The organism is Enterobacter sp. Ap-867 (assembly GCF_011752855.1).
Taxonomy (GTDB): Bacteria; Pseudomonadota; Gammaproteobacteria; order Enterobacterales; family Enterobacteriaceae; genus Cedecea.
In genome coordinates this window covers 1-55,811 of sequence record NZ_VWWS01000006.1, presented here as the reverse complement: position 1 = coordinate 55,811, position 55,811 = coordinate 1, and the positions used below count along the sequence as shown (strand labels likewise).

General features: G+C 55.1%; 57 protein-coding genes (1 of these 57 running past the window's edge). 39 read left to right on the top strand and 18 right to left on the bottom strand.

Going from position 1 to position 55,811, the window contains the following annotated elements; genetic code table 11:
• Both yrfG and F3J26_RS15185 read right to left on the bottom strand, forming a co-directional pair.
• Positions 1-305, bottom strand: the start of a protein-coding gene (yrfG, locus tag F3J26_RS15190; RefSeq protein WP_008457854.1) for a GMP/IMP nucleotidase. 367 nt of this gene lie to the left of the window's left edge; the window shows 305 of its 672 coding nt (coding positions 1-305); the start codon lies at positions 303-305; its stop codon lies beyond the left edge, outside the window.
• A gap of 74 nt (positions 306-379) precedes the next feature.
• A complete protein-coding gene (locus F3J26_RS15185) occupies positions 380-2,515 on the bottom strand; it encodes an intracellular growth attenuator family protein (protein ID WP_166994658.1) in 2,136 nt (711 codons plus the stop codon).
• Between the two features lie 335 nt (positions 2,516-2,850).
• On the opposite strand from F3J26_RS15185, the gene nudE reads away from it, so the two are divergent.
• Positions 2,851-3,417, top strand: a complete 567-nt coding sequence (gene nudE / locus F3J26_RS15180) for an ADP compounds hydrolase NudE (RefSeq protein ID WP_166994656.1) — start codon at positions 2,851-2,853, stop codon at positions 3,415-3,417.
• 54 nt (positions 3,418-3,471) lie between these two features.
• Here nudE and mrcA read toward each other — a convergent pair whose 3' ends face one another.
• Positions 3,472-6,024, bottom strand: a complete 2,553-nt coding sequence (gene mrcA, locus F3J26_RS15175) for a peptidoglycan glycosyltransferase/peptidoglycan DD-transpeptidase MrcA (protein WP_008457847.1) — start codon at positions 6,022-6,024, stop codon at positions 3,472-3,474.
• A 139-nt stretch (positions 6,025-6,163) separates the two neighbouring features.
• Here mrcA and F3J26_RS15170 point away from each other — a divergent pair, with 139 nt between their 5' ends.
• The 20 genes from F3J26_RS15170 (at position 6,164) to F3J26_RS15075 (ending at position 23,789) form a co-directional block, all read left to right on the top strand.
• Positions 6,164-6,979, top strand: a complete 816-nt coding sequence (locus F3J26_RS15170) for a pilus assembly protein (RefSeq protein ID WP_166994654.1) — start codon at positions 6,164-6,166, stop codon at positions 6,977-6,979.
• Between the two features lie 107 nt (positions 6,980-7,086).
• Positions 7,087-7,527: a PilN domain-containing protein gene (locus F3J26_RS15165; protein WP_166994652.1), complete on the top strand. Its 441-nt coding sequence runs from the start codon at positions 7,087-7,089 to the stop codon at positions 7,525-7,527.
• Entirely contained in the window at positions 7,508-7,987 is a 480-nt protein-coding gene (locus tag F3J26_RS15160; RefSeq protein WP_166994650.1) for a HofO family protein, read from the top strand. Before F3J26_RS15165 ends, F3J26_RS15160 begins: the two co-directional genes overlap by 20 nt.
• Entirely contained in the window at positions 7,974-8,366 is a 393-nt protein-coding gene (locus F3J26_RS15155) for a HofP DNA utilization family protein (protein WP_166994648.1), read from the top strand. Before F3J26_RS15160 ends, F3J26_RS15155 begins: the two co-directional genes overlap by 14 nt.
• Positions 8,305-9,552: a type IV pilus secretin PilQ gene (gene pilQ, locus F3J26_RS15150; RefSeq protein WP_166994646.1), complete on the top strand. Its 1,248-nt coding sequence runs from the start codon at positions 8,305-8,307 to the stop codon at positions 9,550-9,552. Before F3J26_RS15155 ends, pilQ begins: the two co-directional genes overlap by 62 nt.
• Before the next feature lie 319 nt (positions 9,553-9,871).
• Complete coding sequence (gene aroK, locus F3J26_RS15145; RefSeq protein ID WP_008457837.1) at positions 9,872-10,393, top strand: shikimate kinase AroK; 522 nt, start codon at positions 9,872-9,874, stop codon at positions 10,391-10,393.
• Positions 10,394-10,451: 58 nt separating this feature from the next.
• Entirely contained in the window at positions 10,452-11,540 is a 1,089-nt protein-coding gene (gene aroB / locus F3J26_RS15140; RefSeq protein ID WP_166994644.1) for a 3-dehydroquinate synthase, read from the top strand.
• A 74-nt stretch (positions 11,541-11,614) separates the two neighbouring features.
• Positions 11,615-12,907, top strand: coding sequence for a cell division protein DamX (gene damX / locus F3J26_RS15135; RefSeq protein WP_166994642.1), 1,293 nt, complete (start codon positions 11,615-11,617; stop codon positions 12,905-12,907).
• A gap of 63 nt (positions 12,908-12,970) precedes the next feature.
• Complete coding sequence (gene dam, locus F3J26_RS15130; RefSeq protein ID WP_166994640.1) at positions 12,971-13,795, top strand: adenine-specific DNA-methyltransferase; 825 nt, start codon at positions 12,971-12,973, stop codon at positions 13,793-13,795.
• A gap of 46 nt (positions 13,796-13,841) precedes the next feature.
• A complete protein-coding gene (rpe, locus tag F3J26_RS15125) occupies positions 13,842-14,519 on the top strand; it encodes a ribulose-phosphate 3-epimerase (RefSeq protein ID WP_039288419.1) in 678 nt (225 codons plus the stop codon).
• Positions 14,512-15,225 (top strand): phosphoglycolate phosphatase, encoded by a 714-nt coding sequence (locus tag F3J26_RS15120; protein WP_008457827.1) that lies wholly within the window; start codon positions 14,512-14,514, stop codon positions 15,223-15,225. Before rpe ends, F3J26_RS15120 begins: the two co-directional genes overlap by 8 nt.
• A complete protein-coding gene (trpS, locus tag F3J26_RS15115; protein WP_166994639.1) occupies positions 15,218-16,222 on the top strand; it encodes a tryptophan--tRNA ligase in 1,005 nt (334 codons plus the stop codon). The genes F3J26_RS15120 and trpS overlap by 8 nt, the downstream gene beginning before the upstream one ends.
• A gap of 136 nt (positions 16,223-16,358) precedes the next feature.
• Positions 16,359-17,264 carry a GntR family transcriptional regulator YhfZ gene (yhfZ, locus tag F3J26_RS15110; protein WP_166994637.1) on the top strand — a complete coding sequence of 302 codons (906 nt, stop codon included), beginning with the start codon at positions 16,359-16,361 and terminating at the stop codon, positions 17,262-17,264.
• A gap of 14 nt (positions 17,265-17,278) precedes the next feature.
• The gene (locus tag F3J26_RS15105; RefSeq protein WP_166994958.1) at positions 17,279-17,635 is read left to right on the top strand and encodes a PRD domain-containing protein; all 357 of its coding nucleotides are present in this window, start codon (positions 17,279-17,281) and stop codon (positions 17,633-17,635) included.
• A gap of 88 nt (positions 17,636-17,723) precedes the next feature.
• On the top strand, positions 17,724-18,896 hold the full coding sequence (locus F3J26_RS15100) for a YhfX family PLP-dependent enzyme (RefSeq protein ID WP_166994635.1): 1,173 nt from the start codon (positions 17,724-17,726) through the stop codon (positions 18,894-18,896).
• On the top strand, positions 18,889-20,133 hold the full coding sequence (locus F3J26_RS15095) for a phosphopentomutase (protein ID WP_166994633.1): 1,245 nt from the start codon (positions 18,889-18,891) through the stop codon (positions 20,131-20,133). Before F3J26_RS15100 ends, F3J26_RS15095 begins: the two co-directional genes overlap by 8 nt.
• Positions 20,120-21,010: a phosphotriesterase-related protein gene (locus F3J26_RS15090; protein WP_166994631.1), complete on the top strand. Its 891-nt coding sequence runs from the start codon at positions 20,120-20,122 to the stop codon at positions 21,008-21,010. The genes F3J26_RS15095 and F3J26_RS15090 overlap by 14 nt, the downstream gene beginning before the upstream one ends.
• Before the next feature lie 9 nt (positions 21,011-21,019).
• Entirely contained in the window at positions 21,020-21,373 is a 354-nt protein-coding gene (locus F3J26_RS15085; protein WP_038478118.1) for a DUF2620 domain-containing protein, read from the top strand.
• Positions 21,374-21,383: 10 nt separating this feature from the next.
• Positions 21,384-22,688, top strand: coding sequence for a YhfT family protein (locus tag F3J26_RS15080; RefSeq protein ID WP_008457800.1), 1,305 nt, complete (start codon positions 21,384-21,386; stop codon positions 22,686-22,688).
• 9 nt (positions 22,689-22,697) lie between these two features.
• Positions 22,698-23,789, top strand: coding sequence for a PLP-dependent transferase (locus F3J26_RS15075; protein WP_166994629.1), 1,092 nt, complete (start codon positions 22,698-22,700; stop codon positions 23,787-23,789).
• A 27-nt stretch (positions 23,790-23,816) separates the two neighbouring features.
• Here F3J26_RS15075 and cysG read toward each other — a convergent pair whose 3' ends face one another.
• The 8 genes from cysG to tsgA form a co-directional block, all read right to left on the bottom strand.
• Positions 23,817-25,190, bottom strand: a complete 1,374-nt coding sequence (gene cysG / locus F3J26_RS15070; protein ID WP_166994626.1) for a siroheme synthase CysG — start codon at positions 25,188-25,190, stop codon at positions 23,817-23,819.
• Between the two features lie 13 nt (positions 25,191-25,203).
• Positions 25,204-26,010, bottom strand: a complete 807-nt coding sequence (nirC, locus tag F3J26_RS15065; protein WP_008457795.1) for a nitrite transporter NirC — start codon at positions 26,008-26,010, stop codon at positions 25,204-25,206.
• Between the two features lie 154 nt (positions 26,011-26,164).
• The gene (gene nirD, locus F3J26_RS15060) at positions 26,165-26,491 is read right to left on the bottom strand and encodes a nitrite reductase small subunit NirD (protein WP_008457053.1); all 327 of its coding nucleotides are present in this window, start codon (positions 26,489-26,491) and stop codon (positions 26,165-26,167) included.
• Positions 26,488-29,037 (bottom strand): nitrite reductase large subunit NirB, encoded by a 2,550-nt coding sequence (gene nirB, locus F3J26_RS15055; RefSeq protein WP_166994624.1) that lies wholly within the window; start codon positions 29,035-29,037, stop codon positions 26,488-26,490. Before nirB ends, nirD begins: the two co-directional genes overlap by 4 nt.
• Positions 29,038-29,214: 177 nt before the next feature.
• On the bottom strand, positions 29,215-30,105 hold the full coding sequence (locus F3J26_RS15050) for a LysR substrate-binding domain-containing protein (RefSeq protein ID WP_166994617.1): 891 nt from the start codon (positions 30,103-30,105) through the stop codon (positions 29,215-29,217).
• Positions 30,106-30,176: 71 nt separating this feature from the next.
• A complete protein-coding gene (locus tag F3J26_RS15045) occupies positions 30,177-32,243 on the bottom strand; it encodes a pyridoxamine 5'-phosphate oxidase family protein (protein WP_166994615.1) in 2,067 nt (688 codons plus the stop codon).
• Between the two features lie 27 nt (positions 32,244-32,270).
• The gene (locus F3J26_RS15040) at positions 32,271-32,888 is read right to left on the bottom strand and encodes a glutathione S-transferase family protein (RefSeq protein WP_166994613.1); all 618 of its coding nucleotides are present in this window, start codon (positions 32,886-32,888) and stop codon (positions 32,271-32,273) included.
• 181 nt (positions 32,889-33,069) lie between these two features.
• On the bottom strand, positions 33,070-34,254 hold the full coding sequence (gene tsgA, locus F3J26_RS15035; RefSeq protein WP_166994611.1) for an MFS transporter TsgA: 1,185 nt from the start codon (positions 34,252-34,254) through the stop codon (positions 33,070-33,072).
• Between the two features lie 280 nt (positions 34,255-34,534).
• Here tsgA and ppiA point away from each other — a divergent pair, with 280 nt between their 5' ends.
• The 3 genes from ppiA to argD all read left to right on the top strand — a co-directional run bounded on the left by ppiA (position 34,535) and on the right by argD (position 37,106).
• The gene (gene ppiA, locus F3J26_RS15030; protein WP_008457067.1) at positions 34,535-35,107 is read left to right on the top strand and encodes a peptidylprolyl isomerase A; all 573 of its coding nucleotides are present in this window, start codon (positions 34,535-34,537) and stop codon (positions 35,105-35,107) included.
• A gap of 125 nt (positions 35,108-35,232) precedes the next feature.
• Positions 35,233-35,796, top strand: coding sequence for an aminodeoxychorismate synthase component 2 (gene pabA, locus F3J26_RS15025; protein WP_166994609.1), 564 nt, complete (start codon positions 35,233-35,235; stop codon positions 35,794-35,796).
• A gap of 89 nt (positions 35,797-35,885) precedes the next feature.
• Positions 35,886-37,106 (top strand): bifunctional acetylornithine/succinyldiaminopimelate transaminase, encoded by a 1,221-nt coding sequence (argD, locus tag F3J26_RS15020; RefSeq protein WP_166878393.1) that lies wholly within the window; start codon positions 35,886-35,888, stop codon positions 37,104-37,106.
• Between the two features lie 2 nt (positions 37,107-37,108).
• Here the strand turns inward: argD and F3J26_RS15015 are convergent, their stop codons facing one another.
• Together F3J26_RS15015 and crp are read right to left on the bottom strand one after the other, a co-directional pair.
• Positions 37,109-39,193 (bottom strand): YccS/YhfK family putative transporter, encoded by a 2,085-nt coding sequence (locus F3J26_RS15015; RefSeq protein ID WP_166994607.1) that lies wholly within the window; start codon positions 39,191-39,193, stop codon positions 37,109-37,111.
• Between the two features lie 62 nt (positions 39,194-39,255).
• The gene (gene crp, locus F3J26_RS15010; RefSeq protein ID WP_003852956.1) at positions 39,256-39,888 is read right to left on the bottom strand and encodes a cAMP-activated global transcriptional regulator CRP; all 633 of its coding nucleotides are present in this window, start codon (positions 39,886-39,888) and stop codon (positions 39,256-39,258) included.
• A 312-nt stretch (positions 39,889-40,200) separates the two neighbouring features.
• On the opposite strand from crp, the gene F3J26_RS15005 reads away from it, so the two are divergent.
• Positions 40,201-40,605 (top strand): OsmC family protein, encoded by a 405-nt coding sequence (locus tag F3J26_RS15005; protein ID WP_166868079.1) that lies wholly within the window; start codon positions 40,201-40,203, stop codon positions 40,603-40,605.
• 36 nt (positions 40,606-40,641) lie between these two features.
• On the opposite strand, the gene F3J26_RS15000 is transcribed toward F3J26_RS15005, so the two are convergent.
• From F3J26_RS15000 to F3J26_RS14990, 3 genes are all read right to left on the bottom strand, one after another.
• Entirely contained in the window at positions 40,642-41,511 is an 870-nt protein-coding gene (locus F3J26_RS15000) for a phosphoribulokinase (RefSeq protein ID WP_008457077.1), read from the bottom strand.
• Positions 41,512-41,601: 90 nt separating this feature from the next.
• Positions 41,602-41,820 (bottom strand): YheU family protein, encoded by a 219-nt coding sequence (locus tag F3J26_RS14995; RefSeq protein ID WP_008457083.1) that lies wholly within the window; start codon positions 41,818-41,820, stop codon positions 41,602-41,604.
• A 1-nt stretch (position 41,821) separates the two neighbouring features.
• Positions 41,822-42,838 (bottom strand): hydrolase, encoded by a 1,017-nt coding sequence (locus F3J26_RS14990; RefSeq protein ID WP_166994605.1) that lies wholly within the window; start codon positions 42,836-42,838, stop codon positions 41,822-41,824.
• A 60-nt stretch (positions 42,839-42,898) separates the two neighbouring features.
• Here F3J26_RS14990 and F3J26_RS14985 point away from each other — a divergent pair, with 60 nt between their 5' ends.
• Positions 42,899-43,501: a LysE family translocator gene (locus tag F3J26_RS14985; protein ID WP_008457089.1), complete on the top strand. Its 603-nt coding sequence runs from the start codon at positions 42,899-42,901 to the stop codon at positions 43,499-43,501.
• Positions 43,502-43,542: 41 nt separating this feature from the next.
• On the opposite strand, the gene F3J26_RS14980 is transcribed toward F3J26_RS14985, so the two are convergent.
• Complete coding sequence (locus F3J26_RS14980) at positions 43,543-45,447, bottom strand: ABC transporter ATP-binding protein (protein ID WP_166994603.1); 1,905 nt, start codon at positions 45,445-45,447, stop codon at positions 43,543-43,545.
• A 124-nt stretch (positions 45,448-45,571) separates the two neighbouring features.
• Between F3J26_RS14980 and kefG the strand changes: the two genes are divergently transcribed.
• From kefG to slyD, 4 genes are all read left to right on the top strand, one after another.
• A complete protein-coding gene (kefG, locus tag F3J26_RS14975) occupies positions 45,572-46,123 on the top strand; it encodes a glutathione-regulated potassium-efflux system ancillary protein KefG (RefSeq protein ID WP_008457093.1) in 552 nt (183 codons plus the stop codon).
• Positions 46,123-47,928, top strand: a complete 1,806-nt coding sequence (gene kefB / locus F3J26_RS14970) for a glutathione-regulated potassium-efflux system protein KefB (protein WP_166994601.1) — start codon at positions 46,123-46,125, stop codon at positions 47,926-47,928. The genes kefG and kefB overlap by 1 nt, the downstream gene beginning before the upstream one ends.
• 11 nt (positions 47,929-47,939) lie before the next feature.
• Positions 47,940-48,140, top strand: coding sequence for a YheV family putative zinc ribbon protein (locus F3J26_RS14965; protein ID WP_016538480.1), 201 nt, complete (start codon positions 47,940-47,942; stop codon positions 48,138-48,140).
• A gap of 98 nt (positions 48,141-48,238) precedes the next feature.
• Positions 48,239-48,823 carry a peptidylprolyl isomerase gene (gene slyD / locus F3J26_RS14960; RefSeq protein ID WP_008457098.1) on the top strand — a complete coding sequence of 195 codons (585 nt, stop codon included), beginning with the start codon at positions 48,239-48,241 and terminating at the stop codon, positions 48,821-48,823.
• A 51-nt stretch (positions 48,824-48,874) separates the two neighbouring features.
• Here slyD and F3J26_RS14955 read toward each other — a convergent pair whose 3' ends face one another.
• Entirely contained in the window at positions 48,875-49,093 is a 219-nt protein-coding gene (locus F3J26_RS14955) for a protein SlyX (protein ID WP_008457099.1), read from the bottom strand.
• A 230-nt stretch (positions 49,094-49,323) separates the two neighbouring features.
• Here F3J26_RS14955 and fkpA point away from each other — a divergent pair, with 230 nt between their 5' ends.
• The 9 genes from fkpA to F3J26_RS14910 form a co-directional block, all read left to right on the top strand.
• Complete coding sequence (fkpA, locus tag F3J26_RS14950; RefSeq protein ID WP_008457100.1) at positions 49,324-50,151, top strand: FKBP-type peptidyl-prolyl cis-trans isomerase; 828 nt, start codon at positions 49,324-49,326, stop codon at positions 50,149-50,151.
• 339 nt (positions 50,152-50,490) lie between these two features.
• Positions 50,491-51,219 carry a helix-turn-helix transcriptional regulator gene (locus tag F3J26_RS14945; protein ID WP_008457101.1) on the top strand — a complete coding sequence of 243 codons (729 nt, stop codon included), beginning with the start codon at positions 50,491-50,493 and terminating at the stop codon, positions 51,217-51,219.
• Positions 51,219-51,605 carry a sulfurtransferase complex subunit TusD gene (tusD, locus tag F3J26_RS14940; RefSeq protein WP_166994599.1) on the top strand — a complete coding sequence of 129 codons (387 nt, stop codon included), beginning with the start codon at positions 51,219-51,221 and terminating at the stop codon, positions 51,603-51,605. The genes F3J26_RS14945 and tusD overlap by 1 nt, the downstream gene beginning before the upstream one ends.
• Positions 51,605-51,964, top strand: coding sequence for a sulfurtransferase complex subunit TusC (tusC, locus tag F3J26_RS14935; RefSeq protein WP_166994597.1), 360 nt, complete (start codon positions 51,605-51,607; stop codon positions 51,962-51,964). The genes tusD and tusC overlap by 1 nt, the downstream gene beginning before the upstream one ends.
• Before the next feature lie 7 nt (positions 51,965-51,971).
• Positions 51,972-52,259, top strand: coding sequence for a sulfurtransferase complex subunit TusB (gene tusB / locus F3J26_RS14930; protein ID WP_166994595.1), 288 nt, complete (start codon positions 51,972-51,974; stop codon positions 52,257-52,259).
• Positions 52,260-52,383: 124 nt separating this feature from the next.
• On the top strand, positions 52,384-52,758 hold the full coding sequence (gene rpsL, locus F3J26_RS14925) for a 30S ribosomal protein S12 (protein WP_008457105.1): 375 nt from the start codon (positions 52,384-52,386) through the stop codon (positions 52,756-52,758).
• 95 nt (positions 52,759-52,853) lie between these two features.
• Positions 52,854-53,324 carry a 30S ribosomal protein S7 gene (gene rpsG / locus F3J26_RS14920; protein ID WP_008457106.1) on the top strand — a complete coding sequence of 157 codons (471 nt, stop codon included), beginning with the start codon at positions 52,854-52,856 and terminating at the stop codon, positions 53,322-53,324.
• A 93-nt stretch (positions 53,325-53,417) separates the two neighbouring features.
• Positions 53,418-55,532: an elongation factor G gene (gene fusA / locus F3J26_RS14915; RefSeq protein WP_008457107.1), complete on the top strand. Its 2,115-nt coding sequence runs from the start codon at positions 53,418-53,420 to the stop codon at positions 55,530-55,532.
• Between the two features lie 71 nt (positions 55,533-55,603).
• Positions 55,604-55,811 (top strand): GTP-binding protein (locus F3J26_RS14910; protein ID WP_021242225.1); only part of this gene is annotated, 208 nt, incomplete at its 3' end.

Genomic DNA, 55,811 nt, shown 5'->3' with positions numbered 1-55,811 from the left:
AGAAACGGCACGGTATCTTCACGCAGCGCGGCCTTTGGCCCCTGTTCGGTGGTCATGCCACAGATATCCAGCCCGAGGCGTTCGCTCCAGTAGTCGAGACAGTACCAGTTTAGCGTATGCTGCACGGCGTGGTATTCGCGGGAAATTAATTCATACGCATCCTGCAACGGAATGCCGCGCTGAAGGCTAAGGGTTTCCGGCACCAGCTTTTTCCAGAAATGGTTATCAAAGGCCAGGTCCAACAGGGTCCCGTCCATATCCAGCAGCAGGGTGTCCACGTCCTGCCAGGCAATAGCACCAGACATAGCTTTAGTCTCGATTGAGGGAAAATAGCGTACCAGGGTAGCACAACCCGGTACGCAAAGTTTACCCGTAGCGGCTACTTCAGCGGCGCAGGCGGAGTCAGTGTGGGGTTGAGACAGCTATCATAATAGCGCTGAATTTCAGCCAGTCGCGTACTGGCACGGCGATAGCGAGTCACCGCCAGAACGCCGTTTATCGCGGCGCAGGCCAACATCGCAATCAGCATCAGAGAAATGCCGATGTAGCTCCAGAGGCTATGAGTGTCTGAGATCCGATGCAGGGTGACGTGCTGTGTGCCGTTGGCATCCGTGTAGATGCCGGTAATGATCCCTTCGGCGTGGAACGGCGTGTGCAGCAGCATTTCCGCCAGTCGCTGGAATTCGGTCCATTGTTCCTGGGCCGGGAAGTCATACAGCGACATTGGCGGCAGCGGCTGGTCCACGAAATCACCACCTTCGTCGTTGATGATGATGTACCCGCCAGGAGCAGGGCTATTTAATGCCTGTGCGGCGCGGGCGGTTTCACGAATAAAGAAAGGTGCGGTTGAGGTGGCCACCAGGTTATCCAGCGACTCGGCGCTAACTGGCCGTAGAAGGACATTCACCCCGGTCAGTTTTCCTGAATCCGCGCGCTTGATCAGGGAATCCCAGTCTTTAGTGTTGCCCAGGTTTACTAGCGCATTCTTCAGACGGACGCACTCTTCTTCTGCGGTACACAGCGCCTGGGTTTTTTTCACAATCCCGGCAAAATCATCCAGCAGGACCATGCCTGATTTCTGAATGGCGTCCGCGAGCTGTGGGTTAACTTTGCTGTCACCTTCTCCACCCTGAGGATGAATTTGCCCGCTGACGGCTTTGGTCAGAGCAACCGCTTTGTCCATGATGTCGGACTCCGGCAAGGGCAGAGGGCGGGCGGTATTCCAGATGATCTGCGAGCAGTCGAAGGGGGTGAATGGGAAGTTTTGCCGCGAGCGATAACCGCCTGGCGTTTGAATATTACACATCCCCGTGCCATTCACTCTCAGCGTATCGCCTACCTGCAGCTTGTATTTGGCGAGTTCCTCAACGCTGGTGGCTTCGATGGACTGAGCGCCCTTCAACCATGAGGCGCTAAGCTTGATAGGCATTTCCAGCGGCACCCAAATAGTCATCATCAGCAGGACCAGCAGCGCGCCGGCGGCAACCAGCAGGTTACGCACCCAGTGCTGTAGCGGGAAGTTACGCACTTCATCATGGAGTGAAAGGAAACGTCCCTGACGCACCACATGGCGGTCAAGATAGATATCAATATCGGTTTTCTGCCCCAGATCCTGAGCCACAAAAGGCTGCCAGTGGGGCGGATACACCAGATCGATAATGCCCAGGGAGATGTTGTTCATCTGTTCCTGGTCAGACTCGCCGAACAGCCCCCAGCGTTTGGGTGTGCCGCGCAGGCAGTGGATCTCGCGAAATGCCGTTTTCGCCGGCGGGGCAAACAGGCCCCACAAACCAGCGGCAATCAGCAGGACGGCGCCGCCAATTAACCAGGGCAGGAACACCGACGGCGTCACGAGACTCAGGAACAGCATGATAAAAGCGATGCAAATAAGCGCGGCTTCGCGCACGCCGTCGGGGCGGCTCAGGGAATACTCTTCCTGAGTTTCCTGGCGAATGTTTAGCAGCTCGATTTGCTCGCTTTCTTCGCCGCGAATGGAGGCCTGATTGCCTGAATAGCCTTCCAGGGCGTACTGCTGCACATCCAGCGTATCGTTTTGCAGCGTATTGCCATTGAGCGAAATCACCAGCGGGATGCTGCTCGTCCGAATCAGCTCTACGTCGTTATCGTTGGTGATGTACTGCTCCCAGAGCGGCGGGAGGTGAACTTCAACAGAATCAAGGTAATAACGCCATTTATTGGCGTCATCGGCAGAGAGGCCGTAGCGAGTGATCGACCGGGTCAGGGAGAAAACTGTACTGCTTTGCGCGGTGAGCGTTAGTCTTGGCAGTGGATTGCTCGCGCCGGAGGGGCCAATCAGCTCCTGGGAACGGGAATAACGCTCGAGGTAATTTTCGACGGCAACGCGCTCTTCTGGGGTTAGTTTGCGCGTGGTGGCACCGGAGAAGGAACGATCGTGCGAAACCTGGGCACGTAGCTTCAGGCTTCGCCAAATCAGCCATCCGGCAATCAGTGCGCAGGCCAGCATAGCAGCTAACAGAAATAATAAGGTGCTCATGCTTTCCCCATCAAACAATCGTCTTTTTCATCAAACTCGGCAAAAGATCGGCCTTTCAAATGGTTAAGGAGTCAGAAGTCATTATCGGCAGGTAAAGCTGCAAACTTGAGCTATTTTTAAGGCGACCGACTTACAGTAACACAATGTTAGCAAAGCGACTTCGTCCGAAATACAAGTAAATTCCTATTCAATAGTACCTGCCTTGACAGCGGGTAAAATTACGTGTTTTAGCGCGCCAAACGTTACAAAAATGTAAATAATAGCCAATGCTCGTTGCACGATATGTGCGGCATACCGCACAATAACTTACCTCTTTCACTGTTGAACCCGGCCACATGAGCAAATCACTAATAAAACCAACGATTTTAAATGTCGAAACCGTGGCGCGTTCGCGGCTGTTTAATGTCGAAACGGTGGATCTGGAATTTAGCAATGGCGTTCGACGCGTCTACGAACGCATGAAACCGTCTTCCCGCGAGGCGGTAATGATAGTGCCTGTTGTTGATGACCACTTGATCTTAATCCGTGAATACGCGGTTGGCACAGAATCCTATGAACTTGGGTTCTCTAAAGGGCTGATCGACCCGGGCGAAACGGTTTTTGAGGCCGCTAACCGTGAGCTGAAAGAAGAAGTGGGCTTTGGCGCGAACCGGCTAACGTTTCTGAAAAAGCTGACGATGGCCCCGTCCTATTTCTCGAGCAAAATGAACATTGTGATTGCGGAAGATCTGTATCCCGAATCCCTGGAAGGGGATGAGCCGGAAGAACTGCCGCAAGTACGGTGGCCGCTGGCGAACATGATGGATTTGCTCAATGAAGATGATTTCAGCGAGGCGCGTAACGTCAGCGCTTTGTTCCTTGTCCGGGAATGGTTAAGGCAGCAGGGCAGGCTGAAAGTCTGACCGCTAAAGAATGAAAAAGGGCCGCTAAGCGGCCCTTTACTATTTTGGGTGGGATTAGAACAGCTCGTGCTCTTCCCCGTTATCGATAAGCGTCGTGCCTACTTCATGCACGGCCTGTTGCGTAGGCTGCGTACCTTCGATGAAATACTCTTCACGACTGTTGCCGCCGTTGGCTAACTGCCCGGTACTGCGATCAATATTGACAGTGACGATACCCGGTGGTGGCGTCATCGGCTCTTCTGGCACACCCGCCAGCGCGATTTTCATGAAATCATCCCAGGCTGGCTGGGCGCTCTTCGCGCCGCCTTCGTAGCCGGAGATCTGATCTTTAATCGCGCCTGAAGCCGTGGTGCGGCCAAGGTCGCGGCGATGGTCGTCAAAGCCAATCCAGACTGACGTGACCACGCCCGGGCCGTAACCGGAGAACCAGGCATCTTTCGAACTGTTGGTTGTCCCGGTTTTGCCGCCAATATCCTTACGTTTCAAATCACGGCCTGCTCGCCAGCCGGTTCCCTGCCAGCCCGGCTCACCATAAATGTTGCTGTTAAGCGCACTTTTGATCAGGAAAGACAGCGGCGTGTTGATCACGTGTGGCGCATACTCCTCGCCCTGTGCTTTTGCCACCAGACCGCGGTTAGCTTGCTCCAGTTGAGGCATCGGTACGCTGCTGTTTTGCGGCGTTTGCGAAACGGCAACGTCTTCTACGTCCTGGTTTTCCAGTACCGTTGATTTTGGCGTATCGCCGTAAATGACCGGAATATCGCAGCTGGCACAGGCAACCTTAGGCCTGGTCTCAAACACGGTATTACCCGCGTCGTCGACGATTTTGGTGATGTAGTAAGGGTCAACCAGGAAGCCGCCGTTTGCCATGACGGAGTAACCGCGGGCAACCTGCATTGGCGTAAATGAGGCGGAGCCCAGGGCCAGCGATTCGGTATGCACAATATTTGCTGCAGGGAAGCCAAAGCGCTGCAGATATTCTGCGGCATAATCGACGCCCATCGCCCGCATCGCACGTACCATCACCACGTTCTTGGACTGGCCCAGCCCCTGACGCAGACGAATCGGCCCGGCGTATTGGGCCGGAGAGTTCTTAGGCCGCCAGTCGGAGCCTGCCCCGGCATCCCAGCGTGAAATAGGCACGTCATTAAGAATGCTTGCCAGCGTCAGGCCTTTGTCCATGGCTGCGGTATACAGGAAAGGTTTGATGTTTGACCCTACCTGGCGCAGCGCCTGGGTCGCACGGTTGAACTTGCTTTGGTTAAAGTCAAAACCGCCGACCAGCGCCAGCACGGCGCCATCGTGTGGATTGAGTGAAACCAGCGCCGAGTTAACGTCGGGCACCTGGCTAAGCCACCAGGCATCGTCCACCTTGCGTACCCAAATCTGCTGTCCGGCCTGTACCACGTCCGTTACTTTGCGTGGCGTAGCGCCTTGCGCGGTGTCGGAACGATACGGACGCGCCCAGCGCATGCCTTCCATACTCAGTGAAACAGAGCTGCCGTCGGCCAGCATGGCCGTGGCTTCATCAGGTACGGCGCGGGTGACAACCGCCGGGAAGAGCGGGCCATAAACCGGAAGGCTTTTCAGCGAATCGGTGATTTTTTTCTTATCCCAGGCGCTTTCTCCCACTTTCCACAGCACATTAGATGGGCCGCGGTAGCCATGGCGCATGTCGTAGGCCATGACGTTGTTGCGGACGGCATCCTGGGCACCCTGCTGAATTTTACGGCTCAGCGTGGTGTAAACCTTGTAGCCATCTTCGTAGGCTTTATCGCCGTAGCGGGCGACCATGTCCTGACGCACCAGCTCTGAAAGATATGGCGCGGAGAAGGCGATTTCAGGCGTGTGATAGCTGGCGTCAATCGGCTGACTACGTGCTTCATCGTACTGGCTTTGGCTGATGTAACCTTCGCTCAGCATGCGCGACAGCACCACGTTACGGCGTGCCGTTGAACGATCCATGGAGTACAGCGGGTTAAACGTTGACGGCGCTTTAGGCAGCCCGGCAATCACCGCCATCTCGCTCAGGGTCAGCTGATCGACCGTTTTGCCGAAGTAAACCTGAGCGGCAGCGCCGACGCCATAGGCGCGGTAACCGAGGTAGATTTTGTTCAGGTAGAGCTCAAGGATCTCGTCTTTGTTCAGCATCTGTTCAATGCGAACCGCAAGAAACGCTTCCTTAATTTTACGCATCAGGGTGCGTTCGGGGCTCAGGAAGAAGTTACGCGCCAACTGCTGCGTTATGGTACTTGCGCCCTGAGAAGCATGGCCTGAGAACAGCGCTACGCTTGCAGCACGGAAGATGCCCACCGGGTCAACGCCGTGGTGCTCATAAAAGCGGCTGTCTTCTGTTGCGATAAACGCTTTTACCATCACCGGAGGGATCTGGTTCAGGGTCAGTGGAATACGGCGTTTTTCGCCGTACTGAGCAATAAGCTCGCCGTCAGCGCTGTAAACCTGCATTGGAATCTGCAGTCGCACATCTCTCAATGTCGCCACGTCGGGCAGCTGGGGCTCGATGTATTTGTATAAACCGTAAATCGAGCCAGCTCCCAGCAGAACGCAACAGACTGCAAGGATTAATAAATACTTTACGAACTTCACCTTAAATTTCCCATCAGGTTTCAATTGGGCAGTTTCTAAACAACCGCGCGGTAGTATAAAGGCAAGCCAGGAGCTTTGATATACCCGTTACTGTTTCGGGGTCAGGGCTGTTTATCATCTGGATAAGGAGATCGAAACCATGATGTTTCCTGGTTGGCGGATTGGCCTGGATATTCAGGCGGAGGGCATACGTGCCGCAGCCGTACAGTGGCACCGGCAAGGGTGGCAGTTGCGCCATTGGTGGCATTTACCTTTCCCGAAACAAACACTTGCGGACGGCATGTTACCCGAACTGGACACACTGCGCGAGGTACTTGCCGCATGGCGTAAAGAAATCCCCGTGCGCCATCATCTGCGGGTTGGTTTTCCTGCACAGAGGGCTTTGCAACGCCAGGTTCCCAGGCCTCCCCAGCGGTTACAGGAATCGGCTCAAGAGAAGTATATCTCGGGTGCAACGGCTCGCCAGTTGCAAATGCCCTCGGAACAACTTTGCTACGACTACCTGGAGGATGATTCGTCATTTTCCGTGACGGCGGCGAAACAGGCGGATATTGCTGCATTGCAGGCCATTTTTGCCAGCATGAATCTCTTTCCCCGTACGATAACGCCGGGAGACAAAATTCTGAGCGCCTTGCCTCAGAATTGTTATCCAGCGCATTGTCGTTTTCTGGTTCATGAAGAGCCGGGCTACTGGCTGTGGGCATCAGTCAATAACCGCAAACGTTCCGGTTGGCTGGATAAACGGCAAACAGTGGATTTCCCGGCTCTATGTCAGCAGTTGGAGGCCAGCGCCGACGAAATTGCCTTTAGCCATGCCGATGCCGGGCGCTCCTGGCCTGCCGGAGCAGAAAGGCTGAATGCCTGGCAACCCCTTGTCCGCCAGCAGCCGCCGTTGCCGCGTCATGGCGGGCTTTACACGCTCGCTTTGGGGCTCGCTCTGGGAGCCGAACGCTAATGATGCCGCTGATGAATCTTCTGCCATGGCGGCCGTTAAAACGCCGTCATCGGCTAAAACTTTGGGGCAGCCTTCTCATATGTGGCGTGCTTTTAATGATGGGGCTGATGCTGCTCTGGACTCAGTTTCTCGCCATGAAAGTCCGCTGGCAACAGGCCCAGTCAACCCAATATGAGGTGCAGGAGTCCGCCCTGAAGGCGCTGTTGTCACGTCAGCTAACAGAGTTGAAAGATAACCAGCAGCGGTGGGCGATATTGCAGGCGGAGGTGATGCGGAAAGGCAACATTTCACGTTGGGAAAACGTGCTGAATATGCTGGCCTCACGCTTGCCCGAAAACAGCTGGCTGCAGAGTGTTAGCTGGCAAAATGAAAGCGCAACCATCTCTGGCGTAGCGGGAGATGCACGGGAACTGGTGCAGGTTGAAGCAGTTCTGGCTGATTTACCCGGGGCGTTTAAGGTCAAGCCCGGTGAGTTGCGCGATGAAAAACACAAAGGTCTGGTCTTTACCTTCATCTTAAACACCCCGGATGGCGAGCATGCTCAGTAACCTGGAGCGCCTCATTGACGGGCATGTTGCATATCGGGTGTTGAGCCTGTTGGTGTGTCTGTTATTAACCGCTTTAGCCTGCTTATGGCTGCTGGTTTGGCCCCTGCGACAGGAATTGCAGGTGAAGGAACAGCACAACCAGCAGCGCTGGCAGCATGTGCTCTCGCAGCAGCGGAAAATTGCCGTTTTGCCGAAACCAGAGCCGCTGCCTGATGCGGTGCCGCTGGAGACGTTTTCTGCCATGGCTGCGGTAAAACGGTCCGGCGGGAGACTGGTGATGTGGCGGCCTGAACCGCGACATTCTGTGTTGGAAATGCTGCTTCCCTGGCCCAATGTGCCGCCCCTTTTTAAGGAACTGACCAGCTATTCAAGCCTGAAGATACCGGCGTTTATCTTGAGTGAGGCCGGGGAAAAAGTGCGGGTTTTGCTTACTCTGGAGTTTATCGATGAAAGCCGCTAGTTGGATGTTACTGGCCGCACTCAGCTCGCCTCTGCAGTCGTCACCGCGTAATCCTTTTCTTTTACCCGTATCACCCTGTGAAGCGCTGCTTAAGCGGCTTGATGGCTGGCAGTTACGCGGCGTGTTTTACCCGACTGGCTCTGCAGAAAGTATTGCCTTAATGCAATTCTCGGGGAAACGCTGGCAAAGGGTAAAAGAAGGTTTGTTTCTGGAGCCTGGTGTGCAGGTGACCACGCTTCTTGAGCGGCAGTTGAGAGCTTCGCTCAACGGCGCCTGCGAAGGACGCTACTACCACTGGAAAATAGAGGGAAGAGTCAATGATAAGGCACATCGTGGCAGGCGTACTGATGCTGATGCCCCTGACGGCGTGGACGAATAATCGCGTCACTCTGACGCTAGATGAAACGCCTGTCGTACAGGTGTTGCAGGCGCTGGCCGAGCAGCAAAACTTTAACGTGATGATTGCGCCTGAGGTGACGGGGAATCTCTCGCTACGTTTGGCCGATGTGTCGTGGGAGCAGGCTTTCCAGCAGGTACTCAGATTAGCAAACCTGACTTCGTCGAAGACGGGCAATATTCTTCAAATCCAGCAGAAACAGGATCCGGCGCAACGGCGCGCTCAGCAAGAGGCCGCTCGTAAGCAAAAAGCGCTTGAACAGCCGCTGGTACAAGCGGTTTATACGCCGCGATATGCTGAAGTTGCCGACCTTGCCGCGGGGATCAAAGCTAATGAAGAAAAACTGCTTGGACCCAGGGGCGGCATTACCGTGGATAAACGCACAAACCGGCTGGTGGTGCGCGACAGCCAGCAGGCGCAAAAGCGTGTTGCGGCCTGGATTAAAGATATGGATGTTTCGATGGGGCAGGTCGAGCTGTCCGCGCATATTGTCACCATCAACCAGGATAAGCTGCGAGAGCTTGGAGTGAAGTGGAGCGCCCCGGTAGGTGAGACGGCATCCGGGTTATACCAAACCACTACTGTCTCAAGTGAGTTAGCCGTAAACGCGGCAACCACAACGGTAGGGTTTAATATTGGCCGGATCAACGGCCGTATGCTTGAGCTTGAACTCAGCGCGCTGGAGCAGCAGCAACAGCTGGAAATCATCGCCAGCCCACGCTTGCTGGTCGCACACCAACAGTCTGCCAGCATCAAGCAGGGTACTGAAATCCCGTATCAAGTCTCTAATGGCAAGAATGAAGCCACGTCGGTGGAATTTAAGGAGGCGGTGTTAGGTATGGAGGTCATGCCGACGATAAGTCACCACGGAACCATTCGCCTGCAGCTTCGCATCAGTCAAAATATGCCAGGACGCAGCCTCCAGCACGCAGATGGGGAAGCCCTCGCCATTGATAAGCAAGAGATTGAAACGCAGGTCGAGGTGAAGGACGGTGAGACGTTGGCGTTAGGCGGAATCTTCCAGCAGCAGAACAACCACACCAGGGATAGCGTTCCTTTACTGGGAAATATTCCTTTTATCGGCCAATTGTTCCGGCACGACGGGAAAAAGCACCAACGTCGGGAATTGGTCGTGTTCATTACGCCCAGGTTGATTGCATTACCTTAGCGTGTTTCCTCTTCCGCCTGCGGGTTTTTCTGCCAAACAGCGCCCAGGTGTTTGACGGCAGAGAGGAATTAGCTTACAAGGTGTACCGTTTCGGGAGGCTGGGTATTGAGAGCCTGCGGCCGGTAAAGCTGGCGCACGGTTTTCGTCCCAAGCTGGGCGCCAGGTGATTTATTCGGTTGCCAAACCCCCTTGAGTGTTGAGATAATTTTTAGTCTGATTCTCGAACTCACGCTTATGAGGTTTCAGTTCATGTCCCGCCGCAGCAAGTTGTTACCGGGCGGGTTTATCATCAACGAATTGTCTTAGTAGTACCGAAAAAATGGCAGAGAAACGCAATATCTTTCTGGTTGGGCCTATGGGTGCCGGCAAAAGCACTATTGGGCGTCAGTTAGCTCAGCAACTCAATATGGAATTTTTCGATTCTGATCAAGAGATTGAGAAACGTACCGGAGCTGATGTGGGCTGGGTATTCGACGTTGAAGGCGAAGAAGGCTTCCGCGATCGCGAAGAAAAAATCATCAACGAACTCACTGAAAAACAGGGCATCGTGCTGGCTACCGGTGGCGGTTCTGTGAAATCTCGTGAAACCCGCAATCGTCTTTCCGCCCGTGGCGTAGTGGTTTATCTTGAAACCACGATTGAGAAACAGCTTGCACGTACTCAGCGCGATAAAAAACGTCCGCTGCTGCAGGTTGAGACTCCACCTCGTGAAGTTCTGGAAGCGCTGGCAGGTGAACGCAATCCGCTGTATGAAGAGATTGCCGATGTCACAATTCGCACCGATGATCAAAGCGCCAAAGTGGTCGCAAACCAGATCATTCATATGCTGGAAAGCAACTGATTCTGGCTTAATCAAGAAACGCCTGCGGGCAAAGCAACAATAAGGTGGGCTCCGCGTAATGGAGAGGCTGACAGTCACTCTCGGGGAACGTAGTTACCCTATTACCATTGCCGCTGGGTTATTCAATGACCCGGCTTCCTTTTGGCCGCTGAAGGCTGGCGACCAGACCATGCTGGTTACCAATGAAACCCTTGCACCGCTCTATCTGGACAAGGTTCGTGGCCTTCTGGAACAGGCAGGCGTTAAAGTGGATACCGTCATTCTTCCGGATGGCGAGCAGTTTAAAAGCCTCGCGGTGCTTGATACCGTCTTTACGGCGCTGTTGGAAAAACCTCACGGCCGCGACACCACCTTGATTGCTTTAGGCGGTGGCGTTGTGGGCGATTTAACCGGTTTTGCCGCAGCGAGCTATCAGCGCGGGGTGCGTTTTATCCAGGTCCCTACCACACTGCTTTCGCAGGTGGACTCCTCCGTTGGCGGTAAAACTGCCGTTAACCATCCCCTCGGCAAAAACATGATTGGCGCGTTTTACCAGCCCGCTTCGGTGGTGGTGGATCTCAACTGCCTGTCGACTTTGCCTGCTCGGGAGCTGGCTTCGGGCCTGGCGGAAGTCATTAAATACGGCATCATTCTGGACGGCGAGTTCTTTGACTGGCTGGAAGAAAACATCGACTCATTGTTAAAGCTGGACGGCAAGGCAATGGCGTACTGCATTCGTCGTTGTTGTGAGCTGAAAGCCGAAGTTGTTGCCGCAGACGAGCGAGAAAGCGGCTTACGTGCTTTACTGAATCTGGGTCATACGTTTGGCCATGCCATTGAAGCTGAAATGGGCTATGGCAACTGGCTGCATGGCGAAGCCGTGGCGGCCGGAATGGTGATGGCGGCGCGTACCGCTCAGCGCCTGGGTCAATTCAGTGAGGCAGAAGTTCAGCGCGTGATTGCGCTGCTGGTGCGAGCCGGGTTACCGGTTAACGGGCCGCAGGAAATGTCCCCTGACGCGTATATGCCCCACATGATGCGTGACAAAAAAGTATTAGCCGGCGAGCTGCGTTTGATTCTGCCGCTGGCGATAGGGAAGAGTGAAGTGCGCGGTGGAGTACCGCACGATGTCGTTCTATCAGCCATTGCTGATTGCCAGCAGGCTTAACAACTAGAATTTTTATAGTATTTAACTTCGGGCGTGATGCAGAGATGAGCATACGCCTTTGAGTGGGGTGTTAAATGGATGAGTTTAAACCAGAAGACGAGCTGAAACCCGATCCAAGCGATCGTCGTCCTGGGCGTTCCCGCAAACCTGACGAGTTCGATAAAGAACCGCAGATCAACGTTGATGACGTCGATCTTGATGCGGACGATCGTCGTCCTTCTCGTTCACGCCGTGAGCGTGAAGAAGAGGTTGAGGAAGAGTACGAAGGTGATGACGGCCTGGCCGCAGAGCCTCGTCCGGCGCGTGGGCGTAAAAAGGCAGCAAAACAGAAAGCACCTGCTTCTCGCCAGCACATCATGATGGGCGTCGGGATTCTGGTCCTGCTGCTGCTTATCATCGGCATCGGTTCAGCCTTGAAAGCACCTTCATCTACCCCAGATACTGCCGAGCAAAAACCAGGCGCGGAGAAGAGCATCGATCTCTCCGGTTCGAACGGTGCGGCACCTGCCGACCAGGCAAATGCTGCTCAGCCACAGGCAGGGAATACCTCAGTAGCTGGCCAGCAGAATCCGCAGGATGTTTCCCTGCCACCTATTTCTTCTACACCAACCCAGGCCCAGACGCAGACGCAGCCGGAAGGGCAGCAGCGCGTTGAGGTTCCTGGAAACCTGAATAACGCCCTGACTCAGCCTCAGCAACAGGGCCAGATTGACAACGTGGTGAGCAATTCCACGCTGCCAACTGAACCCGCTACCGTCGCGCCAATCGCTGGCAGCAAAACCGAACCGCGTAAGCTGGCCGGTACCCAGGAGCCAACCCGCACCGTTGAATCTCGTCCTGAGCGCAAAAAAACGGTGATTGAGCCTGTGCGTAAAGCCGAGCCTAAACCGCAGGTGAAAGCTGAAAGCAAACCAGTGGCAACGGTGAAACGTAGCGAACCTGCCCCGGCGGTTTCTGCTCCGGTCACTGCACCATCAACCAGCGCAGCTACTTCAACCCCGGCTCCGAAAGCAACAGCATCTACTGCGCCAAAAGCAGCACCGCAAGCTGCAGCGACGGCCAGCACTGGCGGCACGGTAACGGGGGATGCGAGCGCCATTAAGAGTGCGCCAGGCAGCCACTACACGCTGCAGCTGAGCTCTTCTTCAAACTCCGCAAACCTGAATGCGTGGGCGAAAAAAGAGAATCTGCAGCACTATATGGTTTACCAGACTCAGCGTAACGGTCAGCCTTGGTTCGTGCTGGTGAGCGGTGTTTATGCCACGAAAGACGATGCAAAACGCGCGGTGACAAGCCTGCCGGCAGACGTTCAGGCTAAGAATCCGTGGGCAAAACCTATTCATCAGGTGCAGTCTGACCTCAAGTGAAAATAAGCGCAGTCGCTGTCGGAGCCTTTCCACAGCTGGATAAGGTGTAAATAGTAAGACAGCATGAAAAAAAATCGCGCTTTTCTGAAATGGGCAGGGGGGAAATTCCCCCTGCTGGACGACATAAAAAAGCATCTGCCGGAAGGCGACTGTCTGATTGAGCCCTTTGTTGGCGCGGGGTCGGTATTTCTTAATACCGACTACTCACGCTACGTCCTCGCCGATATCAATAGCGATCTGATTAACCTCTACGACATTGTCAAAAACCGCGCAGATGAGTACGTGCGGGAGTCTCGTTTGCTCTTTACCAAAGCGCAAAACGAGGAAGCGATTTATTACGCTTGCCGCACTGAGTTTAACCAATGCACTGACAAATTCCGGCGCGCGGTGTTGTTTTTGTACCTCAACCGCCATTGTTACAACGGCCTGTGCCGTTATAATCTGCGCGGTGAATTTAACGTACCGTTTGGCCGCTACAGCAAACCTTACTTCCCTGAAGAGGAACTGTACAACTTTGCCGAACGGGCTAAAAATGCCACTTTTGTCTGCCAGTCTTATGATGTCAGCATGGTAAACGTTGCTGCGGGTTCCGTAGTGTATTGCGATCCGCCCTATGCGCCGCTTTCCGCCACCGCCAACTTTACCGCTTATCACACGGACAGCTTCAGTATGGTGCAGCAGCAGCACCTGGCTGAGCTGGCTGAAAGGCTGCGGGAGCAGAGTATTCCGGTGCTGATCTCTAATCACGACACCGAGCTGACTCGCCAGTGGTATCAGAACGCCACCGATTTCCATAAGCTGCAGGTTCGCCGCAGCATCAGCCGAAACGGTGGTAAACGTAACAAGGTGGACGAACTTCTGGCCCTTTATAAAGCGAAGGTTGCCTGAGCCGTTTCGCCCGCCGCCGAAAGATGAATGACTCCTGGAGAAGCGGATGAAACAGTATTTGATTGCCCCCTCAATCCTCTCTGCCGACTTCGCCCGACTGGGCGAGGATACGGCTAAAGCACTTGCCGCAGGTGGTGACGTCGTCCATTTTGACGTTATGGACAACCACTACGTCCCTAACCTGACGATGGGGCCAATGGTGCTTAAGGCGCTGCGCGATTACGGTATCACTGCGCCTATCGACGTTCACCTGATGGTGAAACCCGTTGACCGCATCATTCCTGATTTCGCCGCGGCCGGTGCCAGCATTATTACCTTCCATCCTGAAGCCTCTGAACATGTCGATCGCTCTCTGCAACTGATCAAAGAACACGGCTGTAAAGCGGGCCTGGTACTGAACCCGGCGACCTCGCTTTCCTGGCTGGATCACGTCATGGACAAACTGGATGTCATTTTGCTGATGTCCGTCAACCCTGGTTTTGGCGGCCAGTCGTTTATTCCACACACGCTGGAAAAACTGCGCCAGGTTCGCGAACGTATTGATGCCTCCGGCTATGATATTCGCCTTGAAGTGGATGGCGGCGTCAAAGCCGACAACATTGCGGAAATTGCCGCCGCGGGCGCGGATATGTTCGTTGCAGGTTCCGCTATTTTCGGCCAGCCTGATTATAAAGCGGTGGTTGACCGCATGCGTTCTGAACTGGCTAAGGTAAGTCATGGATAAGTTTCAAAAAATTCGGGGTGTTGCCTTCGATCTCGACGGCACGCTCATCGACACGGCGCTTGGCCTGAGTCAGGCCGTTGATCTGGCGCTTTATGCGCTTGAACTGCCTGTGGCCGGCGAAGATCGCGTTGTCACCTGGATCGGCAACGGCGCAGATATCATGATGCAGCGGGCGCTTAAGTGGTCGCTGAAAGATAAAGAACCCGACCTCGCCCAGCTGAATATGGCGCGCAAACTGTTCGATCGCTTCTATGCGGAAACGGTGGAAGAGGGGAGCTTCTTGTTCCCTGGCGTAGCCGCAACGCTTGCTGCACTGAAAGAAAAAGGCCTGCCGCTCGCCGTCGTCACCAACAAACCCACGCCTTTTGTCACGCCGCTGCTGGAAGATCTGGGCATTGCCCATTATTTCCAGACCATCATCGGCGGGGACGATGTGAAAGAGAAAAAGCCACACCCGGAAGCGCTGTACAAAGTCATGGAAACCCTGGGGCTGGCGGCGGATGAGCTGCTTTTTGTCGGCGATTCCCGTAATGACATTCAGGCTGCACAGGCGGCCGGCTGCCCAAGCGTCGGCCTGACCTGGGGCTATAACTATGGCGAAGCGATTGGGCTGAGCAACCCGGACGTTGTGTTCGATCGTTTCGAAGACTTATTGCCCGCTTTCGGGCTACCACCTTTAGCAAATCAGGAAGCAGAACATGAGTAAGCCCATCGTATTTAGCGGCGCCCAGCCGTCAGGCGAATTAACTATCGGTAACTACATGGGTGCGCTGCGTCAGTGGGTAAACATGCAGGATGATTACCATTGCATTTACTGCATCGTTGACCAGCATGCGATCACCGTTCGTCAGGACCCGACCGCGCTGCGCAAAGCGACGCTGGACACTCTGGCGCTGTATCTGGCCTGTGGCATTGACCCGAAAAAAAGCACCATCTTTGTTCAGTCCCACGTGCCGGAGCACGCGCAGCTGGGCTGGGTGCTGAACTGCTACACCTATTTCGGCGAGCTGAGCCGCATGACGCAGTTCAAGGACAAATCTGCCCGCTATGAAGAAAACATCAACGCCGGCCTGTTTGACTACCCGGTGCTGATGGCCGCAGACATTCTGCTGTATCAGACCAACCAGGTCCCGGTGGGTGAAGACCAGAAACAGCATCTGGAGCTGAGCCGCGACGTGGCCAGCCGCTTCAACGCGCTGTACGGCGACATCTTCAAAGTGCCTGAGCCATTTATTCCTAAGTCCGGTGCCCGCGTGATGTCCCTGCTGGAGCCGACCAAGAAGATGTCCAAGTCTGACGATAACCGCAATAACGTCATCGGCCTGCTGGAAGATCCGAAATCCGTGGTGAAGAAGATCAAGCGCGCGGTAACCGACTCCGAAGAGCCGCCTGTGGTGCGCTACGACGTGAAAGAGAAGGCGGGCGTTTCTAACCTGCTGGACATTCTTTCCGGCGTCACCGGCAAAGCGATTCCTGAGCTGGAAGCCAGCTTTGAAGGCAAGATGTATGGTCATCTGAAGGGCGAAGTGGCGGAAGCCGTGTCCGGTATGCTGACCGAGCTTCAGGAGCGCTATCACCGTTACCGTAACGACGAAGTTTTCCTGCAGCAGGTCATGAAAGAGGGCGCTGAAAAAGCCCGCGCCCGCGCCGGAGAGACGCTGAAAAAGGTCTACGAAGCGATCGGTTTCGTCGCGCATCCATAATCTTTCCCTATGAATAACCCGCCGCCTGGCGGGTTATTTCTTTTTTGTGACTGCATTCTCCTTTTGTCATTTTCCCCTTTGCCATCTATATTCAATTTTATGAAGATATATTTATTCAATAAACTGAAGATAACCGATGAGCCGCAGCTTTATTAAAAAAGAGGGCGTTGCCCAGTCCAGCCTGGCCCGCTATTTACTGGGTGAGAAATGTGGTAACAGGCTGAAAACCATAGATGAATTAGCTGGTGAATGCGGCTTTTCCGTTGGCCTGACGCAGGCCGCGTTGAAGACGCTGGAGAAGGCCGGGGCCGTGAGCGTTGAGCGCCGTGGCCGCAACGGCAGCTACCTGCTGAGCATGGATAACAAAGCCCTATTGGCGTTCGCGGACATCGGCAATGTAGTGTGTGCTATGCCGCTGCCGTACACCCGGCTTTATGAAGGGCTTGCTAGCGGTCTGAAGGCGCAGTTTGACGGGATCCCGTTTTATTATGCCCACATGCGTGGGTCGGATGTTCGCGTGGAATGTCTGCTGAATGGCGTTTATGACCTGGCCGTCGTGTCCAGGCTGGCAGCGGACAGCTACCTCAGCAACCCGGATCTTTTTATCGCGCTGGCGCTGGGGCCGCACACTTACGTGGGCGAGCACAAGCTGATTTGCCGCGCCGGGCAGCAGGAGAGCATCCGCCGTATTGGGATTGATCCTCGTTCGGCGGATCAGCGCATCATGACGGATGTGTATTTCTCCGGGCAGGATGTGGAATTGCTTGATGTGTCGTACCACGAGTGTCTGCACAGAATCGCGAAGGGCAGCGTGGATGCGGTGATTTGGAACGTCAGCAACGAAGCCGATTTGACGGCACTGGGGCTGGCTGCCCTCCCGTTAAGCGGGGACAAATGCTTCCTGACGGCATCGGAAGCGGTGGTGCTGACGCGAAGTGAAGATATCCCTATTCAGCAATTGCTGAGAACGGTGGTGGATAAGAATGCCCTGCTGGCGCATCAGCAAAGCGTGCTGAGCGGTGAACAGGAACCAAGCTATTGACAGAGGTAATCAGTATGGAAGACCGGCTCAATCTGCTCTGTGAGGCAGGCGTTATCGACCGGGATATTTGTGATGGCATGAAAGCGGTTGTGACGCAGCTGGAGACCCACTGGGCTATTCCGCTGCAGAACGATCAGGGGGCAATGGCGATCACCCACATGGCTAACGCGCTGATGCGCAGCCGCCGTGGGGAAGAGGTGAACCCACTGGATGAAGAGCTGTTGGCGGAGATTAAAACCGACAGCGTCTTTGGTGATGTTGAGCAGGCCCACCACGCATTGCTGGCGCCGTTCAACGTGCAGCTGCATCCGAACGAAGAAGGGTATCTGCTGGCTAACCTGTTCAGCCTGTGGCTGATTCATAAGGGCTAACGGATTTATTTGCAGCGTTTTTTCTTAGCTTAAATATTCAAAAAAATGATTATTTAAGAGGTTTATTTATCAGGTCGCGAGGCAAGGCATGTTTATTGAGGCACTCAAGGCACAGAACCCGGCGTTGATTGATGCGGCCAGAACGCTTTGGCGGCAGGGCGCGGTACTTCCCGATACCTGGATTATCGATGTCGATCAGGTTCTGGAGAACGGCCGGAAACTGCTCGCGGCCGCGCAGAAGCACGGCATCACGCTCTACTTTATGACCAAGCAAATCGGGCGTAACCCCTGGCTTGCCAACAAGCTGATTGAGTTGGGCTTTAAAGGCGCCGTGGCCGTTGATTTTAAAGAAGCCCGCACGCTGCGTGAAGCCAATGTGCCCGTCTCACATGTGGGCCATCTGGTGCAGGTGCCGGTGGCCCTGGTTGAAGAGAATGTGAACGGCGAGACGGAAATCATCACGCTTTTCTCGCTGGAAAAAGCCCGCGAAGTGTCCGATGCCGCGCTGGCGAGCGGGCGTGTTCAGGCTGTAATGCTGAAGGTATTCGCCGAGTACGATCGACTTTACCCGGGCCAGGAAGCTGGTTTTCCGCTCGGTGAGCTGGACGACGTGGTACGTGCCATTCGCGCAATGCCTGGCATTCGGCTTGCCGGGCTGACGCATTTTCCCTGTCTGCTCTGGAACGAAGAGCAGCAACAGACGCAGCCAACCCGCAACTTGATCACGCTGCTGAAGGCGCGAGACTTGCTGCACGAACAGGGGATTGAGATCGAGCAAATCAACGCGCCGTCGGCCTCAAGCTGCAGCACTTTCTCCATTCTGGCCGAGCACGGGGTAACTCATGCCGAACCGGGCCACGCGCTGACCGGCACCATTCCGGCGAACCAGCATGGCGATCAGCCCGAGGCGATTGCCATGCTCTATCTGACAGAAGTTTCCCATCAGTTTCAGGGCAAAAGCTATTGCTTCGGCGGGGGATATTATCGTCGCGGGCATGCGCAGAATGCGCTGGTGTTCAGCCGCGATGTGCAGGCCGAGCAGGCGCGATTGCTGCCGCCAGACAACACCAGCATTGATTATCACCTGGCGCTGGAGGGCCACTATCCCGTTGGCAGCCCGGTGGTGATGTGCTTCCGCACGCAGATTTTTGTCACCCGCAGCGATGTGGCGCTGGTGTCCGGCATCCAGAGCAGGAACCCGGTGCTCGAAGCGCTGTACGACAGCCTTGGGCATCCGATTCCGGGAGGTCAACATGAGTAAGTTTCTGGTGCTGGTCATAGACAGCTTCGGCGTGGGCGCAATGGACGATGTACCGGACGTCAGGCCGCAGGACATCGGCGCGAATACCTGCGGACATATCCTGCAGCACTTTCCCGACCTGCGTTTACCCACGCTTGAGAAGCTGGGCCTGATTAACGCGCTGGGTTTTACGGCCAATGTGATGCTGCCGAACGCCGATGCCGCGTATGGCACAGCCGAATTGCAGCATGAAGGTGGGGACACTTTTATGGGTCACCAGGAAATTTTGGGCACAAGGCCACAAACGCCACTCCGTATGCCGTTTTCTGCAGTGATCGACGACGTAGAACGTGAACTGGCTGACGCTGGCTGGCAGGTTGAACGCAGAGGTGGCGAGCTGCAGTTTCTGTGGGTAAACCAGGCTGTCGCCGTGGGAGATAACCTTGAGGCCGATCTTGGACAGGTGTTTAACATCAGCGGCAATCTCAGCACCATACCGTTTGAGCAGGTACGCGCCATTGGTGAAGTCGTGCGCCGCTGCGTCAAAGTGGGTCGGGTCATTGCCTTTGGTGGCTTGCTTGAGAGCAGCGAGCAGCTGATTAACGCCGCGGAAGAGAAACAGGGGCTTTATGTCGGCATTAACGCCCCGCGTTCCGGGGTATACAAAAGTGGGTTCCAGGTGGTGCATATGGGCTACGGCGTGGATGCCAGCGTTCAGGCTCCACAGCAGCTGCATCAGGTCGGTGTTAAAACCGTGCTGGTGGGTAAAGTGGCTGATATTGCGATTAACCCGCACGGCATCAGCTACCAGAATCTGGTCGACTCGCAGCGCATTCTTGATATCACCCGGGATGAGCTGAATAAACCTGGCAGCGCCTTTATTTGTACCAACATTCAGGAAACCGATCTGGCGGGCCACGCTGAAGACGTTGCGCGCTACGCCGAGCGGCTTGAGCTGGTAGACAAAAACCTGGCTCTGCTGATGGCCGATATGCAGATCGGGGATTGCCTGGTCGTCATGGCGGATCACGGAAACGACCCGACGATTGGCCACAGCAAGCACACTCGTGAAAACGTGCCGTTGCTGGTTTGGCAGCCCGGTATAACAGGCACTTATCTGGGCGCACGCGCTACGCTTTCTGATGTCGGCGCCACGGTTTGTGACTTTTTTAGGGCAGCCGCGCCGCAGAACGGAACGTCGTTCCTGCCGCTGCTGAATGTCTCTTCAACAGGTGGAGTGAATCATGACGGGGTATAAGCATATCGATCCATCGGGCTATACCTATGCCCACGAGCATCTTCATATCGATCTTTCCAGCTTCAAGGACAACATCGATTGCCGACTGGATCAGTACGAGCTGATTTGCGGTGAAATGAAGTCACTCTACGCGCAGGGTGTGCGCAATATCATTGAAATGACCAACCGCTACATGGGGCGCAACCCCCAGTTCCTGCTGGATATTATCCGTGATACCGGAATGAACGTGATGGCCTGCACCGGCTACTACCAGCACGATTTCTTCCCGCCGCACGTGGCCACCACGCCGGTTAAAGTGCTGGCGCAGGAGATGATCGATGAAATAGAAATTGGCATCGACGGCACGGCGTTAAAAGCGGGAATCATCGCGGAAATAGGCTCCAGCGTGGACGTTATCACCACGGTGGAGAAGCGAGTTTTCCAGGCGGCAGCCATCGCGCATCATGAAACCGGCAGGCCGATTTCAACCCATACGTCATTCAGCACCATGGGCCTTGAGCAACTGGCGCTTCTGAAGTCATGGTGCGTGGATCTTTCCCGCGTCACCGTCGGGCACTGCGACCTGAAAGACAATCTGGACAACATCCTGCGGATGATCGATCAGGGCGCCTACGTCCAGTTCGATACCATCGGCAAAAACAGCTATTACCCGGACGAAAAACGCATTGCGATGCTGAGCGCGCTTAAAGATCGCGGACTGCTCGACCACGTCATGCTGTCGATGGACATTACTCGTCGCTCCCATTTGAAAGCGAACGGCGGGCCAGGTTTTGACTATTTGCTTACCACGTTTGTGCCGATGCTGCTGGAGGCCGGTTTCAGCCAGCCAGACGTCGATTTGATGTTACGTGACAACCCCTCTGTCTTTTATAAGTAAGGATTTCCCATGAAAAAGATCGGTGTCGCTGGCCTACAGCGCGAACTCATCAAACAAACCATCGAAACCGCCGCGCCGGGCAGCTTCGAAGTGTTTATCTATAACGACATGGACGCCGCGCTGAAGGTGAAATCCGGCCAGCTTGATTACTACATTGGGGCCTGTAATACCGGGGCAGGTGCGGCATTGTCTATCGCCATCGCGGTGATTGGCTACAACCGCAGCTGCACCATCGCTAAGCCCGGCATTAAAGCGAAAGAAGAGCAAATTGCCCGCCTGGTTTCAGAAGGCAAAGTGGCGTTTGGTCTCTCCGTTGAGCATATCGAGCACGCCATCCCGTTGCTCGTTAACCACTTAAAATAAAGGCATCCGTATGGAATTCTACCTTCACCTTGTTGTTGTTGCCTTGCTGACCGGGATGACGGCTTTACTGGCGCACCGCTCCGCGGCGGTGTTCCATGACGGGATTCGACCGATTCTGCCGCAGCTTATTGAAGGCAATATGAACCGCCGCGAGGCGGGGAGTATCGCTTTCGGCCTGAGCATCGGCTTTGTGGCTTCCGTCGGGATCTCCTTCACCCTGAAAACCGGGCTGCTTAACAGCTGGCTGCTGTTCCTGCCGACCGACATCCTCGGCGTGCTGGCGGCCAACAGCGTGCTGGCGTTTGGGCTGGGTGCCGTTTGGGGGATCCTGATCCTGACCTGCCTGGTGCCGGTCAACCACCTGCTGACCGCGCTGCCGGTAGATGTTCTCGGCTCGTTGGGTGAGCTGAGTTCTCCGGTAGTATCTGCCTTTGCGCTATTCCCGTTGGTCGCGATTTTCTACCAGTTTGGCTGGAAGAACAGCCTGTTCGCGGCGGTGGTTGTGCTGCTGACTCGCGTGCTGGTGGTGCGTTTCTTCCCACAGCTGAACCCGGAGTCGATCGAGATTTTCGTGGGTATGATTATGCTGCTGGCGATTGCGATTTTTCAGGATCTGCGCTCCCGGGATAAACATGAACACGATGCTCACGGGCAGTCGGTGTTTGAAGAGCGGACGTCCCGTATTATCAAGAATTTGCCGTATATCGCCATCGTTGGCGGGCTGATCGCCACCGTTGCCAGCATGAAGCTGTTTGCGGGCAGCGAGGTCTCTATCTTTACGCTGGAAAAAGCCTACAAGGTTGGGCTGGATCCGACCCAGTCTCAAAGCCTGATTGATCAGGCCGCACTGGCTGAGTTTATGCGTGGCCTGGGCTTTGTGCCGATGATTGCCACGACGGCGCTGGCGACCGGCGTTTATGCCGTGGCCGGGTTCACCTTTGTATTCGCCGTCGGCTACCTGATTGCTAACCCGCTACTCGCTTTTGTGGTCGGGGCGCTGGTGATTTCCGCTGAAGTCCTGCTGCTGCGCTCTATCGGGAAATGGCTGGGCCGCTATCCTTCGGTGCGTAACGCCTCGGACAACATCCGCAACGCGATGAACATGCTGATGGAGATGGCGCTGCTGATTGGCTCTATCTTTGCCGCCATCAAAATGGCGGGTTATACCGGCTTCACCCTTGCGACAGCGCTGTACTTCCTGAACGAATCGCTGGGTCGCCCGGTGCAGAAAATGGCCGCGCCGGTTGTGGCGGTGATGATAACCGGCATTGTGTTGAATATTCTGTTCTTCTGCGGCCTGTTTATCCCGGCCTAAGGGGGTTATGTGGAAAGCTGGCCATTGCAAAGCCTGAGCCTGGCTCAGGCCCAGCAGAAGCAGTTCGCCCTGGTGGATATCATCTGCCGGCATTTTCCTGGGGCTGATTTTCTGAGCCTGGGGGATATCGGCCTGGTGCCCGGTCTCAATCAGCCCAGCACCACGCAGCGGGTTGAGGCCGTTCTGGCTGATTTCTTCTCTGCGCCAGCCGCCGCGCTGGTGCAGGGAGCCGGCACCGGGGCTATTCGTAGCGGGCTGGTGGCATTGCTAAACGCTGGCGATAAGCTGCTGATTCATCAGGCTCCGCTGTACCCAACCACGGCGGTTATCGCCGAACAGATGGGGCTGGAGCTGATTCGGTCAGATTTCAATACGTTAAATGATGTGGAAGCCGCTATTGCGGCTCATCGTCCGGCTGCAGCTTTGATTCAGCATTCCCGCCAGACATTGGATGACGCCTATTCATTGGCTGATGTGGTAGCCTGTTTTAATCGCCACGCTTTGCCGTCGCTGGCCGACGATAATTATGCGGTGATGAAGGTCGACAACATCGGCTGCGAGTGTGGAGCCACGCTGTCGACCTTCTCCTGCTTTAAGCTATTCGGCCCGGTGGGCGTTGGCGTTGTGGTCGGTGATAAATCGGCCGTTCAGGCTGTGCGTCAGAGCATGTACTCCGGCGGTAGTCAGGTGCAGGGCTTCCAGGCTATGGAGGTGCTGCGCGGGTTAGTCTTCGCCCCGGTGATGCATGCCGTTCAGGCGCAGGTGAACGATGCGCTGGTTGCGTTATTGTCTCAGGGCGCTGTGCCTCAGGTTAAAAGTGCATTTATCGCCAATGCGCAGTCGAAGGTGCTGCTGGTGGAGTTTCATCGACCGATTGCCGAAAAAGTGTTGGCGGCCGCACAAAAGCTGGGTGCATTACCTTATCCGGTAGGCGCAGAATCTAAGTATGAAATCCCGCCGCTTTTTTATCGGCTTTCCGGGACCTTTAGACAGTCTGAGCCGGAGCTGGAAAAGCGGATGATCCGCATCAACCCGAACCGCAGCGGCGCAGAAACCGTGTTAAGAATTTTGCGGGAAAGCTGTGCAGAGGCAGAAAAGTAAAAGGGAGGCTGGTGCCTCCCTTGGTATTTAATGGTTTGAGAACCAGTTTAGCCTGTTACGAAGGCCCACCACTCGGCCTACAATAATCAGCGCCGGGCTGCCAACCTGGGTGGCCAGCTCGCCTAATTGGTTTAGGGTGCCGTCCACGACGCGCTGATTCACCGCCGTGCCGTTTTCTACCAGCGCAACCGGCATGCTCTCTTCCATCCCGTGGGCGATCAGCTGCTGCTGAATAGCCGAGGCCTGATTAAGCCCCATGTAAAACACCAGCGTTTGTTTCTCTGCCGCCAGGTTAGCCCAGTCGAGTTCGCCCCCGGTTTTCAAATGGCCGGTGACCAGGCGCACGCTTTGCGCGTAATCCCGGTGAGTAAGTGGAATGCCTGAGTAGGCGGAACAGCCGGAAGCTGCGGTGATCCCTGGCACGACAGAGAACGGAATTCCGCCGTTGCACAGCGTTTCCAGCTCTTCACCGCCGCGCCCGAAGATAAACGGATCGCCGCCTTTCAGGCGAACTACGCGTTTACCTTTTTGCGCCTCCCGCAGCAGGATTTGGTTAATCTCTTCCTGCGGCACGCAGTGGTAGCCCGCCCGCTTGCCGACAAACACGCGGTCTGCATCGCGGCGGACCAGATTCATGATGTCGTCCGACACCAGGCGGTCATAAACTACAACATCGGCCTGCTGAATTTGCTGCAGGCCTTTCAGCGTCAGCAAGCCAGCATCCCCGGGGCCAGCGCCAACCAGCACCACTTCACCTCGGTGATCGAGCGGGGTGGAGAACAGCGATTCCGTCTCTTTTTCAACGGCAAGCTGGTCTTCGTTGGCCAGATACTGCGCCAGGCGATCGTTAGTGAAAAACTTCTCCCAGAAGCGGCGACGCTCGCCCATGGTGGCAAAAGTTTGTTTCACACGGCCACGCAGAGTACCTGCAAAAGCGGCGATTTTACCCAGATGCAGCGGCAGGCTGGCTTCCAGCTTTTCGCGCAGCAGTCGGGCCAGAACAGGGGACGTGCCGCCGGAAGAGACGGCGATCATCAGCGGGGAGCGGTCGATAATCGACGGCATAATGAAGCTCGCCTGTTTCGGCGCATCCACCACGTTGCAGAAGATCCGGCGGGATTCAGCGGCGTCGCTAACCTGCTGATTCACCTCATCGTTGTCGGTGGCGGCAATTGCCAGCCAGCTTTCGTCCAGCAGCGTTTCAGAGAACGCCCCTTCGGCCAGCGTCAGCATATTTTGCTCAGCCCACACCTTAAACTGTGGGCTAAATTCGAGGGCGTTAACGGTGATGCGCGCACCTGCCTCCAGCAATAAACGCGCTTTGCGTTCAGCGACATCGCCACCGCCTACCAGCAGGCAGGCGCGGCCACGTAACTGACAAAATATCGGCAGGTGATCCACGGTCAATCCTCAATTAATTACGGGCGGTTTCCGCTGCGCCTGCGGCGGCAGGCTGCGGGCGTTCGGCTTTCGGCGTAGCATACCAATAACCCAGACCCATGAATACCACGCCGGAAAGGGTGTTCCCCAGCGTGACCCACAGCAGGTTATGGCCGATGCCGGACAGCGTGTAAGCCTCGCTATGATGACCAAACCAGGACAGGGCAAACAGCGTCATGTTGGCGATGGAGTGCTCGTAGCCGGAGGCAATAAATGCCAGCAGGCACCACCAGATTGCGATGAACTTCGCCGCCCCTTCGGTGCGAATTGCCATCCAGATTGCCAGGCAAACCAGCCAGTTACACAGCGCCCCTTTAAAGAACAGCACCATCGCTGGTGCAGTGGTTTTTGCCAGCGCGACGGCGTGCACGATACTGGTATCTACCGGCAGCAGACTACCGCCGCCCCAGCTATACAACAGCGCGACAAATACCGAGCCGACCAGGTTGCCCAGCCAGGTTTGCGGCAGAATCGCCCACATTTGGCCGTGAGAGATGGTGCCGGCTTTCACGCCGAAGGTCAGGAACATGGTGTGCCCGGTGAACAGCTCGGAACCGGCGATAATCACCAGCGTCAGGGCGATCCCGAAGGTCGCCCCCATCACCAGCGGACGAATGGCCGGATCGAGTAAATTACCGAGGGTGAAAATCAGGATGATGCCAAGGCCAACGTAGGCCCCAGCCATGGCGGAACTGACCCAGAAGCCCAGAGGATTTGTCTGCGAGAGACGGTTAATGCGCGCGGCATTCGCTGCACACTTATTGATGGTGTCGGTGAACATTTTTGCTATCCCAATGAAGTTAAAAAATAAAAATTAAAAAAAACTGATTTCCCCTCACCCTAACCCTCTCCCTGGGGGAGAGGGGATCGCCGGAGAAGCCTTTGTGACTTTCTCCCTCTCCTGGAGGGAGAGGGCCGGGATGAGGGCGAATGGATTATGCTTTTATCTGCACCAGCCCGTCCTGCACGCGCGCTTCATAGTGCGGTACTGAACGGCTTTCATCTTCCAGGCACAGGCCGTCCCGCAGGCGGAAGTGCTGCTTTTTCAGCGGGCTGGCAACCCACAGCTCGGCCTGATGTTCTGCAATCAGTCCGCGGGAAAGCACGCTGGCTTCAAAGAACGGGTCGATATTACTGATGGCGTAAACCTGCTCGTCTTTACGCGGGCGGAAAATAGCCACCTGTGCCGAACCAACCAGGGCACAAACGCCGGTTGCTGGCAGGATATCGTCTAGCTGACAAACGGTTGTCCACTGGCTCATGCGTGTTCCTCCACTTCTACCAGGGTGACCGGAATACGCTCATGCGGCGTGGCCGGACGGTGTTGATCGCGCTCGCTAACAATTTGCACATTCGGGTCGCGCTGCGGGCTGTTGATAAAGTGTTTGAAGCGAACCTGCGCTTGCGGCGTGTTCACGGTTTCCGTCCACTCGCAGATTACTTTCTCGCGCAGGCGGTTAAGCTCCGTTTCAAGCTGATCGTTCAGGCCCAGCTTGTCATCGACAATCACGCTACGCAGGTAATCAATGCCGCCTTCCAGGTTTTCCAGCCAGACGGAAGTACGGGTAAGTTTGTCGGCGGTGCGGATGTAGAACATCATGAAGCGGTCGAGATACTTGATGATGGTGTCGCGGTCGAGGTCTGCCGCCAGCAGGTCAGCATGGCGCGGTTTCATGCCGCCGTTACCACACACATACAGGTTCCAGCCCTTCTCCGTGGCGATAATACCCACGTCTTTGCCCTGCGCTTCCGCACATTCGCGGGTACAGCCGGAGACACCAAACTTCATTTTGTGTGGGGTGCGGATGCCTTTGTAGCGGTTTTCCAGCTCGACGCCAAAGCCTACGCTGTCGCCTACGCCGTAGCGGCACCAGGTGCTGCCGACGCAGGTTTTCGCCATACGCAACGCTTTGGCATAGGCGTGGCCGGTTTCGAACCCGGCTTCAATCAGCTGACGCCAGATTTCTGGCAAATCGTCCTTTTGTGCGCCGAACAGGCCGATGCGCTGAGAGCCGGTGATTTTGGTATACAGGTTGTATTCGCGGGCGATACGACCCACTTCCATCAGTCCTTCAGGCGTGATTTCGCCGCCTGCCGAGCGCGGGATCACCGAGTAGGTGCCGTCTTTCTGAATGTTGCCGAGGAAGTTATCGTTGGTGTCCTGCAGCGGCGTCAGCTCAGGCTGCAGGACGTAGTCGTTCCAGCAGGAAGCCAGCAGCGAACCCACGGTGGGTTTACAGACTTCGCAGCCGTAACCCTTGCCGTATTTGTGCAGCAGCTGGTCGAAGGATTTGATTCCTTCCACGCGGATCAGGTGGTACAGCTCCTGGCGCGCGAAGGCGAAGTGTTCGCACAGGTTGTTGTTCACTTCGATACCGGCTTTGGCCAGCTCGGCGTTCAGCACCTGAGTCACCAGCGGAATACAGCCACCGCAGCCGGTCCCTGCCTTGGTTTCGGCCTTCAGCGCCGCCACGGTGTGGCAGCCTTTGTTGATGGCTTTGATCAGGTCGCCTTTGGTGACGTCAAAGCAGGAGCAGATCTGCGCGCTTTCCGGCAGCTTATCGACGCCGATAGACGGTTTGCCGCTGCTGGAGTGTGCCGGCAGGATCAGCGCATCCGGGTTTTCCGGCAGCTCAATTGCGTTCAGCACCAGCTGCAGCAGGTTACCGTAGTCGCTGGTGTCGCCCACCAGTACGGCACCAAGCAGGGTTTTATTGTCTTCGCTAACCACCAGGCGCTTGTAAACCTCTTTGCTTTCATCGAGGTAAACGTAGCTGCGGGCGTTAGGCGTGCGGGCGTGCGCATCGCCAATGCCGCCGACATCAACGCCGAGCAGTTTCAGCTTGGCGCTCATGTCGGCGCCTTCAAAGGTGTTTTCCGTGCCGAGCAGGTGGTCGGCCGTGACCTGAGCCATTTTATAACCCGGCGCAACTAGCCCAAAAACGCGGTTATTCCAGCTGGCACACTCCCCGATGGCATAAATATCCGGATCGGAAGTCTGGCACTTATCGTTGATGGTGATCCCGCCGCGCTGGGCCGTTTCGAGCCCACATTGCGTAGCCAGCTTGTCCTGCGGACGAATACCGGTGGAGAAGACGATGAAATCCACTTCCAGCTCGCTGCCGTCAGCAAAACGCATTGTTTTACGGGCTTCAGTGCCCTGCTGGACGATTTCCTGGGTGTTTTTGCCGGTATGCACACGCACGCCCATGCGCTCGATTTTGCTGCGCAGTTGTTCGCCGCCCATGCGGTCAAGCTGCTCGGCCATCAACATTGGCGCGAATTCGATAACGTGGGTTTCCACGCCAAGGTTTTTCAGCGCCCCGGCCGCTTCCAGCCCCAGAAGGCCACCGCCGACGACGGCCCCGCGTTTGCTGCGGCGGGCGCAGGACTCAATGGCATTAAGGTCTTCGATGGTGCGGTAAACGAAGCAGTCCTGGGTTTCAGAGCCTTTAATCGGCGGGATCCACGGGTAAGAACCTGTCGCCATCACCAGTTTGTCGTAATAAACGGTGCGGCCGGTATTGGAATGGATCACTTTTTCCTGGCGATTGATGGTGATGGCACGTTCGCCAACCAGCACTTTTACGCCATGTTTTTCGTAGTAGCCGTCGCGGACAAGGGAGAGTTCTTCAGCGGTATGATGGGAGAAATAAGAAGAAAGGTGTACGCGATCGTAGGCTTTACGCGGCTCTTCACAAAATACGGTGATGTCGAACTGGTCCGGCGGGGCCTTATCAAGTAAGTCTTCGATAAAGCGATGGCCAACCATGCCATTACCGATAACTGCGATTCTGACTTTGCTCATAATTGCCTCAATTTCTTTTCTATTACCGCCTACCTTAACGATTCAGCTGTGGTGATTATTGATGCAAATCAAATGCGCCTTTATATACCCATTAAGAGGTATATCATTGATTTTGATGTGCTTTTGTAAGTTATGGAATTGTCTGGTTTTCCGCCAGTAGCAGGCGTTAGAGGATATTCAGTTCAGCAAAGGGTTCGCGCGGAGCCGGGCAACAATAAAGTCAACAAAAGTGCGTACTTTGGCGGAAGCGTGGCGGCCTTCGGTATGCACCACATGTATGGGGAGTGGCTCAAGCTCGTATTCGCTCAGTACGATTTGCAGTTCCCCCTCGTGCAGGGCTGGCGCTATCTGATAATCCAGGACTCGCGTCAGCCCCCAGCCTGCTTTTGCGGTGGCAATCGATGACTCGTTGTTGTTGCACTGGAGCGCGGCGTTGATCATGACGCGTTGTTCACCCGCAAAGCGCCACTCCGGTGAGGCCCAGGCACTGGCCGAAGAAACAATACGGTGGTTTTTGAGGTCCGCAGGTGTCAACGGTGTGCCATGTTTTTCCAGGTAACCTGGGGAAGCGCAAACGACCCGGCGCACGGTGCCGACTTTGGTTGCCGTCAGCCCTGAATCGGGCAAATGCCCAATGCGAACGGCGACATCGATTCCTTCTTCGATGATGTTTACCTGGCGATCAACGAACAGTGACCGGGCGCGCATGGTTGGCCACGCATCAAGATAATCAGTGATCGCCGGCAAGACGAATTTCTGGCCGAACAGCACAGAGGCGGTAACCGTCAGGATCCCAGACGGCGTGGCATAGGAGCCTGCCGCTGCCGCTTCGGCTTCCTCTATGCTGGTGAGAATCGTGCGGCAGTCGTTGAGATATCGCAGGCCAGGCTCGGTCAGCTTCACTGTGCGTGTGGTGCGGATAAACAGCCGGGTTCCGATGACCTCTTCCAGGGCAGCAACCGCACGCGTGACCACTGGCGCACTGATATGGAGCTGGCGTGCCGCAGCGGCAAAACTCTCGGTTTCTGCGACTTTGACGAAAATTTTCATCGCCTGCCAACGATCCATGCGCAACCTCATCACCTGCCTGAAAGGAATTTCAGTATCGGGTATTCGCCGGGTATGGCGCAATCCCGGTATTACAGCTCAAGCTGAATGCGGTTTTCTTCTCCCGCAGGCAGCTGCGCCGGAACTGCGCAGCAAATCAGGACCTCATCATCTGCCGTGCTTGCGGACGGTATTTTCGGGTAGGTGACTGAGCCTTTGAGGAGTTTAGTCCGGCAGGTTCCGCAGTGGCCTTCCCGGCAGCTGAATTCCGGACTTAATCCGCGGGCTTCGGCCAGGTCTAAAAGCGAACCTGAATCCGGCATCCAGCGAGCCTCTTTTAGCGATTGCATAAAAGCAACTGGCACGGGGCTGGTGGCCGGAGGCAGGGCGTCAGATTTTGGCATTTGGCTGGCTGTGGTGCGAACCAACGCTGAGGGACCAAAGGCTTCGGCATGGATTCTGTCATCGCCGATGTTGTATTTCCGCAGTCCGTCATAGAGAGATTGGGTGAACGCCGCCGGGCCGCAAACATAGAAATCGTAGTCGTTAAACGGCAGACGGCTCGTGAGCAGCGACATATCAATATGACCATGCACGTCATAGTCTTTATCTGGCCGGGCATCGCCCGGCTGGCTGAGGACGCGAATCGCCTGCACGGCGCCTTTAGCCGCCGCGACCAGTTCGCCAATCTCGTGAGTAAAAGGTAAATCTTCCAGCTGTCTTGATGCCTGGAACAAAAAGGTTTGTCGAATACGTTGTTTGCGTAACCCTTCATAGACAATGTGCCGCAGCATGGCGAGCATCGGGGTAATGCCGACGCCGCCCGCCAACAGGACGGCCGGACGTGGCTCGTGGGCATTCAGGGTGAAATCACCTGCCGGAGCACGGACGTCAATGCTATCGCCAATGGAAACGCTGTCGTGCAAGTGCCGGGAGACACTTCCGTCCCGCTTAACGCTGATGCGGTAAAAAGCATCTGAGGGAGCCGAGGAAAGTGTGTAAGTGCGGATAACCGGCGCCCCTGCGGCATCAGGCTTCACGCGAATGGGTAAATGCTGCCCGGCGAGATGAGGCAGCAGGCCAGCATCGTCGTCAGGTTGAAGATAGAAAGAGCGAATCGAGCGGCTCTCATCCTCAATCTTCGCCACGCGAAAAGACCGCCAGCGGGTGGCGAGTTCCGTCGCTTTCAGGCGGTTGCTGGCTGCCTGCCAGTCTCCGGTCATCAGCGAATGAGGAGAAAGCCCCTCGGCTTCAAACTTCCAGCGCAGCGCCAGCGCGTTGCGGCGGCGTACAACCCGACGGGCTTTAAACGTCCATAGCCGTTCTGCGCCCTGGAAGGCGGCGATTTCCGGTGAGTCCAGAATGACTTTTGCTTCGCCGGTCATTTGCAGCATGTCGCCGGTGTTAAAGTCCACGAACAGCAGGCCAGCCTGGCCGTTAAGCAGGATGTTACCGAGCGTGGCAAAAAAGAGATTGCCGTTGAAATCGGGAATGGTCAGCGTGCCGTCGTCGCCGACCCGGATGAAGCCCGGTTTGCCGCCGCGGTGGGAAACGTCAGCCTGTCGCTTACCTTCTCTTTCGGCCCAGGAGGCGACAAAAAAGGCATCAGCTGCCTGAATCATTGCCCTTGCTTCAGCGTCCAGCCCCGGAAGGGTCTCTACCGTACCACCTGCATGACTACCGGGGGCGCGGCTAAAAGTGAACTCGCGGAGCTGAATATAGCGCGGGCAGTTGCCAAAGCTTTGGTCGACCTCGACCTGAAAACCGTTGTCCGTTTGCAGGAGCGTGCCGTTCATCCGGTTACGCCGCCGGGTATGAAGCTCGATTCCCAGCAGGCCAATGGAGGCACGATCCCGCATTCCTTCGGCGGCCGGATCTTCCGTTGTCAACGACGCCGCAATTGTCAGACGGGTCGACGTCGGAGATGTGAGAAAACCGGGATCGCCTTCCAGAAATGTTGCCCACGCTTCACCCGTTGGGGAGACGCTGCCGATGACGATAAAAGGCAGCTGAGCGTAGAAGTCACGATGCTGCTCGGGCATGTGATCGCGTATCACTCGCTGGCCTACCTCCGCCATGCGTTCGGTTACGCCGACCTTGTCCTGAAGGAATATTTCACCTTCATGCCAGACGGACTTCTTCGCCAGCTTATCGCTCATTTATTTGCTCTCCCCGGAAGCTCGAGATCAGGCGACGGCGTTCAGACCGGCGGCCGTTTTCACGAAAGGCACAAATCCCGGCAGTGCTTCGATACGGCGCAGGAAGGCGTTAACGGCCGGGTAAGCAGAAAGAGCAACATTCCCTTCAGGTGCGCTGGAGGTGTAGCTGTAAATGGCAACGTCGGCGATGGTCGGGTGGTCGCCGACCAGCCATTCACGGCCGGCAAGATGTTGCTCAAGTCGCCCCAGGACCACGTGTGCCCGGGCAATCACCTCATCGGGATTAAATTTTGCGCCGAAAACCGTCACCAGGCGCGCAGCTGCCGGACCAAAAGCGAGGTCTCCCGCCGCGACGGAAAGCCAGCGTTGAACGGCTGCCGCACCCTGCGGGTCTTCCGGTAACCATGCACTTTGGCCGCTTTTTTTCGCCAGGTAGACAAGAATGGCATTGGAGTCAGGGATCAGCGTGCCTTCGTCATCCAGCAGTGGCACCTGTCCAAACGGGTTAAGCGCCAGGTATTCCGGCTGTTTGTTGGCGCCCGCTTTCAGATCCAGTTCAACAACTTCATGGGGGAGACCGAGCAGGGAAATGAATAAGCGTGCGCGGTGGGCATGGCCTGAGAGAGGGAAGCTATAGAGTTTCATGCTTAGAGTCCTGATTGGCTGAGCGGGAAGATCCCCGAACGATGCAAACAGGTTGCCACAGGCAATAATGGGCAGGAATAAGCCTTATCGGCAATTCATTATTGCGAAAAACGTAATAATAGCGGGAGGGAGAGTGAAAGAACCCTCTCCCCGTTAAAGGAGAGGGTGAGTCGCAGGACTATCAGTGTGCCGCAGCCTCTGCGCCATGGCGGCGGTGCCTGGTGACGAACCCAAGCAGCAGGCACATGACGAAGACGACAGCGTACAGGCCATTGGCGGTGTGCAGAGCAGCCAGAGGGCCACTGTGCGCCACGATTGGACCAGTGACGATGAAGGTCAGCATGGTACCCACGGTGCCGCAGGTCAGGACAAAGTTAACCAGTTTCGGGGAAGAGACTTTGGTCTGCTGTGAACCCAGGGTGATGATCGTGGTGTAAATGGCGCTGGAGAAGAAACCAAGCGACAGAATAAACCACGCCAGGTGAGTCGGGTCACCGTGGTTGAACAGGTACATCAGCACGGTGGCTGCCCCGGCGAGCACGGTCAGAATGCGCTGCAGGTCGAAGAAACGCAGGATGAAGCTGAACGCCCACATGCCGAACATGTAAGACATCCAGAAGTCACTCACCAGCTTACCGGCATCGTTGATGTTCATGCCCAGGCCTTTGGCATATTCCGGAACCCAGGAAATAAAGCCCAGCTGGCCGAGGATGTAGCACAGCGCCGCGATGGACAGGAACAGCACGCCGATGCCCCATTTTTCTTTGGTGACAGGCTGGTCGTCTTTCTTCGCATGTTTGCCCAGCGCCGGGAATTCACAGCCCAGGGTCAGCAGGAAGATAGCGACATAGACCAGGCCGATACATACGTAGACCCAGTACCAGTTGATGCTGCGAGCCAGCAGAATAGCGGCGACCATCGGGAAAATCATCCCGGCCATGCTGAAGAAGGAGTCGGTAAACAGCAGGCGGGAACCGCGCTGACGCCCTTCATACATATGGGTGATCAGGAAGGTACCAATCGACATGGTTATCCCGCTCACAAGGCCCAGTACGAACATGGATGCGGAGAAGATAGCCAGGTTATGACCGAAGATCAGGCCAGCGACGGCCAGCACCATCAGCAGGAAACCAAAGCGCAGCTGGGTTTTCAGCGGCACGATTTCCATCAGCCAGGCGTTCAGGAAGATAGAGATTAAAATACCGGCATTAAGGAACGTAAAGGTATTACTCATGCTGGACACCGGCAGATTAAAGTACTCTGCGATGTTTCCCATCACCATCCCGGTGACGATCACCAACGCGCCAGTCAGGGCGTAGGAGAAGAAGCTAATCCATAAGAGCTTGGTTCGGTTGCTGTTAGTCATAACGAGCCTGTGCAAGGAAATGTAAAGCGCATTGACAGCGCGGCGGACGGGCAGATTTTAGTCATTTGCGTGATCTATTTAAATGAATTATGAATTTATTGCTGAAATAAACTGACTGAATCATGAGGTGTGTCACATATTTCAATCTATTTCAGCGTGTTGGCGCGGCAACTCGTTGATTTGCGTGTAAGTAAAAAACCGTAAATGGCTGGCGTCGGCTGCGGTGCCTCTTTACAATCAAGCCACTTGCTTCACTCACTGCCTTCGTAAGGAATTGTTCATGCTCAAATCGACACTGGCGGCTGTTGCAGCTGTATTCGCCCTCTCTGCGCTTTCACCTGCGGCGCTGGCTGCAAAAGGCGATCCGCACGTCCTGTTGACCACCTCGGCTGGCAATATTGAGCTTGAGTTAAATAGCCAAAAAGCGCCGGTTTCGGTCAAAAACTTCGTGGATTACGTCAACAGCGGTTTTTATAACAACACGACCTTCCACCGCGTAATCCCGGGCTTTATGATTCAGGGCGGCGGTTTCACCGAAGATATGAATCAGAAGCAGCCTAACCCGCCTATCAAAAACGAAGCGGACAATGGCCTGCGCAATACCCGCGGCACCATTTCTATGGCGCGTACCGCAGACAAAGACAGCGCCACCAGCCAGTTCTTTATCAATGTGGCCGATAATGCCTTCCTGGACCACGGCCAGCGTGACTTTGGCTACGCCGTATTTGGTAAAGTGGTCAAAGGTCTGGACGTTGCCGATAAAATTTCCCAGGCGCCAAGCCATGACGTCGGCCCGTACCAGAATGTGCCGACTAAACCTATCGTGATTCTTTCCGCGAAGGTCCTGCCTTAAGTATTTCTGCGCGGGCCTCGATCGCCCGCGCTACGCCCTCCCTGAAGCAGAGAATTTCAATAAGTGGTGAGCCTGGCGTTGGAAAGCGACTAGAATAGCGCGTTCTTTTTTGCCCTGGAGCTGCCATGTTACTGCTTATCGACAACTATGATTCCTTCACCTGGAACCTCTACCAGTATTTTTGCGAACTGGGTGAGGAAGTGTTGGTTAAGCGTAACGATGAAATTGGGCTGGACGATATTGAGCGCCTGACCCCTGACAAGTTGGTGATCTCTCCAGGCCCTTGTACCCCGACCGAGGCGGGTATTTCACTTGCCGCCATTAATCACTTTGCCGGGCAGCTACCGATTCTTGGCGTTTGTCTCGGACATCAGGCTATTGCGCAGGTGTTTGGGGCGACTATCGTGCGGGCCGAACAGGTGATGCATGGCAAAACCTCTGCCATCAGCCATAACGGCAGCGGCGTATTCCGTGGGCTGAATAATCCGCTGACCGTGACGCGCTATCATTCGCTGCTCATTGATCCCGATACTCTACCTGACTGTTTTGAGGTCACGGCCAGGACGGACAAACAGGAAATCATGGGCATCCGTCACCGCTCGCTGGATCTTGAGGGCGTGCAGTTCCACCCGGAAAGTATTTTCAGCGAGCAGGGGCATGCGCTGCTGGCGAATTTCCTCCAGAGATGAATTGTTACTTGCCTGTTTTTGGTTTTTTATGCATATTTCGTGATTATATTTTCATTTGTGTCTAACGCATAACAACGGGTGGGGAATAAATGACAACTGAACAATCAGCGGTTACGCGGGCAACCTTCGATGAAGTGATTCTGCCGATTTATGCACCAGCAGAATTTATTCCAGTGAAAGGGAAAGGCAGCCGCGTGTGGGACACCGCCGGGAAGGAGTACGTGGATTTTGCCGGAGGCATCGCCGTGACCGCACTGGGGCATTGCCACCCTGCGCTGGTGGAGGCGCTGAAAACCCAGGGTGAAACCCTGTGGCACACCAGCAACGTTTTTACTAATGAGCCCGCCCTGAAACTTGCCCGTAAGCTGATTGATGCCACCTTTGCCGAGCGCGTCGTCTTCATGAACTCCGGTACGGAAGCGAACGAGACGGCTTTCAAGCTGGCTCGCTATTATGCTTCGACCCGCCATAGCCCGTACAAAAGCAAAATCATCGCCTTTTACAATGCGTTTCACGGGCGTTCGCTGTTCACCGTTTCCGTGGGGGGACAGGCTAAATATTCCGACGGCTTCGGCCCGAAACCTGCCGATATTATTCATGTGCCGTATAACGACCTCGCGGCGGTGAAAGCGGTGATGGACGATCATACCTGCGCGGTGGTGGTGGAGCCGATTCAGGGCGAGGGTGGCGTGACCGCCGCGACGCCGGAATTCCTGCAGGGGCTGCGCGATTTGTGTGATGAGCACCAGGCGCTGCTGGTCTTTGATGAAGTGCAGTCCGGCATGGGCCGCACGGGCGAGCTTTTCGCTTACATCAACTACGGCGTCACGCCAGATATTCTGACCAGCGCCAAAGCGCTTGGCGGTGGTTTCCCGGTAAGCGCTATGCTGACCACCCATGAAATTGCCTCCGCGTTCCACGTCGGCAGCCACGGTTCTACCTACGGCGGCAACCCATTGGCCTGTGCGGTGGCCGGGGCGGCTTTCGATATCATCAACACGCCGGAAGTCCTCAAAGGTGTGGCGGACAAACGTCAGCTTTTCGTTGAACAACTGCAAAAGATAAACGCACAGTTCGATCTGTTCAGCGACATTCGCGGCATGGGGCTGTTGATTGGCGCAGAGCTTAACGAGAAGTACAAAGGGCGCGCCCGTGAGTTTCTCTACGCTGGCGCGGCAGAAGGTGTGATGGTATTGAACGCCGGACCGGACGTTATGCGCTTCGCGCCTTCGCTTATTGTCGAGGACGCGGATATCCTGGAAGGGATGCAGCGCTTCGCCAAAGCGGTTGCCAGCGTGGTAGCCAGCTAAGGCTAACCCGAGCGTCGCAGACGGCGGTTGAGCCAGATCCCATGATGAGGCCGCTGGCGCCAGGCGACCGAGGAGATGGTATGCATGGTGTTCAGGTGGCCAATAATCCGCTGTAAATGCTGCTCCATGGTGCTTAACGGCCCCGTGGGCAGCGTGTCCGATTCCAGGATATTCGTGTCGTTCGACCCGCCAGGCCCGTCATACTCCAGCCTTTGCTGGCACCGCTGTAACCCAATCTCACAAGACTGTAGATATTTCTGCGCCAGGTCCGGCGTCAGCATGTTGTGTTCGCGCGCCAGCGTGGTCATGGCGTTGATATGCTCGACGATGAACTGGCTGTGCGTCACCCAAAGTTTCATGTCTGCCAGGTAGTGGGAGTTAAAGCCTGGCTCCTGCATCGCCTGATTGAGCGAGTTGAACAGCGCATTGTGCGCCTGGTTGACCCGCATACGCTGCCAGGCCAGCGGCGTGGGCTCTGGATCGTTGCTTAGTATCAGCCGAATAGCGTCCTGGTCCGCCTCCAGCGCGTCGTGGGCGTTCTGACGCAGCAGGCCGGTTTGCCACTGTGGCCACAGCCAGATCATGCCGCCAAAGGCGATCAGGCAGCCAAGCAGAGTGTCTATCAGCCTGGGAATAATGTAACTCTCAGCGCTGAGGGTGATGAGCTGCAGGGTATATACCGCCGTGACGGTGAAGCCAATGGTGGCCCAGCCGTAGCTTTTGCGGATAAACAGGTAACTCACCAGCGTAATCATTAACATCGCCAGCAGGGTGTAGCTGTCCGGGACGTGGAAGTGCAGGGTGATACCCGCGATACACAGCCCCGCCATGGTACCTGCCGCCCTGTGAACAATGCGCACCCGCGTTGCACCGTAGCCGTTTTGCGTCACGAACATCACCGTCATTAGGATCCAATATGGCTTTGGCAGGTGTAAGAAGGAGCCCAGCAGGCTGGCAATGGTCAGCATCACACCTAAGCGCGCGGAGCTGCGCAAAGCGGAGGATTTAAACGAGAGATAGCTTTTCAGGGCCGGGAAAAACGGTAAACGGCGTTCCCTGTCCTCCATTAAATCCCTCACGTACAGCGGCCGCTGGGTTTTCAGTACCCGGGCAATGCGGCTGAAGTGGTAATGGCAGAACTGCCCCACTGGATTGTCCGGATTCTGGCGGGCGATTTTTTCCAGGGCGTCGATCTGCTTATCCATGGTAAAGCGCGTTGGATAGCGGTGGTAAAGAATATCGTCTGACAGCACGCGCAGGCGCGCGGCGATGGTTTGAGCATTCCAGCGGATCACGGCTTCCGCATGGCTTTGCTCGACCAGTTTTTGCACCTCTTCAGGCTGATGCAGGCTAACCGAAATGTGTTCCTGCAGATCCAGCGCAACCTGGAAATCGCGTAACAGACGCTTGTAGCCGTTTTGCTGATTGGCCGATAGCATATGCAGTTGCTGGTAGCAGGTAGTGATCAGGTCGACGGCTTTTTGCTGGCGGGCCAGCAGTGGCGGCAGCGCTTTTTCCGGGTCGGTATGCTGGGTCAGCAGGCTGTACTTTGCTTCGCAGTAATCTGCCAACTGGCGGTACAGCAGGCTGAGCGACTCCCTGAGCGGTTGTTCACGCCATAGCCGGAACCAGAACCAGTTGAAGGCGCCGTACCAGATGGTGCCGAAGATATAGAGCACCATGGGCTTCCAGATCGGCATATTCCCGGCCATGCTGAGCGTAAAAATAGCGGCGATCAGCGATGCGGGCAGCAGGCGGGCGTGAAGTGAGCTGATTTCTGCCGTCACGCCGAGCAGCAGAGCCATGACGATCAATATCGCCGGGAGCGGGATGTGGGTGTAAAGCAGCAGAAGCTGCAGGATAAGGCTGCTGAGAGCGAACAGACTGCCGCCGATGATCAATCGTTTGAAGAAGCGCTTGTGCGGCGTGTCCAGCCCGGCAATGTTGCAGCAGGCGGGAACTAACGAGAAGAGCAGACCGTTTTGCAGGCTGCCAAGCAGCAGGCCGACAGCCACGGGAAGACACAGCACCAGCGTTTGCCGCAGCGCGTAGTTAACTTCCGGGTGGTAAATTAATCTCTTCCACATAGCCTGAATTGTAGAGACAAAAAAGGCGTGTTACCGAAGCGACACGCCTTTATAAGGGCTAATTAACGGGTGCCGTAAACGACAATCGTTTTACCGTGGGCGGAAATGAGGTTCTGATCTTCCAGCATTTTCAGAATACGGCCAACGGTTTCGCGGGAGCAGCCCACGATCTGACCGATTTCCTGGCGGGTGATTTTGATTTGCATCCCGTCCGGATGGGTCATGGCATCCGGCTGTTTAGCCAGGTTCAGCAGCGTCTGAGCAATGCGGCCGGTCACGTCGAGGAAGGCGAGGTTGCCTACTTTCTCAGAAGTTACCTGCAGGCGGCGCGCCATCTGGGAAGAAAGGCGCATCAGGATGTCCGGGTTGACCTGAATCAGCTGACGGAATTTTTTATAGGAAATTTCAGCTACTTCACAGGCTGACTTGGCGCGAACCCAGGCGCTACGCTCCTGGCCTTCTTCGAACAAACCTAATTCACCAATGAAATCACCCTGATTCAGATAAGAAAGGATCATCTCCTTGCCTTCTTCATCTTTAATCAGAACAGCTACGGAGCCTTTGACGATGTAGTACAGCGTCTCCGCCTTTTCACCCTGGTGAATCAGCGTGCTCTTCGACGGATACTTATGAATGTGGCAATGAGACAAGAACCATTCGAGAGTCGGGTCTGTTTGCGGTTTGCCAAGCACCATGCGCGGTTATCCTCTGTTATAAACTGGCTACCAAAGACAAGACGCGGAACCTCTTGTCTGGCGTTGCAATCGTGAAATTTTCCCAAGCCCTGGGAGCTGGCGGGCAGGTTAACCCTGCGGCCTGTAATTAGTCGTTTCCTCTGCTTACGGCATAAACGTCTCTGTATCGCAGCAGCATCCGGATTGTTTTAGCATAGCTTTTGGTTAGTGTCTTGTATTGTCTCGTTTCAGCATGACCTGGATCGCCTTACGTTGCCAGTTTTCACGTAGACGCGTAATCTGAAAGAAATTTTTATTACGGGAGTAGGTAAAATGCAGGCACGTGTTAAATGGGTGGAAGGCATGACCTTCCTCGGCGAATCCGCTTCTGGCCACCAAGTTCTGATGGACGGGAACTCCGGGGATAAAGCGCCAAGCCCGATGGAAATGCTGCTGATGGCCGCGGGCGGTTGTAGCTCAATTGACGTGGTGTCGATTCTGCAAAAAGGCCGCCACGATGTGACGGATTGTGAGGTGAAACTGACTTCCGAACGTCGTGAAGAAGCACCTCGTCTGTTTACCCGCATTCATTTGCATTTTGTTGTGACCGGGAAAGAGCTGAAAGAAAGTGCGGTTGCCCGCGCCGTTGAGCTGACGGCAGAGAAATATTGCTCGGTGACGTTGATGCTGGAGAAAGCCGCAGAGATTAGCCACAGCTACGAAATTATTGAAGCCTAAGTAGAAAAGGGCGGTATACAGACCGCCCTTACTCCATCAGGCAATTTTCCTGCCTTCTGCCAGCCGCTGCACCAGCGGGGCCATGATCAGCTCCATCGCCAGCCCCATTTTCCCGCCCGGTACCACCAATGTATTGATGTGGGAGATAAACGACCCCTGTAACATCGCCAGCAGATAAGGGAAGTCGATGTCATCCAGCCCACGGAAGTGAATCACCACGAAGCTTTCGTCCAGCGACGGAATGGCTCGCGCGGCAAACGGGTTAGAGGTGTCTACCGTCGGAACGCGCTGGAAGTTGATATGGGTACGTGAGAACTGCGGCGTAATGAAGTTGATGTAATCGTCCATGGAGCGCACTACGGAATCCATCACCGCTTCCCGTGAATGGCCGCGTTCGCTGGTATCGCGCACCAGTTTCTGAATCCATTCCAGGTTAACGATGGGCACCACGCCTACCAGTAAATCGACGCAGTCGGCGACGTTATGTTGAGGGGTGACTACACCGCCGTGCAGGCCTTCGTAAAACAGGACGTCAGTGGGCTCCGGGAGCGGCTGCCAGGGCGTAAAAGTGCCCGGCACCTGGTTCCACGGCACCGCTTCATCGTAGGTATGCAGGTATTTACGCGCTTGCCCTTTGCCGGTCTGGCCGTATTCGATAAAGGTTCGTTCCAGTAACCCGAAGTCGTTGGCGTCTGGCCCAAAGTAACTAATATGGCGGCCAGCATCGCGTGCTTTGCGGATAGCCATGTCCATTTCCGGGCGGGTATAGCGGTGGAAACTGTCGCCTTCAACTTCAGCTGCGCGCAGGTTGAGCTGCTGGAAAATCTTGCGGAAAGCGAGGCTGGTGGTCGTGGTGCCGGCGCCGCTGGAACCTGTAACCGCAATAACCGGGTGTTTGGCTGACATAGGGTAAAAACTCCGTGAGGGATCGGAAAAGAGATCTGTATCTGCTTGTTATACTTTTCAGCCAGTATAGATCACCCTGCCAGTCAGCGGTCAGCCGCGAAACTGCCCGCGCGGCATAATGTTCACCGTTTCATGGAGTTCAGACCAAACCAGCACGGCCTCGCCGCTTTGTAACTGGCGCTTCACGTCGGCGACTTTTTGCGTCAGCGAGCGCTCCTGCTCACCATAATCGGTGCCTTCCCGTAATACAAAAGATTCAATCAAATTGTCGAGCGTTTCAGGGTCGAGATCTTGCCAGGGAATGATCATTTCAGTGGTCCAGGAAGCGGGTTAGCCAGTCGGGAATGCGCTGCTCAAGCCACATCTGTGGGCGCAGCAGAGTCCCGCCGACAAAGCCAACGTGGCCGCCGTAAGTCGTGAGCTGGTAGTGGATATTGGGTGGCAGCGTTTCGCGATCCGGGATGACGTGGTGATCCATAAACGGGTCGTCTTTGGCGTGGATAATCAGCGTCGGAGCGGCAATTTCCGGCAAAAGCGGCATGGCGCTGCACTGGCGATAGTAGTCCAGCGCGTCGGCAAAGCCATGGATCTTTGAGGTAATTAAGTCATCGAACTCGCGAATGCGGCGCAGGCTTTTCAGCTTGCGGAGGTCGATAGGCAGCGAGCCAGGGTAGCTCTTCAGCTTACGGGCGGCATTTTTCTTCAGCAGATTCAGCAGGTAATGCTGATAGACGCGCGAGAAGCCCTGCTCCATGTGGTAGCAACACTGCTCAAGCATCAGCGGGGCGGAAACAATCACGCCGGCTTTCAGCGTGCAGGCAGCGCCCTGTTTTGCCATCAGGCAGGCGAGCATGTTCCCACCCAGCGAAAAACCAACTGCGGCGGTGGGGACTTCACCGTAGCGCTGGTTTAACCATTCGAGGAAGTAAGTACCGTCTTCGGTTTCGCCGGAGTGATAAATGCGTTCTTTACGGTTCGGCACGCCGCTGCAGCCGCGAAAATGCATCACCACGCCCAGCCAGCCGCGTTTTTTCGCCGCTTCTATCATGCCGTGAGCATAGGGGCTGTGGAGGCTGCCTTCGAGTCCGTGAAACACGACCAGGCGAGGTTTGTGCGTAGCGGTTTGCGGATCTTCGCTCCACGCAAGATCGACAAAATCCCCGTCCGGCATATCCAGCCGCTGCCAGTGGGGTTTGAAATTGATTCGACGACGAATCAAACGTGGGATCATGGTTTGCAGATGCGGGTTACTGAGTCCGCGCATCGGGCGGAAATCGTCACCTTCATCATGATGAATATTCAATTCTAAAGGACTTGTACTGGCCATATCACACTGTTAGTTTCGTTTAGTTCGCTAATTATTCTTCGGGTGTGGAGCACCCAATTCATGGACTTAACGCTTTTTCTTTCGATGCTGGGCTTTCTCTGGGTCGCCGCCATCACACCTGGCCCTAATAATACGCTACTTACCGCATCCGGGGCGAATTACGGTTTCTTCCGCAGCCTGCCGCTGATGATTGGCATCATGCTCGGAATGCAGTGCATTTTAGTGCTTGTTGCCTTTGGCGTAGGCAGCTTAATCCTGCTTTACCCCGCTCTGCACCTTATCCTGAAGATTGCCGGGAGCGTTTACCTTTTGTGGCTAGCCTGGAAAATTGGCACCGCGAAATACGAGCGCCTGGAAACGGATGCGGCTCCGCCGTCTCCGGTACCTTTCTGGCAAGGTGGCCTGCTGCAGGTGATTAACCCTAAAGCGTGGCTGATGGCGCTGGGCGCGGTAGCCAGTTTCAGCCTGGCGGGCGCAGCCTACCTGCATTCCGTGGCGATGATTAGCGTAGGGATTGCGCTGGTGAACATTGTGGCCGGGGTTATCTGGATAGCCTTTGGCAGCCTGATTGGCCTGTTCCTGCGCAGCCGTCGCTCCTGGGCTATTTTCAACGTCAGCATGGGCGTGTTAACCGCCGCCTGCGTGCTGCTTATCTGGCGTTGAGGGCAAACCCTCTCCTCGCGAGGAGAGGGAAACGTTCGCGTTTAGTCGGCCTGCAGCATCTGTTCAAGCTGTTCCTGAATATCCAGCCATTCCATCTCGCACTCTTCCAGCGCCGACTTCACTTTTACCTGCGTTTGCAGGCATTCGTTCATCTCGGCTTTACGGCTCTGGTCGTAGATAGCGCTGTCTGCCAGCTTCTCTTCTACTTCTGCAAGCTGAGCGTTCAGCTTTTCCATCTGCTTTTCAAGCTGGGTAATTTGCTTGCGCAGCGGCTGAGTTTGGGTGCGAAGTTCGGCTTCACGGCGCTTCTGGTCCTTGCGGGCCTGGGCGCTGTTGGCGTTATCTTTCGCTGATTCCGCGGGCTGATTCTCCTGTTTTTGCAGGTCGCTCAGCCACTGTTGGTAATCCTCGAGGTCGCCATCGAAAGCTTCCACTTTGCCGTCGTGCACCAGGTAGAGATCGTCCGTGGTGGAGCGCAGCAGGTGGCGGTCGTGCGAAACCACAACCAGCGCGCCCTCAAAGTCGATTAGCGCTTCGGTCAGCGCCTGGCGCATGTCGAGATCGAGGTGGTTCGTCGGTTCATCGAGCAGCAGCAGGTTAGGGCGCTGCCAGACAATCAGCGCCAGCACCAGCCGGGCTTTTTCACCGCCGGAGAAACGCGCCGTTTGTTCCGTGACTTTATCGCCCTGGAAACCAAAGCCGCCCAGATAGTCACGCAGTTGCTGTTCCAGCTCGCGTGGGGCAATACGAGCCAGATGCTGAAGCGGCGATTCATCGGCGCGCAGGTATTCCAACTGATGCTGGGCGAAGTAGCCGAGCTTGATGCCTTTGGCCAGGCCAATGTCACCCTGCAGCGGCTGTAATTCACCGGCCAGCAGTTTGATTAACGTGGATTTCCCCGCCCCGTTTCGGCCCAGCAGGCCAATACGCGAGCCAGGAACAAGGTTCAGCTTGATGGAGTTGAGGATCACTCGCTCACCGTAGCCTGCGCTGACCTTTTCCATCCTCAGCAGTGGGTTGGGAAGGTTTTCTGGCGCACGGAAGCTGAAGTGAAACGGGTTATCGACGTGAGCCGGGGCAATCAGCTCCATGCGCTCCAACATTTTCACGCGGCTCTGCGCCTGCTTGGCTTTGGACGCTTTAGCTTTAAAGCGATCGATAAAGCTTTGCAGGTGGGCCACTTTTTGCTGCTGGCTTTCGTACATCGACTGCTGTTGAGACAGGCGAGTTGCGCGCTGGATCTCAAACGACGAATAGTTGCCGGTGTACTCGAACATATTTTCCTGTTCGATGTGGATAATTTTATCGACCACCGGATCGAGGAAGTCCCGGTCGTGAGAGATAAGAATCAGGGTACCCTGGTAGCTTTTCAGCCAGCGCTCCAGCCAGATGACCGCGTCCAGATCGAGGTGGTTAGTTGGCTCATCGAGCAGCAGCAGGTCGGAACGGCAAATCAGCGCCTGGGCAAGGTTAAGACGCATGCGCCAGCCGCCCGAGAAATCGCTTACCGGGCGTTCCAGCTGTTCATTGCTGAAGCCCAGACCGTGCAGCAGGCTGGAGGCGCGTGAGCGAATGGTCCACGCATCGACCGCGTCCAGCTTGCCGTGAACCAGCGCAATGGCGTGACCGTCGTTGCGTTCGTTGGCGACGTTTAGCTCGGCTTCCAGCTTGCGGAATTCACGGTCGCCGTCGATCACATACTCTATCGCCGGCATCGCAAGGGCGGGCGTTTCCTGATTCACCCAGGCAAGCTGCCAGTTGCCGGGAAAGCTTGCGCTCCCGCCATCGGCGCTTATCTCGTTTTTCAGCAACGCCAGCAGCGTGGATTTTCCACAGCCGTTTTTACCCACCAGGCCGACTTTTTGCCCGGGGTTGATGGTGGCGGTGGCGTTATCCAGCAGAACGCGGGTGCCGCGACGAATTTGTAACGAGGAGAAAACAATCATAAAGCGCCGTATGTTCAGAGTATGTTAAATTGTCATTGTAATTCGTTAACATGTCGCCTGGGCAACAGGTCGGGCTGCATGGTAGCCCAAAATAATGACTATGACGACGCCCTGGAGGGTAATGATGTCGCAGCCGCCGAAAGTTTTGCTGCTGTATGCCCATCCGGAATCCCAGGACTCGGTGGCTAACCGGGTTTTGCTTCAGCCGGCTCTGCAGCTTGAAAATGTGACCGTGCACGATCTCTACGCTCACTATCCCGATTTCTTTATCGATATTTATCACGAACAGTCATTGCTGCTGGAGCACGATGTCATTGTTTTTCAACACCCTCTTTATACCTACAGCTGCCCTGCGTTGCTGAAAGAGTGGATGGATCGCGTCTTAAGCCGGGACTTTGCCAGCGGCATCGGAGGCAACGCGCTGGCGGGAAAGTACTGGCGCAGTGTGATCACCACCGGCGAGCCGGAAGGGGCCTATCGCTATGACGGCTATAACCGCTTCCCCTTAACCGAAATTTTACGACCTTTTGAGCTCACCGCGGCGATGTGCAAGATGCACTGGCTGATGCCGATTATCGTTTACTGGGCTCGCCGCCAGTCTAAGCCGGAGCTGCAAAGCCACGCGAAAGCTTATGGTGAGTGGCTGGCGAATCCGTTGCCGATGGGAGGCCGTTGATGGAAGGTTCTGATTTACTGTTGGCGGGGGTGTTGTTTCTCTTCGCGGCGGTTGTTGCTGTCCCGGTTGCCGCACGTTTAGGTATTGGCGCCGTGCTGGGCTATTTGCTGGCAGGTATCGCTATTGGCCCCTGGGGCTTAGGGTTTATCAGCGATGTTGATGAAATCCTGCATTTCTCCGAACTGGGCGTGGTGTTCCTGATGTTTATCATCGGGCTGGAGCTGAATCCGTCGAAGCTATGGCAACTGAGGCGCTCTATCTTTGGCGTTGGGGCGGCGCAGGTGATTCTCAGCGCGGTGGTGCTCGCGGGTCTGCTGATGCTGACGAATTTCTCCTGGCAGGCGGCAGTGGTGGGTGGCATCGGCCTTGCGATGTCTTCCACAGCGATGGCGCTGCAGCTGATGCGGGATAAAAGCATGAACCGCAGCGAATCCGGTCAGCTAGGCTTTTCGGTCCTTCTGTTCCAGGACCTGGCGGTGATCCCGGCGCTGGCGCTGGTGCCGCTGCTGGCCGGGAACGGCGACGATCATACCGACTGGATTAAAGTCGGCCTGAAGGCGTTGGCGTTTATCGGCATGCTATTGGGCGGGCGCTATCTGCTTCGCCCGGTTTTCCGCTTTATTGCCGGGTCCGGGGTGCGTGAAGTCTTTACCGCGGCTTCGTTGTTGCTGGTCCTTGGCTCTGCGCTGTTTATGGATGCGCTTGGGTTTTCTATGGCCTTGGGGACGTTTCTGGCTGGCGTGCTGCTAGCGGAAAGTGAATATCGTCACGAGCTTGAGATTGCTATCGATCCGTTCAAAGGCCTGCTGCTGGGGCTGTTCTTTATCTCTGTTGGCATGGCACTGAACCTGGGCGTTTTGTTCACCCATTTACTGTGGATTGCAGTGAGCGTGGTTGCGCTGGTGGCGGTGAAAGCCACCATTTTGTATGGCCTGTCGCGGGTGTATGGTTTGCGTAGCTCTGAGCGGCTGCAGTTTTCGGGCGTGCTAAGCCAGGGCGGAGAGTTTGCCTTCGTGCTGTTTTCCGCGGCGGCCTCACAGAAGCTGTTCCAGGGCGATCAAATGCCGCTGCTGCTGGTCACGGTTACGTTGTCGATGATGACCACGCCGCTGCTGATGAAAGGTGTGGATGCGATTCTTGCCCGGCGCTTTAATCCGGGCGAGGAAACAGAGGAGACGCCTTACGTTGAGGACGATCATCCGCAGGTTATCATCGTCGGATTTGGGCGTTTTGGTCAGGTGATAGGCCGCCTGTTGATGGCGAATAAGATGCGTATCACCGTTCTTGAACGGGATATCAGCGCCGTAAGCCTGATGAGAAAATACGGTTATAAAGTGTATTACGGCGATGCGACGGAAGTGGAACTGTTGCGTTCGGCGGGAGCGGAAGAAGCCAAATCCATTGTTATCACCTGCAATGAGCCGGAAGATACGATGCGGATAGTCCATCTCTGTCAACAACACTTTCCACATCTTGCCATACTGGCGCGTGCTCGCGGCCGCGTAGAGGCACATGAATTGTTGCAGGCCGGCGTTAAACTGTTCTCGCGTGAAACCTTCTCCAGCGCCCTTGAGCTTGGGCGTAAGGCCTTGCTCACGCTGGGTATGCATCCTCACCAGGCGCACCGGGCTCAATTACATTTCCGCCGACTGGATATGCGTATGCTGCGTGAACTGATGCCAATTCACACGGACAGTGCGCAGATTTCCAGGGTGCGGGAAGCCCGGCGTGAGCTGGAAGATATTTTTGAACGTGAAATGCAGCAAGAGCGTCGGCAGCTGGACGGCTGGGACGAATTTGAATAAGGGTGAAGCCAATGTCAGTGCGTAAGCGTTTTATTGCCGGGGCCGTTTGTCCCAAATGCCAGGCTAAGGATTCTCTCGCGCTGTGGCGCGAGAACAACGTTGATATCGTTGAGTGCGTAAAGTGTGGCCATCAGATGCGAGAGGCCGACAAGCAGGTTCGCGAGCACGTTCGCGAGCAGGAGCAAGTGATAGGGATTTTTCATCCCGACTAGCGAGATGGAGCAGCTTTTTTTAAGCTAGAGGGTACAGCGGCGCAGATTTCCGCTACAATCGGCGCCAGTTTTTTCCCTACGCTCGTTCAGGAGATATCATGAAAGTAGCAAAAGACCTGGTGGTCAGCCTGGCCTATCAGGTACGTACAGAAGACGGTGTGTTGGTCGATGAGTCTCCGGTGAGCGCGCCGCTGGACTACCTGCACGGTCACGGCTCCCTGATTTCTGGCCTGGAAACGGCGCTGGATGGTCACGAAGTTGGCGACAAGTTTGACGTTGAAGTGGGCGCGAACGACGCTTACGGTCAGTACGACGAAAACCTGGTGCAGCGCGTACCGAAAGACGTCTTCATGGGCGTTGACGAGCTGCAGGTTGGTATGCGCTTTATGGCGGAAACCGATCAGGGTCCAGTGCCGGTCGAAATTACCGAAGTGGAAGACGAGCACGTTGTGGTTGACGGTAACCACATGCTGGCCGGCCAGAACCTGAAATTCAACGTGGAAGTTGTTGCTATCCGCGAAGCGACCGCTGAAGAGCTGGCCCATGGCCACGTTCACGGTGAGCACGACCATCATCACGACCACGATCACGAGGGTTGCTGCGGTGGTCACGGCCACGATCACGACCATGGTCACGAGCATGGTAAAGGTGGTTGCGGTAACGGCGGCTGTGGTTGCCACTGATCGCTGTGAAAGAAAAAAGGCCGCATTAGCGGCCTTTTTTACGTCTGTTATTCAGTAATGCGGCGGCGGCGTCTCTTCGGACTCTGAAGCGATCATCGACGGCTGGCTGGCCTTGAGCTTTTCAACCAGCAGACGGAAATGTTCGCGAAGTTTGACCATCTCAAGCTCGTGCGCCGTCACGGTCTGGTTCAGCTCTTCAATCGTAATCTCCTGAAAGGCAAGACGACTCTCGAGATCTTCCAGCCGTTGTTCGGTGGATTTAGTGTGCATGGCGGTTCCTCTTTTGCCTGCGCGATGGACAATATGCGGTGATTTTACTGAAAATGACCCAGCTTTACAGCGCAGAAGCACGTTGAAGGAAACTTCTTTAAACAAAAAGAATCTCAATTTGACTCGATAACTTGCTGAGAGATTGTGTAGATTTCTTTCACGACGTTATAGTACGTCACTTAGCTTATTTGAAACCCTGGGGTGAGAGGCCCCGGCCCTTGGAGAGATGGATGAAATCATTATTTAAAGTAACGCTTCTGGCGACCACAATGGCCGTTGCCCTTAATGCCCCTGCTTTTGCGGCGCCTGCTGCAGCGAAAGATGCACCTGCGGCTCAGGCTGACAGCAAAGCGGCCTTTAAGAACGACGACCAGAAAGCCGCCTATGCATTAGGCGCATCGCTCGGGCGTTACATGGAAAACTCCCTGAAAGAGCAGGAGAAACTGGGGATCACCCTGGACAAGGCTCAGCTGATCGCGGGCGTACAGGATGCGTTTGCGGATAAGAGCAAACTGTCTGACCAGGAAATCGAACAGACTCTGCAGGCGTTCGAGACTCGCGTAAAAGCCTCCGCTCAGGAGAAAATGGAGAAAGACGCTAAAGAGAACGCGGACAAAGGTAAAGCCTTCCGTGATGCTTTCGCCAAAGAGAAAGGCGTTAAAACGTCTTCTACCGGCCTGATGTATAAAGTTGAGAAAGACGGTACCGGTGATGCGCCGAAGGATACCGATACCGTTGTGGTTAACTACAAAGGTACGCTGATCGACGGTAAAGAGTTTGATAACTCCTATACCCGCGGTGAGCCACTGTCCTTCCGTCTTGATGGCGTGATCCCAGGCTGGACTGAAGGCCTGAAAAACATCAAGAAAGGCGGCAAGATCAAGCTGGTTATTCCACCAGAGTTGGCTTATGGCAAAACCGGCGTGCCGGGGATCCCTGCCAACTCTACGCTGGTGTTTGAAGTTGAACTGCTGGACATTAAACAAGCGCCAAAAGCTGACGCTAAGCCAGCCGCTGCTGCAGATGCTAAAGCCGCTGACGCAGCCAAAAGCAAGTAATTAGCAGGTCGTTTGAGCCGCCGCCCACCGGGCGGCGGTTTTGTTTTTGGCACCAGCGTTTATTCCCCCCACGCGTAATGAGGAGAATAAAGACTGGAAAGCACATCTTACGTTGTATTACCTTAGCGGGCAGCGTTTCAACCGAGTATGAGTCTGCCCTGACACCATCAAAGCGCGACAGGCTCTCTTTAGAGTAAATTGCTGGCAACGTCTTTTATCCATAACACGCTCAATTTGCAGCAATAAAAATAATGGACGAAGTCTGCTGATTTACCCCAAACGCCCGAGAACCCCGTTGTCCGGACGTTTGTCATCAATCTGAGAGGGTGGTATTTTTTCATGTCCAATTCGCTTTTAACCAACGAAACCAGTGAACTTGATTTGCTGGACCAGCGTCCTTTTGAACAAACCGACTTCGAAATATTAAAATCCTATGAAGCGGTCGTGGACGGGTTAGCGATGCTGATTGGCTCCCATTGCGAAATCGTTCTGCACTCCCTGCAGGACCTGAAATGTTCGGCTATTCGTATCGCTAATGGTGAGCATACCGGGCGAAAAATAGGCTCGCCAATTACCGATCTGGCCTTGCGCATGCTGCACGATATGACCGGGGCCGACAGCAGCGTCTCTAAATGCTATTTCACTCGCGCAAAAAGCGGCGTTCTGATGAAGTCGGTGACGATTGCGATTCGCAACCGCGACCAGCGTGTGATTGGTTTGCTTTGCATTAACATGAACCTCGACGTGCCGTTCTCCCAGATCATGTCGACCTTTATTCCACCGGAAACTCAGGATCAGGAAGTGCCGTCTTCGGTAAACTTTGCGTCCTCCGTGGAGGATCTGGTGATGCAAACGCTGGAATTCACGATTGAAGAAGTGAATGCCGATCGTAACGTCTCAAATAACGCCAAGAACCGCCAGATAGTGCTCAACCTCTATGAAAAAGGGATCTTCGACATCAAAGATGCCATCAACCAGGTTGCCGATCGGCTGAACATTTCCAAACACACCGTTTATCTCTACATTCGCCAGTTCAAAAACGGCGACTTCCTCGGTCAGGATAAGTAATGCGTTTTGCCTTGATGGTTACTGGCCCGGCTTATGGGACGCAGCAGGCAAGCAGTGCATTGCTGTTTGCCCGGGCGTTGCTGGCAGAAGGACACTCGCTGGAGAGCGTTTTTTTCTACCGTGAAGGGATTTATAACGCCAATCAGTTGACCGCCCCGGCAAGCGACGAAGTTGATCTTGTCCGTGAGTGGCAGAGCCTGAGCGCGCAGCACGGTGTGGCACTGCATATTTGCGTGGCTGCGGCATTGCGTCGCGGTGTGACCGATGAAGAGCAGGCTAAATCTTTGGGGCTCAAGGTGAGTAATCTCCAGCCTGGCTTTACGCTTAGCGGCCTCGGGGCGCTGGCAGAATCCGCGCTTACCTGCGAAAGAATGGTGCAGTTCTAATGAAACGTGTCGCTTTTGTTTTTCGATCGGCGCCGCACGGCTGCACGGCTGGCCGGGAAGGGCTGGATGCATTATTGGCGACGTCGGCCCTGTCAGAAGATATCGGCGTGTTCTTTGTTGGCGATGGCGTTCTACAGCTGCTGCCGGGGCAACAGCCTGCCAAAGTGCTGGGCAGGGATTACATCGCCACTTTCCGCATTTTGCCGCTGTACGATATTGAGCAGTGTTTCCTTTGCGCTGCCTCAGTAAGGGAAAGAGGGCTTTCGGGGCAGGCATCCTGGGTTATCGATGCGGAAGCGCTTGAGCCTGATGCGCTTCGGGAAAAACTGAATCAGTACGATGTGGTACTTACCTTCTGAGGCTCCTATGCTGCATACCTTACGTCAGTCGCCCTTCCAGTGTGATATCACCGAGATTCTGCGTTATGCCCAGCCTGGTGACGATTTACTGCTGATTGAAGACGGCGTGATTGCCGCGCTGAATGGCAGCCGGGCGCTTGAATTACTGCTTTCCGCCCCCATTACTGTTAGCGCTCTGCAAGAAGATGTTGAGGCTCGTGGCCTCTCTGCTCAAATTTCGTCCAAAATTGAGCGTGTCGGCTATACTGACTTCGTCAGATTAACGATAAAACATAGCCAGCAGTTCGCCTGGTGAGGGCGGATCGCTGTATATTTCTTGACACCTTTTCGGCTCAGCCCTAAAATTCTGCGTCCTCATATTATATGAGGCCGTTTTATTACGTGTTTACGAAGCAAAAGCTAAAACCAGGAGCTATTTAATGGCAACAGTTAACCAGCTGGTTCGCAAACCACGCGTACGCAAAGTTGCAAAAAGCAACGTGCCTGCGCTGGAAGCTTGCCCGCAAAAACGTGGTGTATGTACCCGTGTATATACCACCACTCCTAAAAAACCAAACTCCGCACTGCGTAAAGTTTGCCGTGTGCGTTTGACTAACGGTTTTGAAGTCACCTCCTACATCGGCGGTGAAGGTCACAACCTGCAGGAACACTCCGTGATCCTGATCCGTGGTGGTCGTGTTAAAGACCTGCCAGGTGTTCGCTACCACACCGTTCGTGGTGCGCTTGACTGCTCCGGCGTTAAAGACCGTAAGCAATCTCGCTCCAAGTATGGCGTGAAGCGTCCTAAGGCTTAATGGTTCTCCGTTAAGTAAGGCCAAACGTTTTAAATTAATGTCAAAATAAACTCTTTGAGTTTTGGACAATCCTGAATTAACAACGGAGTATTCCTATGCCACGTCGTCGCGTGATTGGTCAGCGTAAAATTCTGCCGGATCCTAAGTTCGGATCAGAGCTGCTGGCTAAATTTGTAAATATCCTGATGGTAGATGGTAAAAAATCTACTGCAGAATCTATCGTTTATACCGCGCTGGAAACCCTGGCTCAGCGTTCTGGTAAAAACGAGCTGGAAGCTTTCGAAGTCGCTCTGGACAACGTCCGTCCGACCGTCGAAGTTAAGTCCCGCCGTGTTGGTGGTTCTACTTACCAGGTTCCAGTTGAAGTTCGTCCGGTTCGTCGTAATGCTCTGGCAATGCGTTGGATCGTTGAAGCTGCTCGTAAACGCGGTGATAAATCCATGGCTCTTCGCCTGGCGAATGAACTGTCTGATGCTGCAGAAAACAAAGGCACTGCAGTGAAGAAACGTGAAGACGTTCACCGTATGGCTGAAGCCAACAAGGCGTTCGCTCACTACCGTTGGTAATAAATCCTTCGTAGTGTTACCCAAGCGGGCGCTTCATGAAGCTGCCCGCTTTGGGTTACTTAACTTGAACGTCCCAGGATATAGAGGAATCAAATGGCTCGTACAACACCCATTGCACGCTACCGTAACATCGGTATCAGTGCACACATCGACGCCGGTAAAACCACGACTACCGAACGTATTCTGTTCTACACCGGTGTAAACCACAAAATCGGTGAAGTTCATGACGGCGCTGCAACCATGGACTGGATGGAGCAGGAGCAGGAGCGTGGTATCACCATTACCTCCGCTGCAACTACTGCATTCTGGTCTGGTATGGCTAAGCAGTATGAACCGCACCGCGTAAACATCATCGACACCCCAGGACACGTTGACTTCACCATCGAAGTAGAACGTTCCATGCGTGTTCTTGACGGTGCAGTAATGGTTTACTGCGCAGTTGGTGGTGTTCAGCCACAGTCTGAAACCGTATGGCGTCAGGCTAACAAATACAAAGTTCCACGCATCGCGTTCGTTAACAAAATGGACCGTATGGGTGCAAACTTCCTGAAAGTTGTAGGCCAGATCAAATCCCGTCTGGGCGCGAACCCTGTTCCGCTTCAGCTGGCGATTGGTGCTGAAGAAGGTTTCACCGGCGTTATCGACCTGGTGAAAATGAAAGCCATCAACTGGAACGATGCAGATCAGGGCGTTACCTTCGAATACGAAGATATCCCAGCTGACATGCAGGACCTGGCTGACGAATGGCACCAGAACCTGATCGAGTCCGCTGCAGAAGCCTCTGAAGAGCTGATGGAAAAATACCTGGGTGGCGAAGAGCTGTCCGAGGAAGAAATCAAGAAAGCTCTGCGTCAGCGCGTTCTGAACAACGAAATCATCCTGGTTACCTGTGGTTCTGCATTTAAGAACAAAGGTGTTCAGGCGATGCTGGATGCGGTAATCGATTACCTGCCAGCACCAACCGACGTACCGGCAATCAACGGTATTCTGGATGACGGTAAAGACACGCCGGCTGAGCGTCACGCAACTGACGACGAGCCGTTTGCTGCTCTGGCATTCAAAATCGCCACTGACCCGTTCGTTGGTAACCTGACCTTCTTCCGCGTTTACTCCGGCGTTGTTAACTCCGGTGATACCGTGCTGAACTCCGTTAAAGCTGCTCGTGAGCGCTTTGGCCGTATCGTTCAGATGCACGCTAACAAACGTGAAGAGATCAAAGAAGTTCGCGCAGGCGACATCGCGGCTGCTATCGGTCTGAAAGACGTAACTACTGGTGACACCCTGTGTGATCCAGATTCGCCTATCATTCTGGAGCGTATGGAATTCCCAGAGCCGGTAATCTCCATCGCCGTTGAACCAAAAACCAAAGCTGACCAGGAAAAAATGGGTCTGGCTCTGGGCCGTCTGGCTAAAGAAGACCCATCATTCCGCGTATGGACTGATGAAGAATCTAACCAGACCATCATCGCCGGTATGGGTGAACTGCACCTCGACATCATCGTTGACCGTATGAAGCGTGAATTCAACGTTGAAGCGAACGTCGGTAAACCTCAGGTTGCTTACCGCGAAGCGATTCGCGCTAAAGTTACCGATATCGAAGGTAAACACGCCAAGCAGTCTGGTGGTCGTGGTCAGTACGGTCATGTTGTTATCGACATGTACCCACTGGAGCCGGGCTCTAACCCTAAAGGTTACGAGTTCATCAACGACATCAAAGGCGGCGTAATTCCTGGCGAATACGTCCCTGCCGTTGATAAAGGCATCCAGGAGCAGCTGAAATCTGGTCCACTGGCGGGTTACCCGGTTGTAGATCTCGGCGTGCGTCTGCACTTCGGTTCTTACCATGACGTTGACTCCTCCGAACTGGCGTTTAAACTGGCCGCTTCTATTGCCTTCAAAGATGGCTTTAAGAAAGCTAAACCAGTTCTGCTTGAGCCTATCATGAAGGTTGAAGTTGAAACTCCGGAAGAGAACACCGGTGACGTTATCGGTGACCTTAGCCGTCGTCGTGGTCAGCTGAAAGGCCAGGAATCTAACGCTACTGGCGTACAGATTCATGCTGAAGTTCCGTTGTCTGAAATGTTCGGGTACGCAACTCAGCTGCGTTCTCTGACCAAAGGTCGTGCATCTTACTCCATGGAATTCCTGAAGTATGATGACGCACCTAACAACGTTGCTCAGGCCGTAATCGAAGCTCGTGGCAAATAAGCCAACGCTTTTAACACAATGATCCCGTGCTCTCTCCACAAGGGGAGGGCACAATAGTAAGGAATATAGCCGTGTCTAAAGAAAAATTTGAACGTACAAAACCGCACGTTAACGTTGGTACTATCGGCCACGTTGACCACGGTAAAACCACTCTGACCGCTGCAATCACTACCGTTCTGGCTAAAACCTACGGTGGTTCTGCTCGTGCATTCGACCAGATCGATAACGCACCAGAAGAAAAAGCTCGTGGTATCACCATCAACACCTCCCACGTTGAGT

What these genes read in the sequence shown, in the direction of transcription:
- F3J26_RS14995 (WP_008457083.1), bottom strand. Translation starts at nt 41,820, where the DNA reads ATGATCATTCCCTGGCAAGATCTCGACCCTGAAACGCTCGACAATTTG.
- rpsL (WP_008457105.1), top strand. Translation starts at nt 52,384, where the DNA reads ATGGCAACAGTTAACCAGCTGGTTCGCAAACCACGCGTACGCAAAGTT.
- rpsG (WP_008457106.1), top strand. Translation starts at nt 52,854, where the DNA reads ATGCCACGTCGTCGCGTGATTGGTCAGCGTAAAATTCTGCCGGATCCT.
- kefB (WP_166994601.1), top strand. Translation starts at nt 46,123, where the DNA reads ATGGAAGGTTCTGATTTACTGTTGGCGGGGGTGTTGTTTCTCTTCGCG.
- aroB (WP_166994644.1), top strand. Translation starts at nt 10,452, where the DNA reads ATGGAGAGGCTGACAGTCACTCTCGGGGAACGTAGTTACCCTATTACC.
- tsgA (WP_166994611.1), bottom strand. Translation starts at nt 34,254, where the DNA reads ATGACTAACAGCAACCGAACCAAGCTCTTATGGATTAGCTTCTTCTCC.
- F3J26_RS15050 (WP_166994617.1), bottom strand. Translation starts at nt 30,105, where the DNA reads ATGGATCGTTGGCAGGCGATGAAAATTTTCGTCAAAGTCGCAGAAACC.
- F3J26_RS15100 (WP_166994635.1), top strand. Translation starts at nt 17,724, where the DNA reads ATGTTTATTGAGGCACTCAAGGCACAGAACCCGGCGTTGATTGATGCG.
- nirB (WP_166994624.1), bottom strand. Translation starts at nt 29,037, where the DNA reads ATGAGCAAAGTCAGAATCGCAGTTATCGGTAATGGCATGGTTGGCCAT.
- nudE (WP_166994656.1), top strand. Translation starts at nt 2,851, where the DNA reads ATGAGCAAATCACTAATAAAACCAACGATTTTAAATGTCGAAACCGTG.
- F3J26_RS15045 (WP_166994615.1), bottom strand. Translation starts at nt 32,243, where the DNA reads ATGAGCGATAAGCTGGCGAAGAAGTCCGTCTGGCATGAAGGTGAAATA.
- trpS (WP_166994639.1), top strand. Translation starts at nt 15,218, where the DNA reads ATGAGTAAGCCCATCGTATTTAGCGGCGCCCAGCCGTCAGGCGAATTA.
- F3J26_RS14990 (WP_166994605.1), bottom strand. Translation starts at nt 42,838, where the DNA reads ATGGCCAGTACAAGTCCTTTAGAATTGAATATTCATCATGATGAAGGT.
- F3J26_RS15080 (WP_008457800.1), top strand. Translation starts at nt 21,384, where the DNA reads ATGGAATTCTACCTTCACCTTGTTGTTGTTGCCTTGCTGACCGGGATG.
- F3J26_RS15040 (WP_166994613.1), bottom strand. Translation starts at nt 32,888, where the DNA reads ATGAAACTCTATAGCTTCCCTCTCTCAGGCCATGCCCACCGCGCACGC.
- argD (WP_166878393.1), top strand. Translation starts at nt 35,886, where the DNA reads ATGACAACTGAACAATCAGCGGTTACGCGGGCAACCTTCGATGAAGTG.
- F3J26_RS15120 (WP_008457827.1), top strand. Translation starts at nt 14,512, where the DNA reads ATGGATAAGTTTCAAAAAATTCGGGGTGTTGCCTTCGATCTCGACGGC.
- F3J26_RS15090 (WP_166994631.1), top strand. Translation starts at nt 20,120, where the DNA reads ATGACGGGGTATAAGCATATCGATCCATCGGGCTATACCTATGCCCAC.
- F3J26_RS15165 (WP_166994652.1), top strand. Translation starts at nt 7,087, where the DNA reads ATGCTGCTCTGGACTCAGTTTCTCGCCATGAAAGTCCGCTGGCAACAG.
- damX (WP_166994642.1), top strand. Translation starts at nt 11,615, where the DNA reads ATGGATGAGTTTAAACCAGAAGACGAGCTGAAACCCGATCCAAGCGAT.
- yhfZ (WP_166994637.1), top strand. Translation starts at nt 16,359, where the DNA reads ATGAGCCGCAGCTTTATTAAAAAAGAGGGCGTTGCCCAGTCCAGCCTG.
- F3J26_RS15005 (WP_166868079.1), top strand. Translation starts at nt 40,201, where the DNA reads ATGCAGGCACGTGTTAAATGGGTGGAAGGCATGACCTTCCTCGGCGAA.
- nirC (WP_008457795.1), bottom strand. Translation starts at nt 26,010, where the DNA reads ATGTTCACCGACACCATCAATAAGTGTGCAGCGAATGCCGCGCGCATT.
- tusD (WP_166994599.1), top strand. Translation starts at nt 51,219, where the DNA reads ATGCGTTTTGCCTTGATGGTTACTGGCCCGGCTTATGGGACGCAGCAG.
- rpe (WP_039288419.1), top strand. Translation starts at nt 13,842, where the DNA reads ATGAAACAGTATTTGATTGCCCCCTCAATCCTCTCTGCCGACTTCGCC.
- aroK (WP_008457837.1), top strand. Translation starts at nt 9,872, where the DNA reads ATGGCAGAGAAACGCAATATCTTTCTGGTTGGGCCTATGGGTGCCGGC.
- crp (WP_003852956.1), bottom strand. Translation starts at nt 39,888, where the DNA reads ATGGTGCTTGGCAAACCGCAAACAGACCCGACTCTCGAATGGTTCTTG.
- ppiA (WP_008457067.1), top strand. Translation starts at nt 34,535, where the DNA reads ATGCTCAAATCGACACTGGCGGCTGTTGCAGCTGTATTCGCCCTCTCT.
- fusA (WP_008457107.1), top strand. Translation starts at nt 53,418, where the DNA reads ATGGCTCGTACAACACCCATTGCACGCTACCGTAACATCGGTATCAGT.
- F3J26_RS15105 (WP_166994958.1), top strand. Translation starts at nt 17,279, where the DNA reads ATGGAAGACCGGCTCAATCTGCTCTGTGAGGCAGGCGTTATCGACCGG.
- F3J26_RS15000 (WP_008457077.1), bottom strand. Translation starts at nt 41,511, where the DNA reads ATGTCAGCCAAACACCCGGTTATTGCGGTTACAGGTTCCAGCGGCGCC.
- slyD (WP_008457098.1), top strand. Translation starts at nt 48,239, where the DNA reads ATGAAAGTAGCAAAAGACCTGGTGGTCAGCCTGGCCTATCAGGTACGT.
- F3J26_RS15160 (WP_166994650.1), top strand. Translation starts at nt 7,508, where the DNA reads ATGGCGAGCATGCTCAGTAACCTGGAGCGCCTCATTGACGGGCATGTT.
- F3J26_RS15185 (WP_166994658.1), bottom strand. Translation starts at nt 2,515, where the DNA reads ATGAGCACCTTATTATTTCTGTTAGCTGCTATGCTGGCCTGCGCACTG.
- F3J26_RS14945 (WP_008457101.1), top strand. Translation starts at nt 50,491, where the DNA reads ATGTCCAATTCGCTTTTAACCAACGAAACCAGTGAACTTGATTTGCTG.
- F3J26_RS15155 (WP_166994648.1), top strand. Translation starts at nt 7,974, where the DNA reads ATGAAAGCCGCTAGTTGGATGTTACTGGCCGCACTCAGCTCGCCTCTG.
- pabA (WP_166994609.1), top strand. Translation starts at nt 35,233, where the DNA reads ATGTTACTGCTTATCGACAACTATGATTCCTTCACCTGGAACCTCTAC.
- F3J26_RS14985 (WP_008457089.1), top strand. Translation starts at nt 42,899, where the DNA reads ATGGACTTAACGCTTTTTCTTTCGATGCTGGGCTTTCTCTGGGTCGCC.
- F3J26_RS15095 (WP_166994633.1), top strand. Translation starts at nt 18,889, where the DNA reads ATGAGTAAGTTTCTGGTGCTGGTCATAGACAGCTTCGGCGTGGGCGCA.
- F3J26_RS14980 (WP_166994603.1), bottom strand. Translation starts at nt 45,447, where the DNA reads ATGATTGTTTTCTCCTCGTTACAAATTCGTCGCGGCACCCGCGTTCTG.
- F3J26_RS14955 (WP_008457099.1), bottom strand. Translation starts at nt 49,093, where the DNA reads ATGCACACTAAATCCACCGAACAACGGCTGGAAGATCTCGAGAGTCGT.
- tusC (WP_166994597.1), top strand. Translation starts at nt 51,605, where the DNA reads ATGAAACGTGTCGCTTTTGTTTTTCGATCGGCGCCGCACGGCTGCACG.
- dam (WP_166994640.1), top strand. Translation starts at nt 12,971, where the DNA reads ATGAAAAAAAATCGCGCTTTTCTGAAATGGGCAGGGGGGAAATTCCCC.
- fkpA (WP_008457100.1), top strand. Translation starts at nt 49,324, where the DNA reads ATGAAATCATTATTTAAAGTAACGCTTCTGGCGACCACAATGGCCGTT.
- F3J26_RS14965 (WP_016538480.1), top strand. Translation starts at nt 47,940, where the DNA reads ATGTCAGTGCGTAAGCGTTTTATTGCCGGGGCCGTTTGTCCCAAATGC.
- pilQ (WP_166994646.1), top strand. Translation starts at nt 8,305, where the DNA reads ATGATAAGGCACATCGTGGCAGGCGTACTGATGCTGATGCCCCTGACG.
- kefG (WP_008457093.1), top strand. Translation starts at nt 45,572, where the DNA reads ATGTCGCAGCCGCCGAAAGTTTTGCTGCTGTATGCCCATCCGGAATCC.
- F3J26_RS15015 (WP_166994607.1), bottom strand. Translation starts at nt 39,193, where the DNA reads ATGTGGAAGAGATTAATTTACCACCCGGAAGTTAACTACGCGCTGCGG.
- nirD (WP_008457053.1), bottom strand. Translation starts at nt 26,491, where the DNA reads ATGAGCCAGTGGACAACCGTTTGTCAGCTAGACGATATCCTGCCAGCA.
- F3J26_RS15085 (WP_038478118.1), top strand. Translation starts at nt 21,020, where the DNA reads ATGAAAAAGATCGGTGTCGCTGGCCTACAGCGCGAACTCATCAAACAA.
- tusB (WP_166994595.1), top strand. Translation starts at nt 51,972, where the DNA reads ATGCTGCATACCTTACGTCAGTCGCCCTTCCAGTGTGATATCACCGAG.
- F3J26_RS15170 (WP_166994654.1), top strand. Translation starts at nt 6,164, where the DNA reads ATGATGTTTCCTGGTTGGCGGATTGGCCTGGATATTCAGGCGGAGGGC.